General features: G+C 49.9%; 57 protein-coding genes and 4 pseudogenes (2 of these 61 running past the window's edge). 45 read left to right on the top strand and 16 right to left on the bottom strand.

Features of this window, described 5'->3' with window-relative positions:
- From AC0L73_RS02375 to AC0L73_RS02355, 5 genes are all read left to right on the top strand, one after another.
- On the top strand, positions 1 to 580 hold the final stretch of the coding sequence (locus tag AC0L73_RS02375) for a TRAP transporter large permease (protein ID WP_227952397.1). 704 nt of this gene lie to the left of the window's left edge; only the last 580 of its 1284 coding nucleotides appear in the window; its start codon lies off the left edge, out of view; the stop codon is at positions 578 to 580.
- Positions 581 to 650: 70 nt separating this feature from the next.
- Positions 651 to 1568 (top strand): SMP-30/gluconolactonase/LRE family protein, encoded by a 918-nt coding sequence (locus tag AC0L73_RS02370; RefSeq protein WP_227952396.1) that lies wholly within the window; start codon positions 651 to 653, stop codon positions 1566 to 1568.
- The gene (locus tag AC0L73_RS02365) at positions 1561 to 1917 is read left to right on the top strand and encodes a Gfo/Idh/MocA family protein (RefSeq protein WP_473654764.1); all 357 of its coding nucleotides are present in this window, start codon (positions 1561 to 1563) and stop codon (positions 1915 to 1917) included. The genes AC0L73_RS02370 and AC0L73_RS02365 overlap by 8 nt, the downstream gene beginning before the upstream one ends.
- A gap of 2 nt (positions 1918 to 1919) precedes the next feature.
- Positions 1920 to 2585 (top strand): Gfo/Idh/MocA family protein, encoded by a 666-nt coding sequence (locus tag AC0L73_RS02360; protein WP_473654763.1) that lies wholly within the window; start codon positions 1920 to 1922, stop codon positions 2583 to 2585.
- A 67-nt stretch (positions 2586 to 2652) separates the two neighbouring features.
- Complete coding sequence (locus tag AC0L73_RS02355; RefSeq protein WP_227952394.1) at positions 2653 to 3348, top strand: GntR family transcriptional regulator; 696 nt, start codon at positions 2653 to 2655, stop codon at positions 3346 to 3348.
- A 42-nt stretch (positions 3349 to 3390) separates the two neighbouring features.
- Here the strand turns inward: AC0L73_RS02355 and AC0L73_RS02350 are convergent.
- Positions 3391 to 3501 (bottom strand): annotated as a pseudogene (locus AC0L73_RS02350) (DNA-binding response regulator); the annotation flags it as partial.
- A 329-nt stretch (positions 3502 to 3830) separates the two neighbouring features.
- On the opposite strand from AC0L73_RS02350, the gene AC0L73_RS02345 reads away from it, so the two are divergent.
- From AC0L73_RS02345 to AC0L73_RS02315, 7 genes are read left to right on the top strand one after another with little or no spacing between them, the layout of a single operon-like run.
- Positions 3831 to 4409, top strand: coding sequence for an ABC transporter substrate-binding protein (locus AC0L73_RS02345; RefSeq protein WP_473654762.1), 579 nt, complete (start codon positions 3831 to 3833; stop codon positions 4407 to 4409).
- Between the two features lie 13 nt (positions 4410 to 4422).
- On the top strand, positions 4423 to 4974 hold the full coding sequence (locus AC0L73_RS02340) for an ABC transporter substrate-binding protein (RefSeq protein WP_473654761.1): 552 nt from the start codon (positions 4423 to 4425) through the stop codon (positions 4972 to 4974).
- Between the two features lie 17 nt (positions 4975 to 4991).
- Positions 4992 to 5894 (top strand): branched-chain amino acid ABC transporter permease, encoded by a 903-nt coding sequence (locus AC0L73_RS02335; RefSeq protein WP_473654760.1) that lies wholly within the window; start codon positions 4992 to 4994, stop codon positions 5892 to 5894.
- Positions 5876 to 6766 carry a branched-chain amino acid ABC transporter permease gene (locus tag AC0L73_RS02330; RefSeq protein WP_227952391.1) on the top strand — a complete coding sequence of 297 codons (891 nt, stop codon included), beginning with the start codon at positions 5876 to 5878 and terminating at the stop codon, positions 6764 to 6766. The genes AC0L73_RS02335 and AC0L73_RS02330 overlap by 19 nt, the downstream gene beginning before the upstream one ends.
- Entirely contained in the window at positions 6766 to 7530 is a 765-nt protein-coding gene (locus AC0L73_RS02325; RefSeq protein WP_227952390.1) for an ABC transporter ATP-binding protein, read from the top strand. The genes AC0L73_RS02330 and AC0L73_RS02325 overlap by 1 nt, the downstream gene beginning before the upstream one ends.
- Positions 7527 to 8243, top strand: a complete 717-nt coding sequence (locus tag AC0L73_RS02320; RefSeq protein WP_227952389.1) for an ABC transporter ATP-binding protein — start codon at positions 7527 to 7529, stop codon at positions 8241 to 8243. Before AC0L73_RS02325 ends, AC0L73_RS02320 begins: the two co-directional genes overlap by 4 nt.
- Positions 8243 to 9856, top strand: a complete 1614-nt coding sequence (locus AC0L73_RS02315) for an AMP-binding protein (protein ID WP_473654759.1) — start codon at positions 8243 to 8245, stop codon at positions 9854 to 9856. The genes AC0L73_RS02320 and AC0L73_RS02315 overlap by 1 nt, the downstream gene beginning before the upstream one ends.
- A 346-nt stretch (positions 9857 to 10202) precedes the next feature.
- On the opposite strand, the pseudogene AC0L73_RS02310 reads toward AC0L73_RS02315, so the two are convergent.
- Positions 10203 to 11244, bottom strand: a pseudogene (locus tag AC0L73_RS02310) (amidohydrolase family protein).
- An 80-nt stretch (positions 11245 to 11324) separates the two neighbouring features.
- Positions 11325 to 11951 carry a TetR/AcrR family transcriptional regulator gene (locus AC0L73_RS02305; RefSeq protein WP_227952386.1) on the bottom strand — a complete coding sequence of 209 codons (627 nt, stop codon included), beginning with the start codon at positions 11949 to 11951 and terminating at the stop codon, positions 11325 to 11327.
- A 297-nt stretch (positions 11952 to 12248) separates the two neighbouring features.
- Here AC0L73_RS02305 and AC0L73_RS02300 point away from each other — a divergent pair, with 297 nt between their 5' ends.
- From AC0L73_RS02300 to tmpB, 16 genes are all read left to right on the top strand, one after another.
- Complete coding sequence (locus AC0L73_RS02300) at positions 12249 to 13361, top strand: ABC transporter ATP-binding protein (protein WP_473654758.1); 1113 nt, start codon at positions 12249 to 12251, stop codon at positions 13359 to 13361.
- A 36-nt stretch (positions 13362 to 13397) separates the two neighbouring features.
- Positions 13398 to 14468: an ABC transporter substrate-binding protein gene (locus AC0L73_RS02295; protein ID WP_227952384.1), complete on the top strand. Its 1071-nt coding sequence runs from the start codon at positions 13398 to 13400 to the stop codon at positions 14466 to 14468.
- 70 nt (positions 14469 to 14538) lie between these two features.
- The gene (locus tag AC0L73_RS02290) at positions 14539 to 15384 is read left to right on the top strand and encodes an ABC transporter permease (protein WP_227952383.1); all 846 of its coding nucleotides are present in this window, start codon (positions 14539 to 14541) and stop codon (positions 15382 to 15384) included.
- The gene (locus AC0L73_RS02285) at positions 15381 to 16184 is read left to right on the top strand and encodes an ABC transporter permease (RefSeq protein ID WP_227952382.1); all 804 of its coding nucleotides are present in this window, start codon (positions 15381 to 15383) and stop codon (positions 16182 to 16184) included. The genes AC0L73_RS02290 and AC0L73_RS02285 overlap by 4 nt, the downstream gene beginning before the upstream one ends.
- A gap of 39 nt (positions 16185 to 16223) precedes the next feature.
- Positions 16224 to 17027 (top strand): enoyl-CoA hydratase/isomerase family protein, encoded by an 804-nt coding sequence (locus AC0L73_RS02280; RefSeq protein WP_161316040.1) that lies wholly within the window; start codon positions 16224 to 16226, stop codon positions 17025 to 17027.
- 56 nt (positions 17028 to 17083) lie between these two features.
- Complete coding sequence (locus AC0L73_RS02275; protein ID WP_227952381.1) at positions 17084 to 18712, top strand: class I adenylate-forming enzyme family protein; 1629 nt, start codon at positions 17084 to 17086, stop codon at positions 18710 to 18712.
- A gap of 239 nt (positions 18713 to 18951) precedes the next feature.
- Positions 18952 to 20706, top strand: coding sequence for a gamma-glutamyltransferase family protein (locus tag AC0L73_RS02270; protein ID WP_473654757.1), 1755 nt, complete (start codon positions 18952 to 18954; stop codon positions 20704 to 20706).
- Positions 20703 to 21887: a GNAT family N-acetyltransferase gene (locus tag AC0L73_RS02265; RefSeq protein ID WP_473654756.1), complete on the top strand. Its 1185-nt coding sequence runs from the start codon at positions 20703 to 20705 to the stop codon at positions 21885 to 21887. The genes AC0L73_RS02270 and AC0L73_RS02265 overlap by 4 nt, the downstream gene beginning before the upstream one ends.
- 175 nt (positions 21888 to 22062) lie before the next feature.
- Complete coding sequence (locus AC0L73_RS02260) at positions 22063 to 22572, top strand: hypothetical protein (protein ID WP_473654755.1); 510 nt, start codon at positions 22063 to 22065, stop codon at positions 22570 to 22572.
- Positions 22569 to 22709, top strand: coding sequence for a hypothetical protein (locus tag AC0L73_RS02255; RefSeq protein WP_473654754.1), 141 nt, complete (start codon positions 22569 to 22571; stop codon positions 22707 to 22709). Before AC0L73_RS02260 ends, AC0L73_RS02255 begins: the two co-directional genes overlap by 4 nt.
- A complete protein-coding gene (locus AC0L73_RS02250) occupies positions 22702 to 24528 on the top strand; it encodes an AMP-binding protein (RefSeq protein WP_227952377.1) in 1827 nt (608 codons plus the stop codon). The genes AC0L73_RS02255 and AC0L73_RS02250 overlap by 8 nt, the downstream gene beginning before the upstream one ends.
- Before the next feature lie 256 nt (positions 24529 to 24784).
- A complete protein-coding gene (locus tag AC0L73_RS02245; RefSeq protein ID WP_473654753.1) occupies positions 24785 to 25129 on the top strand; it encodes a zinc ribbon domain-containing protein YjdM in 345 nt (114 codons plus the stop codon).
- A 171-nt stretch (positions 25130 to 25300) separates the two neighbouring features.
- Positions 25301 to 26182, top strand: coding sequence for a phosphotransferase (locus AC0L73_RS02240; RefSeq protein WP_227952375.1), 882 nt, complete (start codon positions 25301 to 25303; stop codon positions 26180 to 26182).
- Positions 26183 to 28636, top strand: coding sequence for a GcvT family protein (locus AC0L73_RS02235; protein WP_227952374.1), 2454 nt, complete (start codon positions 26183 to 26185; stop codon positions 28634 to 28636).
- A 26-nt stretch (positions 28637 to 28662) separates the two neighbouring features.
- Positions 28663 to 29832, top strand: a complete 1170-nt coding sequence (tmpA, locus tag AC0L73_RS02230; RefSeq protein WP_473654752.1) for a 2-trimethylaminoethylphosphonate dioxygenase — start codon at positions 28663 to 28665, stop codon at positions 29830 to 29832.
- On the top strand, positions 29822 to 30415 hold the full coding sequence (gene tmpB / locus AC0L73_RS02225) for a (R)-1-hydroxy-2-trimethylaminoethylphosphonate oxygenase (RefSeq protein WP_473654751.1): 594 nt from the start codon (positions 29822 to 29824) through the stop codon (positions 30413 to 30415). Before tmpA ends, tmpB begins: the two co-directional genes overlap by 11 nt.
- 8 nt (positions 30416 to 30423) lie before the next feature.
- Here the strand turns inward: tmpB and AC0L73_RS02220 are convergent, their stop codons facing one another.
- Complete coding sequence (locus AC0L73_RS02220) at positions 30424 to 31305, bottom strand: LysR substrate-binding domain-containing protein (RefSeq protein WP_227952371.1); 882 nt, start codon at positions 31303 to 31305, stop codon at positions 30424 to 30426.
- Positions 31306 to 31476: 171 nt separating this feature from the next.
- Between AC0L73_RS02220 and AC0L73_RS02215 the strand changes: the two are divergent.
- The 6 genes and pseudogenes from AC0L73_RS02215 to AC0L73_RS02190 all read left to right on the top strand — a co-directional run bounded on the left by AC0L73_RS02215 (position 31477) and on the right by AC0L73_RS02190 (position 39927).
- Positions 31477 to 32672: pseudogene (locus AC0L73_RS02215) on the top strand (2-aminoethylphosphonate--pyruvate transaminase).
- Between the two features lie 27 nt (positions 32673 to 32699).
- Positions 32700 to 33965: a phosphonoacetate hydrolase gene (phnA, locus tag AC0L73_RS02210; RefSeq protein WP_227952369.1), complete on the top strand. Its 1266-nt coding sequence runs from the start codon at positions 32700 to 32702 to the stop codon at positions 33963 to 33965.
- A gap of 5 nt (positions 33966 to 33970) precedes the next feature.
- Positions 33971 to 35435: pseudogene (gene phnY, locus AC0L73_RS02205) on the top strand (phosphonoacetaldehyde dehydrogenase).
- Between the two features lie 226 nt (positions 35436 to 35661).
- On the top strand, positions 35662 to 36681 hold the full coding sequence (locus AC0L73_RS02200; protein ID WP_473654750.1) for a putative 2-aminoethylphosphonate ABC transporter substrate-binding protein: 1020 nt from the start codon (positions 35662 to 35664) through the stop codon (positions 36679 to 36681).
- Positions 36682 to 36763: 82 nt separating this feature from the next.
- Complete coding sequence (locus tag AC0L73_RS02195) at positions 36764 to 37909, top strand: putative 2-aminoethylphosphonate ABC transporter ATP-binding protein (RefSeq protein WP_473654749.1); 1146 nt, start codon at positions 36764 to 36766, stop codon at positions 37907 to 37909.
- A gap of 2 nt (positions 37910 to 37911) precedes the next feature.
- Positions 37912 to 39927, top strand: a complete 2016-nt coding sequence (locus AC0L73_RS02190; RefSeq protein ID WP_473654748.1) for a putative 2-aminoethylphosphonate ABC transporter permease subunit — start codon at positions 37912 to 37914, stop codon at positions 39925 to 39927.
- 32 nt (positions 39928 to 39959) lie between these two features.
- Here the strand turns inward: AC0L73_RS02190 and AC0L73_RS02185 are convergent, their stop codons facing one another.
- Positions 39960 to 40511 carry a hemerythrin domain-containing protein gene (locus AC0L73_RS02185; RefSeq protein WP_473654747.1) on the bottom strand — a complete coding sequence of 184 codons (552 nt, stop codon included), beginning with the start codon at positions 40509 to 40511 and terminating at the stop codon, positions 39960 to 39962.
- A gap of 195 nt (positions 40512 to 40706) precedes the next feature.
- Between AC0L73_RS02185 and AC0L73_RS02180 the strand changes: the two genes are divergently transcribed.
- On the top strand, positions 40707 to 41402 hold the full coding sequence (locus AC0L73_RS02180) for a 4'-phosphopantetheinyl transferase family protein (protein WP_473654746.1): 696 nt from the start codon (positions 40707 to 40709) through the stop codon (positions 41400 to 41402).
- Between the two features lie 11 nt (positions 41403 to 41413).
- Here the strand turns inward: AC0L73_RS02180 and AC0L73_RS02175 are convergent, their stop codons facing one another.
- The 7 genes from AC0L73_RS02175 to AC0L73_RS02145 all read right to left on the bottom strand — a co-directional run bounded on the left by AC0L73_RS02175 (position 41414) and on the right by AC0L73_RS02145 (position 44550).
- Positions 41414 to 41806, bottom strand: a complete 393-nt coding sequence (locus AC0L73_RS02175) for a flagellar basal body rod protein FlgC (protein ID WP_227952362.1) — start codon at positions 41804 to 41806, stop codon at positions 41414 to 41416.
- A gap of 92 nt (positions 41807 to 41898) precedes the next feature.
- On the bottom strand, positions 41899 to 42231 hold the full coding sequence (locus AC0L73_RS02170; protein ID WP_473654745.1) for a hypothetical protein: 333 nt from the start codon (positions 42229 to 42231) through the stop codon (positions 41899 to 41901).
- A gap of 9 nt (positions 42232 to 42240) precedes the next feature.
- The gene (locus tag AC0L73_RS02165; protein WP_473654744.1) at positions 42241 to 42804 is read right to left on the bottom strand and encodes an EndoU domain-containing protein; all 564 of its coding nucleotides are present in this window, start codon (positions 42802 to 42804) and stop codon (positions 42241 to 42243) included.
- Complete coding sequence (gene fliP, locus AC0L73_RS02160; protein ID WP_227952359.1) at positions 42776 to 43567, bottom strand: flagellar type III secretion system pore protein FliP; 792 nt, start codon at positions 43565 to 43567, stop codon at positions 42776 to 42778. Before fliP ends, AC0L73_RS02165 begins: the two co-directional genes overlap by 29 nt.
- Entirely contained in the window at positions 43564 to 43866 is a 303-nt protein-coding gene (locus tag AC0L73_RS02155; RefSeq protein ID WP_227952358.1) for a flagellar biosynthetic protein FliO, read from the bottom strand. The genes fliP and AC0L73_RS02155 overlap by 4 nt, the downstream gene beginning before the upstream one ends.
- A 79-nt stretch (positions 43867 to 43945) precedes the next feature.
- Positions 43946 to 44239, bottom strand: a complete 294-nt coding sequence (locus AC0L73_RS02150; RefSeq protein WP_227952357.1) for a hypothetical protein — start codon at positions 44237 to 44239, stop codon at positions 43946 to 43948.
- A gap of 23 nt (positions 44240 to 44262) precedes the next feature.
- Positions 44263 to 44550, bottom strand: coding sequence for an EscU/YscU/HrcU family type III secretion system export apparatus switch protein (locus AC0L73_RS02145; RefSeq protein ID WP_227952356.1), 288 nt, complete (start codon positions 44548 to 44550; stop codon positions 44263 to 44265).
- Between the two features lie 360 nt (positions 44551 to 44910).
- Here AC0L73_RS02145 and AC0L73_RS02140 point away from each other — a divergent pair, with 360 nt between their 5' ends.
- The 9 genes from AC0L73_RS02140 (at position 44911) to AC0L73_RS02100 (ending at position 51490) form a co-directional block, all read left to right on the top strand.
- Positions 44911 to 45480, top strand: a complete 570-nt coding sequence (locus AC0L73_RS02140; RefSeq protein ID WP_227952355.1) for a DJ-1/PfpI family protein — start codon at positions 44911 to 44913, stop codon at positions 45478 to 45480.
- A gap of 153 nt (positions 45481 to 45633) precedes the next feature.
- A complete protein-coding gene (flgB, locus tag AC0L73_RS02135) occupies positions 45634 to 46035 on the top strand; it encodes a flagellar basal body rod protein FlgB (RefSeq protein ID WP_227952354.1) in 402 nt (133 codons plus the stop codon).
- 26 nt (positions 46036 to 46061) lie between these two features.
- Positions 46062 to 46472, top strand: a complete 411-nt coding sequence (gene flgC, locus AC0L73_RS02130) for a flagellar basal body rod protein FlgC (RefSeq protein WP_227952353.1) — start codon at positions 46062 to 46064, stop codon at positions 46470 to 46472.
- Between the two features lie 20 nt (positions 46473 to 46492).
- Positions 46493 to 46813 (top strand): flagellar hook-basal body complex protein FliE, encoded by a 321-nt coding sequence (gene fliE / locus AC0L73_RS02125; RefSeq protein WP_227952352.1) that lies wholly within the window; start codon positions 46493 to 46495, stop codon positions 46811 to 46813.
- 39 nt (positions 46814 to 46852) lie between these two features.
- Positions 46853 to 47116 (top strand): flagellar biosynthesis protein FliQ, encoded by a 264-nt coding sequence (fliQ, locus tag AC0L73_RS02120; RefSeq protein ID WP_227952351.1) that lies wholly within the window; start codon positions 46853 to 46855, stop codon positions 47114 to 47116.
- A gap of 17 nt (positions 47117 to 47133) precedes the next feature.
- Positions 47134 to 47895: a flagellar biosynthetic protein FliR gene (fliR, locus tag AC0L73_RS02115; RefSeq protein WP_227952350.1), complete on the top strand. Its 762-nt coding sequence runs from the start codon at positions 47134 to 47136 to the stop codon at positions 47893 to 47895.
- 6 nt (positions 47896 to 47901) lie between these two features.
- A complete protein-coding gene (locus AC0L73_RS02110) occupies positions 47902 to 48558 on the top strand; it encodes an EscU/YscU/HrcU family type III secretion system export apparatus switch protein (protein WP_473654743.1) in 657 nt (218 codons plus the stop codon).
- Complete coding sequence (locus AC0L73_RS02105) at positions 48506 to 48979, top strand: EscU/YscU/HrcU family type III secretion system export apparatus switch protein (RefSeq protein WP_473654742.1); 474 nt, start codon at positions 48506 to 48508, stop codon at positions 48977 to 48979. Before AC0L73_RS02110 ends, AC0L73_RS02105 begins: the two co-directional genes overlap by 53 nt.
- Positions 48980 to 49030: 51 nt before the next feature.
- A complete protein-coding gene (locus AC0L73_RS02100; protein WP_473654741.1) occupies positions 49031 to 51490 on the top strand; it encodes a hybrid sensor histidine kinase/response regulator in 2460 nt (819 codons plus the stop codon).
- 362 nt (positions 51491 to 51852) lie between these two features.
- On the opposite strand, the gene AC0L73_RS02095 is transcribed toward AC0L73_RS02100, so the two are convergent.
- The 4 genes from AC0L73_RS02095 to AC0L73_RS02080 all read right to left on the bottom strand — a co-directional run bounded on the left by AC0L73_RS02095 (position 51853) and on the right by AC0L73_RS02080 (position 57239).
- On the bottom strand, positions 51853 to 52980 hold the full coding sequence (locus tag AC0L73_RS02095) for a hypothetical protein (protein WP_473654740.1): 1128 nt from the start codon (positions 52978 to 52980) through the stop codon (positions 51853 to 51855).
- Positions 52919 to 53833 carry a hypothetical protein gene (locus AC0L73_RS02090; RefSeq protein ID WP_473654739.1) on the bottom strand — a complete coding sequence of 305 codons (915 nt, stop codon included), beginning with the start codon at positions 53831 to 53833 and terminating at the stop codon, positions 52919 to 52921. Before AC0L73_RS02090 ends, AC0L73_RS02095 begins: the two co-directional genes overlap by 62 nt.
- A 45-nt stretch (positions 53834 to 53878) precedes the next feature.
- The gene (locus AC0L73_RS02085; protein ID WP_227952346.1) at positions 53879 to 55738 is read right to left on the bottom strand and encodes a hypothetical protein; all 1860 of its coding nucleotides are present in this window, start codon (positions 55736 to 55738) and stop codon (positions 53879 to 53881) included.
- Between the two features lie 574 nt (positions 55739 to 56312).
- Positions 56313 to 57239, bottom strand: a complete 927-nt coding sequence (locus AC0L73_RS02080; RefSeq protein WP_227952345.1) for a LysR family transcriptional regulator — start codon at positions 57237 to 57239, stop codon at positions 56313 to 56315.
- Between the two features lie 189 nt (positions 57240 to 57428).
- Between AC0L73_RS02080 and AC0L73_RS02075 the strand changes: the two genes are divergently transcribed.
- Positions 57429 to 57671, top strand: the 5' end (the start) of a protein-coding gene (locus AC0L73_RS02075; RefSeq protein ID WP_227952344.1) for an ABC transporter substrate-binding protein. The gene runs 1344 nt beyond the window's last position; 243 of the gene's 1587 nt are visible here — the first part of the coding sequence; it begins with the start codon at positions 57429 to 57431; the stop codon falls past the right edge of the window.

Genomic DNA, 57671 nt, shown 5'->3' with positions numbered 1-57671 from the left:
TATTGTCACGCCGACAGAGGCCGCTGCGGTTGCCGTCATGTACGGCTTCTTCGTCACCGTGGTCATTTATCGGGATTTCAAGCTGAGCCAGCTTCCCGCGCTGTTTATCGATTCCTTCGTGACCAGTGCGATTGTGATGGTGGTGATCGGCGCGACCAGCGTGTTGGGATGGCTGATAACCTTGGAACAGCTTCCCCAGATTCTTGTTGAGTTTGTCCAGAGTGTCTCATCGGATCAGATTACCTTCTTACTGCTGGTGAATTTGGTGATGCTCATCCTCGGACTCGTTCTGGACCCTGTCCCGGCGATCCTTTTGACGGCACCACTCTTTATTCCCACAGCAATGACATTCGGAGTTGATCCCGTTCATCTCGGGGTTATCATGACCTGTAATGTTGCCGTTGGTCTATTTACACCGCCAGTTGGCGCCACTTTGTATGTTGCGTCACGTATTGCAAATGTGGGGGTTCTGACAATCGCACGTGCGATGGCACCGCTTTATTTGGCCGCGCTGACAGCGCTGCTTCTGGTGACCTATTTTCCTGCAATTTCAATGACATTGGTTCATTTTTTCAGATAAGAAGTAACGCATGATTAGCTTAGACAAAATCGGACGTGTCGGCAGAGGGTTGAATCGCCCGGAATGCGTATTGACGACGTCAAACGGCCGGATTTATACGGCGGATTGGCGCGGCGGAGTGGCCGTCACGGAAAGAGATGGTTCAACTTGGTGCTTGCTTTCCAACGAACCTGAACTCGAACTTCGTCCCAACGGAATTTGCCTGATGCCAGACGGGGCCTTCCTGATTGCGCATCTTGGCGATAGGGACGGAGGGCTCTATCGCATTGCCGAGGACGGTCGGACGACGGCCCTTTGTACGGAGGTGGATGGGGTTCCCCTGCCTCCCAGCAACTACGTGCACCTGGACAAAAAAGGCAGAATATGGGCGACCATCAGTACACGCCATATCCCGCGGTCATTGGGGTATAATCAGTCGGTCAGGGATGGCTTTGTCATTTTGATAGAAAAGGGTCAGGCGCGCATTGTCGCGGATAACCTTGGCTATACGAATGAGTGCCTTGTCCATCCGGATGGAACCAGATTATTTGTGAATGAAACATTTTCCCGTCAATTGGTCAGTTTCGATATTTCCGAGAATGGCGATCTTTTCAATAAGACGGTTATCCAGGAATTCGGCCATGGCACCTATCCCGATGGCATGACATTCGATGAAAAGGGCGGGATTTGGATTACGTCTATCGTGAGTAATCGCGTTATCCGCATCGCCCCTGATGGCAAGGGTGAGATCATTCTGGAAGATTGTCGCCCCGAGCATCTCAACTGGGTGGAGGAGGCATTTATGTCCGGGCAGATGGGGCGGCCACATCTCGACAATGCGCAAAGCGAAAAACTTAAAAACATATCAAGTCTAGCCTTTGGCGGGGCGGATTTATCGACAGGGTACTTGGGATGCCTACTCGATGATTGTGTCTATACGTTTAAGTCGCCCGTCAAAGGAAATGCACCGGTTCACTGGAATTTTGAAGGACCGAAACGCCATGGATAAGATTAAAGTCGCGGCCGTTGGAACGGGCTACTTCAGTCGATTTCAATATGCTGCCTGGGATCGAATTCCTGAAGTGCAACTCGTTGGGGTCTGTAATCGCACATTGTCTACGGCAAAGGAGTTGGCGGATCAATATGGCATAAACAATGTCTACACAGACTTTCGCCAAATGTTGGAAGTTGAGAAACCGGATCTGGTTGATATCATAACGCCGCCGATCACCCATGTGGATTATGTGACGACGGCCGTGGAACTTGGCATTCCTGCCATATGCCAAAAGCCGTTTACGTCTTCTGCCTCCGAAGCCCGAAAGCTCGTCTCCTTCATTGAAGAGAAGGGGGTAAGGTAATTGTGCATGAGAATTTCCGTTTTCAGCCTTGGTATCGAAAAATCAAGGAGATACTTGAGGAGGGATGGTTCGGACAACTTTATGAGATTTCTTTCGCATTGCGACCGGGCGATGGCCAGGGCCCGTCGGCCTATCTCGACCGGCAGCCGTATTTTCAGAAAATGGAACGCTTTTTGGTGCACGAAACAGCTGTTCATCTGGTTGATGTGTTTCGATATCTATTTGGCGAAATCGGGGCCGTTTACGCCGATCTACGCCGGGTGAATCCGGTCATTAAAGGGGAAGATGCGGGAATTCTCCTTTTCGATTTTATAAGCGGGGCCAAAGGCGTGTTTGATGGTAATCGTTTAAGTGATCATTGTGCAGATAACCGTCGGCTGACCATGGGAGAAATGCGAATAGAGGGAGAAAAAGGAACGCTTACCCTTGATGGAAATGGCGGGTTGAACTGGCGGGATCATGGCCAGAATTCGGTCAAAGAGATATCCTACGAATGGATTGACCGAGACTTCGGGGGTGATTGTGTGTATTCGTTGCAGCGGCATGTGGTCGATCATCTTCTATATGGAAAAGAACTGATGAACACCGCAAAAGAATACCTCGCAAATGTGGAAATTGCAGAAGCATCGTATGTTTCAAATGAAAAAGCTGTCAAAATTGTTCTGTGATTAGCAACTATCGGGTTACTATTGCCAGACTTAGTGGGACAAAAAATAGTTGGGAGTCGTAACGATTGTGGTCGTGAAAGAAATGAAAGTTACAAGCAAAACACCCAAGATTTCTATTGCTGAACAAGCCTATGCGGAACTTAAACGCCAGATTCTTGAAAATGAACTCCCGCCAGGACACCAACTGATGGAAGGTGAAATCGCAGAGTTGCTTGATATAAGCAGGACACCTGCGCGCGAAGCCATGATGAAGCTCGAAGCAGAAGGGTTGGTGGAGGTTCGTCCGCGTCATGGCATGAAAGTGAAACCGATTTCTGTGTCTGACATGCGGGAAATTTATGCTTTGCTGACGGGGCTGGAATCTACTGCCGCATGGCAAGCGGCGGCGTTGGACCATGATGATGCGGAAATCCAAAAGCTGTTGGACAGTGTCGAGAAAATGGGCAAGGCGTTGAAGGAACAGGACCTGCAAGGCTGGGCCAGCGCCGATGAATCCTTTCATCGCCAATTGGTCGCCATGAGCGGCAATAAACGATTGATAGAGCTTGTCGATCGATTTATCGATCAGTCCCACAGAGTCCGCATGCTCACCCTGAGTTTCAGGCCCCCACCTTTAAAGTCGAATGAAGATCACGCCAATGTCGTGGAAGCAATTTTGAAGAAGCAGCCGGATAAAGCGCGCAGGCTGCACCGAATTCATCGCGAAAACGCAGGAAAATTATTGGTGGAACTATTGGAAAAGCACGGTCTTACACAGTTGTAACAGCGTGATTATGTATGGCGCTGCCTGAAATGTAAGCTCTATTCAAGTTCCAACTATTTTTCTACAAATGCTGATCGCCATCACTGCCGCAGAAGTTTTTTTGTCGACGCCCAGTTTATGAAATATCTGTTCTAGATGTTTATTGACTGCTCGTGCCTTGAACCGAGGCTTGCTAGTCTCGATGGTGGCACGCCATCATCAGACGAACGAGGTAAAGCACCTCTGGATGACATCTCAATAGATAATGGTCTGCTGTCTGCGAGGTGTCACAATGTTGGCTTAAGGAAATCGCTGGGATTTATGCGCCTCCAATTGCAGGCGGATGTGCGGGCTCATGCTCAAACAACAAATGCGTCGGCGTGCCATTTCTTGAGGCAAATTCAATAGTAGGGTTTCGACGGCCACTCTCAAGTTGACATGACGGGCAAAAGAAATCATTTTAGGCGGAACAAAAATCAAAAACAAACGAACAGGTTCCCTCAATGAAAAAGATGAAAAATCTATTTGCTGTATTTTCTGTCATATCGTGTCTCGGTTTCCTTATTCCCGGATCGGCGTCAGCTGAAGATCATACAATCGGCGCTCTCTTTCCGCTAAGCGGTCCTAACGCGACATATGGCGACGTCTTCATGTCCGGCTCTGATCTCGCGGTTGACCATATCAATGCGGACAAAATGCTGAGCGGTCCGATGTCGATTGCGTATGAGGACAGCCATGGCCTCCCGCAGCCGGCAGTTGTCGGAATGACAAAGCTCGTGAATGTCACGAATGTTCCTTATGTTCTCTCCGCTTTCACTGGCGTATCAAAAGCGATTTCCACACTGGGAACGCGGAATGAAGTTGTTGCCGTAAATGGTGGGGGCGTTGGTCCCGATCTAGCCGCTCTCGGGGAATATTTCTGGAATGTTATTCCTCTCGTTAATCTAGAAGTTCGTGCGGTAATGCCTTATCTTATTAAAGAAAAAGGCATTAAGCGTGTCGTGCTTATCTACATCGATGACCCCTTCGGTAATTCTATCCTTGAAGAGCTGGAAGCCACGTTGAAAGATCTCGGGCGGTGAGTTGGTGGAAACAATGTCTGTTCCCACGACAGCGCAGCAATTTTCTGGGATCGCCGCGAAGGTTCGTGCGGCCAAGCCGGATGCAGTCTATATCGCCAGCTACGGTGCCCAGCAAATCCAGATCGTCAAGCAACTGCGGGACAATGGCGTGGATCAGCAACTTGTCACATATTCAGGTTATCTTGTGCCGGACGCACTTGCTCTGCCGGAAACCGAAGGCATTATCACGACGGGCCAGGGCGTGAACTACAAGTCCGACGATCCAGTCACCAAGCGGTTTGTCACAGACTACAAAGCGAAATATGATCGCGATCCGACAGCCTATAACGTCAACTATTACAACGCGACGCTGTTGTATGCGATCTTGGCGCAGGCACTGGAAGCTGAGGGTAAAGAAGTAACCGGAGCTAATTTGCTGGCGAAACGTCAAGAAATGGGCAGCTTTGATCTGGTCGGTGGAACAGTTTCCTTCCAGAGCAACGGCACATTGTTGTTCCCCATTCAGGTGAAAGTCGTCAAGAACGGCAAGCCTGAAGTTATCGATACAATCGATTTCGGCAAATAAGTAGAAATAGGTAGCAAATGCTTGCGTTACAGCTGACTATCACCGGTCTTCAGACCGGTGCTCTCTATGCACTTACAGCCGTCGGATTTTCCCTGATTTTCGGTTCCACCCGGATATTTCACTTTGCGCATGGGGCAACTTTCATTATTGCCGCGTATCTCTTCTACTTTGTGAATGTATCCGGGTATGGCCTGATCTTGGGGATTATCGCCGCGACGGCAGGGGCCATAATCTTCGGGTTGCTTCTGAACAGGTTCGTCTATGTTCCTATCCAGCGCGATGAAGGCTCCTTCTTCACTGTATTTGTTGCCTCCTTTGGCATCGGTATTGTTGTCCAGAATGTCATTGGGATGGTGTTTGGTCGTGGTTATGTCACCGTACAGACACCACTTTCCTTTTCCGTCGAGTTAATGGATGGGCTCTATGTCTCACCCTTGGCGTGGATATCGATGATTTGCGCAGCTATTTTCTTTGGTATTCTCTGGTGTTTTCTCAAGTACAGCCAGATGGGAAAGGCGCTGCGGGCCTTGTCGGATAATCCGGAACTCGTTCGGGTATTTGGCTTGAATCCGCGCTTTATATCTGCCTGTGCCTTTACGATTGGCTCAATTCTCGTCGTACCGGCCGCAATTATTTCTGGCGCAACGTCGGGCTTGAATCCGGCGATGGGACATCATGTCATGCTGATCTCCCTCGCTGCAACAATTGTTGGCGGTATCGGGAGTGTCGCAGGGACATTGCTTGCCGGACTTGCCCTTGGTCTAGCAGAAAGCCTTGCACTTCTTTATGTGGATTCTGCAATGGACCGAGGCAGTAACCTTCGCAATTTTGTTCCTCTTTATTATTGTTCGTCCGTCCGGCCTTTTGGGTCGTTCTTCGGCGCATTGAGGAGGGGAATACTGTGGAAGCTTATCTCCTGAATCTCGTCATTCTTATCTCAATCTATTCAATCCTTGGCGTCACCCTTAATTTCATTATGGGGTATGCCGGAATTTACTCTCTTGCGCATGCTGTGTTTTTCGGCGTTGGGGCCTATGCGGGCACCTTTATGGCGATGCATGTAAATGCGTCAATCTTTGTCACCCTGCCCGTGGCTATGGCGGCGGGTGCCATCCTTTCCCTGATACTTGCCTTGCCGGCCCTGCGTGTGCGCGGCGAGTATTTCGTGGCGGCTTCGCTGGGATTGCAGGTTCTGGCCGTCACTATTTTTTCGGAATGGAAAAGTGTGACCGGAGGCATTGGCGGGTTGATCGGAATTCCGCCTCTGGATGTAGCGGGTTTTGAGGTGTTCAAGCCCAGCCAGTTTATCTTTGTGACGGTAGGTGCGCTGATCATTATCCTTTTCATCATAAACCGCCTTGTTCATTCAAGCTTTGGACGTAGCCTTCGGGCCATTCGTGATAGCGAAAGTGCGGCGGCGGCATTTGGCAAAAACGTCCCGCTCATTAAAACCATTTCCGTTGTTATTTCATCCGCACTGACGGCAGTGGCGGGAGTTCTATATGCGAGCTATCTCAGCTTCATCAATGTGGAAAGCTTCAAGCTTGATACCTCCGTTTTGATTATGGCTATGGTGATCATTGGCGGAACAGGAACGCAGGCCGGACCAATTGTCGGGGCCGCGTTGTTGCTCTTGCTGCCGAGCTTGATCAGTTACCTGGATTTCCTTCCGCAAACAGAGATCGGATCAATCCAGCAAATCATATATGGCCTTGGAATGGCGTTGCTCATGATATATCGGCCAGGCGGAATTGTTGGGCGCAAGAAGCAATCTGAAACAGGAAAAGAGTAATGGTTGCATCAACTGCGGACACGCAAGAAATCCTTATGGAAATTCGTAATGTTGACAAGGCTTTCGGGGGCGTAAAGGCCGTCGACGATGTCTCTATGGATTTACGTGCGGGTATTATTACCACCCTTGTCGGGCCAAATGGGGCCGGCAAGACGACGCTTTTCAACCTGATCACCGGTGAATTGTTAAAGGATAGCGGATCCATTAAATGGCTCGGTAATCCGATCAACAAGATTAAACCCTATCAGGCGGCCCGCGCCGGTATATTGAGAACATTTCAGGATTTACGTCTGTTCAATGAAATGTCTGTTGAAGATAATATCCTGACATCGGTCGAAGATAATTCCGTGCCTGTTCCCCTGACTAAGAGCCAGCGTACAGCCCGCCGTGAAAAAGTGGAATATGCCCTGAACCGTGCGGGTCTTTTTACAAAGCGTAAGATACGGGCAAAAGATCTAGCCTATGCGGAGCGAAAATTTCTATCCATGGCGCGGGTAATGGCAACTGATGCGCGGCTTTGGCTGTTGGATGAACCGGCGTCGGGCCTTGATCCAAATTCTTACGAGAAATTTCTGGAGATTTTGCGCGAAGAAGTGAAACAGGGTGTGACCGTTTGTATTATCGAGCATAACCTCGATATTGTTATTGGTATTTCTGACCGGATTGCGTTTCTTGACCGGGGAAAACTGCTGGCGGATGGAGAGCCGCAAAGCGTTCTGAATGACCCCGAACTGAGAGCAATTTACTTTGGAGAGCGCACATGAGTAAATCTGTCGTTCTGGCTACACAAAATATCACCGCCGGGTATGGCGGGCATCCCGCCATCAATGACATTTCGGTTGAACTCCGGGAGGATGAGGTCTTGTGTCTGATCGGTCATAACGGGGCAGGGAAGTCGACACTGCTGAAATGCATGTTTGGTCTTCTAGGTTCAGAGTCGGGCGCCATCACAATTGATGGCAAGGAAACGACGAAAGAAACTGCCCGCGAAATTGCTGATCGTGGCGTTGCCATGGTGCCGGAAGGGCGCGGGGTTTTCCCCAGCCTTACGGTGCGTGATATCTTTTCTCTTGGCATGCATGCGGCGGGAGTTCCCAAAAAGGAACAGTCAGACCGGGTTGAGTGGGTGCTTGAAATCCTGCCCGCGATCAAGGAATTCATGAACCGTCCTGCCGGAACCCTGTCCGGCGGTCAACAGCAGATGGTATCGATTGGCCGGGCACTCCTTAACCGGCCACGTATTCTGCTCATGGATGAGCCGTCGATCGGATTGGCACCAAAGCTATTTCAGGATCTTCTTGCGCCGATCCGCGCTCTGCAACAACGGGAGAAACTCTCTATCCTTTTGGTAGAACAGAATGTCCGGGAAGCGCTTAAAATTTCCGATCGGGCGGTTGTCATGAAATCAGGCGCGATGATCTGGGAGGGACTCCCCGATGAGCTTCAGGACAACGAACGGCTTATGGAACTTTACTAATGGCGTTCACAGAGCTCACTTTCGATAGCGCACTCAAGGATCGAATTGCGTCGGAGAAGGCGGGGGATATCCGCCCCATTTTCGTTTTGGAGGATGGAACGGCAATTTCTCCCTCCGCATTTGAGAAAATGGTGTCCGCTAGTGCCGCCTGGCTTGCCTCGCGCGGTATTATCGAAGGTGACAGGGTTGCCATCTGGCTCCCGAATAAAATTGAATGGATGGCGTTGCTGTTTGCTTGCGCCCGGATTGGCGCCATCGTTGGGGCGGTGAATACCCGTTATCGCACGGCGGAGCTTCAGCATATTCTCAAATCCAGCGGTGCAAAGATACTGATATTTGAGGGGCAGAACAGTTACACGGATTTCCATGGCCTGATTTCTGAGCTGGATTTTTCAGAGCTGCCAGAACTGGAAACGTTCGCTTGCATAGATCAGGACAGCGAACAGCTTCGTTCTTTGAATAAAATCGAGATTGATAGCTTTACAATGGATGCGTCCTTGCCGGCGCCAGACTCTGTTGGACGGCCAGATAGTCCAATCCTGCTGTTTACAACCTCTGGTACGACCAATGCACCGAAGCTTGTTGTTCATATACAGCGCGCCGTCGCGCTCCATGCGAATAATTGTGCAAAAGCAATGGGCTTTGATAAGGAAGGCGCACGGTTTCTCGCCGTTATGCCTTTTTGTGGTGTCTTTGGCTTGAGCCCTACACTGGCCGCAATTGCGAGCGGTGCACCGGTCTACCTAAATACCCAGTTCAATATTGACCTGCTTATCCGGACGGCAAAAGCGAATGCAATAACGCATCTGTTTGGAAGTGACGAGATGTATCTGCAGATATGGCAAAAGGATAAAGAGGCTTTAGCTCACGCGCGAATTTGCGGCTTTGCCTCCTTCACGCCAGGCATGGAAGATAAACTGCGTCAGATGGCCACCTCAGGGGTTCCTTTAGTGGGGCTTTATGGAGCTAGCGAACTTCACGCCATTTTATCAACACAACCTCTGTCCTTGCCGATTGATCAGCGGCTGCAAGGGGGCGGGAAATTCGCCAGCGAGTTGACAGAAATTCGGGTACGCAATACGGAAACTGGTACCCTGTGCGCGACCAATGAAGTCGGTGTCATGGAATTTCGGGCACCGACAAACTTTATTGGTTACTTCCGCAATAAAGAGGCGACATCTAAGGCCATCGACGAAGAAGGATTTTTCCATAGTAACGATGTGGGCTATGTCCGTGACGACGGTACCTATGTCTATATGGCGCGAAACGGGGACTTCCTTCGTCTTTCCGGATTTCTCACAGATCCGAAAGAAATTGAGGAAGTGATCGAGCAAAATGACTCCGTCGAAAAATGCCAGGTTGTCGGCATAGAGTTTGAGGGAAAAACGCGGCCTGTTGCTTTTGTTATCGGCTCCGATGCGGCGCGCCCGCCAAACGAAGAAGACGTTATCTGCAATGCAAAATCATCGTTGGCGCACTACAAGGTTCCACTCAGAGTGATCGTAGTTGATGCTTTTCCAACAACCGAAAGCGCAAATGGTTTGAAGATTCAAAAGACGAAACTGCGCGATCAGGCAATCAGATATTTTCAGGAGAATCTGCCCAAAAGTTAGATGGGTATTTTTCACCAGTCAAAGACAAGGTGTTCTTCGTCTGACAGCTTCGCCCTTGTGTTCTGAGAAAGTCGCCAGAGGCATTTATCTGGCCAGTTGTGCAATGCGTTGGCGGTAATCGCTCGGTGATACGTGAAGCAAGCGTAATAAGCAGCGGCGTATCCGTTCGTCATCTCCAAACACCCATTGGTATGCAACTTCATTTACAATATATTTTTCTTTGAGCGGCCGCGAAACATGTTGCGAAATATGCAGGATACGGTTGGACCGAAGATGCAACACATGACCCCTTCGCGGTTCAACATGGAGTTTAACCCCTTGTACACCGTACCATGACGAAGTCCGTTCAAGAATTTTTAGGGTTATCTAACCGATACACACGGGCTGCGGTGTTGTAATAAAGGTCGGCTTTCTCCGCATCGCTATAGTTGGCCGTCAGACGTTTGAAGGAGTTCCACAGCACATTGTAACTGCAGGTTACTTTGTCGACCGGGAAATTGGATTCGAACATGCAGCGATCAGTACCAAACTGTTCGATCGTATGTTCATAAAACCGTCGGGTTGCTTCCATCAGCTCAAGGCTTGAGGGCGGGCGCTCATTCAAATGCCAGTCAAAGCCGTTAATTTCCATTGCCAGTGCCTCCTAGTTTTGCAACGACATTTGGGCATTCGGCCAAGTCAGCTATGGCTTTTTTCCAAGCAGGAAAATACTCATCCCGTTTACCTTTGTAAGGTCCAATGCCCAATGGGCCTCCGAAATGATTGAGGATTATTGTTGTCTCCGGAAAGGCATGGGCAAGATCCGTCAGCTGCGGGATTTGCGGATGGTAACACCAACCCTCAAAGCTTAGATTTCGCGGTGCAAGATTGGCGAAGCCTTCGCGAAATTTCGAATTCAGGTACACATTCTCAATTGTCGTTGGTTGGGCATTAGGTACATCATCGCTTGCATCCCACGGAGCGCGATGACGAATGCCGCGAAAACGTCCGCCACCCGCCGCGATATGTGCATCCAGCACAGGGGCGACAGCATCTCCGAGCATCAGGTCAGCCAAGCCCACGATCCCGGCGGCAACACGTGCGTCGCCATAGAGACCAGACGCGCTCATCGCGGCAATGCCGTTGACGAATTCTGTTTCGCCAACCGGCATCATTTCTTCCGGACCTGTCGACCGGTACATGGCGCCGCATTCGATGAAGACGGTTGAGACGATATTATGGCCGCTATAAATGTCTGACAGTATTTCGTCGAGGAGGTATTTGTGCGATGCCCTCAGAGGGCGGAATTCCCACAAATGATGATGCGGGTCGCAAATTGGCAGATCGGGTTCCAGTGTTTCTTCAACTGTGAGGTTAAGCCAGTCATGATTTGTTGGTAATGTTGTCATTTTGTTATTCCCTAGCACAAAAAGTAATTCACAATTGGTCGCCGGCAGAAAGTGTTGACACGTATTCCTTTCAAAGGATGCTATTCGGCCATTGATGTGTTCTTTGCAAAGGACCTGGTTTTATCAAGTAACTTGAGGTCAGGTGTTTTCCCATATAATATTCGATACCATGCAAGAGAAATAGCTTCAGCAACCAATTCCTCATCAGTGGTAAATTCAGCCATACTCGGGGATTTGTAGACAAAAGTTTCACGAAGCAACTCATCCACCATAGAAATTGTTGCGCGCACCATCAGCCTTGTCGCCGGGCTTTTTAAGTCCTCTGTGGTGATGCAATTCCTAGCGTGGAGATCTCTCATGACAACACGGGCCCATCTGTCATCCATCTGATCGCGCCGCAAATTAAGTTCAGGGGCTTCTCGCATCAGCATTTCACGGCCGGCAAGCAGTCCCGCATTTCTGACGTAAACCCCAATATAATAAAGATTATACTCCAGAATTTTTTGGTAAATTGTTGGCGCTGTGCTGTTTTTTGGACGTATTCTACGGCGAAGGGCTTCGTATCTTCGTATGACGGCTTTTGCAGCTTCGGCACGATTTTCAAAGTATAAGTAGAAGGTTCCGCGCGCCATATCGACAGTCTCGACGATGCCGTCGACTGTCATATTTTCAAACCCCACCCGTTCCATCTCAAGTGCTGTTGCCATCAATATTTTCGCACGCGTGCGATACCGTTTGCGTTTGCCTTTAAGACTTTTTGAATGATGGACGAGGAATTCCGTGAGACTAAAAGATTTTATGTTTGAATTTTTCATCACGTTCGCAGTTCTACCCTCATTTCGTGTAATTTTCGACAAGAAAACTCGAAACCTGATGGGTTTTTTGTTCGGACTAAAAATTCACTATTAGTAATATTGACACCGCATATAAATGATGTCAATGTCATAAATAGACTACGTGTCATAAATATAATAAATGTCATTAAAAACAACCTTGGGGCAAGCATGATTGAGCGCGACGTGGAATTTGGTGCTTCTGTAACCTTTGACGGTGTTTCAAAAACTTACGGCGCGGTTAAGGCTCTCTCTGACTTCAATTTATCTATTCAGCGGGGCGAATTCGTTACCTTATTGGGGCCAAGTGGCTCGGGGAAAACGACGGCCTTGAACGTTCTTGCTGGCTTTGTTGATGCGACTGAAGGTGATGTTCGTGTAAATAAAAATTCGATTCTCGGCTTGCCGCCGGAACGGCGAAATATTGGAATGGTATTCCAGAATTACTCCTTATTCCCGCATATGAATGTATTTGAGAATGTCGCTTTTCCACTTCGGTTGAGAAAAGTGGCGCAAGATGAAGTGAAGAGGCGGGTGGGAGAAAGTCTGGCGATGGTGCAGCTCAATGATTTTGGCGATCGTATGCCAAATCAACTATCAGGTGGCCAAAGGCAGCGCGTCGCCTTCGCAAGAGCGATTGTATTTGAGCCATCAGTTTTGTTGATGGACGAGCCTCTGGGCGCGTTGGATTTGAAGCTGCGTGAAGCCATGCAGTTGGAAATCAAGCGTTACCACAAACAGTTAGGATGCACCATTCTGTTTGTTACCCATGATCAGGGAGAGGCACTCGCGCTTTCAGATCGAATTGCGGTCATGGGGGAGGGGCGAATTGTCCAAATCGATACACCAGACCGTATTTACGATGAACCAAATTCAAAATATGTCGCTGATTTTATCGGGACGACAAATATTGTGGATTTTGAGCGCGGGCCATCTTCAATCATTAGGTTTCCCGATCTCAACGCTGAATTTGAACTTCCGGAAAATGACAAGAGCTGGGGGCAGGGTCAAAACTCGATCAGTCTTCGGCCGGAAAAATTACATCGTGACATATCACCAAGCGACCATGTGATCATCTTTGATGCGTCCGTCGAAGAGTACTTATTCCTTGGGAATATCATTCAATACAGCGTCCGGACCACAACGGGGAAGACGCTGCTATTTCAAGAACACCGTGGCCCCAGCGTTCCTATTCTCGCTCGGGGTGAAACACTAAAACTCGCATTTTCGATCAATGACGCGCGCCCGTTAGATGAAGGCACCCACGGTTCAGGGCTCACGTAATTGATTGCTAAACAATTCAACTCGGGGAGAGTATGTATGACAAAATTACTAAAACAATTTGCAAAGGTAGCGGTCGCTACACTTGTTGTTGCCGGGAGTGCCAATCTGGCGCTCGCCGCGGACAAGGAAATCACATTTAGTGGTTCTGGCGGTGTTGTTGGCAAGGTCTCAAAGGAAGTTTGGTGGGGGCCTTATACCGAAGCCACAGGCACAAAAATCAACCATGTTGCGGCTGAAGCAAAGCGTATGCCCCAGCTCGAAGCAATGGTGAAATCCGGAAACGTTCTTTGGGATGCCATGGAAGTCTCCGCTTCTGACTATCCGCTTGGCGTTAAGAAGGGGCTGTTTGAAGCAATTGACTACAGCTTGGTAGATCCGGACAATCAACTTCCCGCAGACACGCGCGAAGAATTCGGGGTTGCCTATGCAGCATATTCCCAGGTTCTGATTGTTCGGACAGACAAGCTTCCTGACGGCAAGAAAATGGAAAGCTGGGCCGATTTTTGGGATGTTGAGAATTTTCCGGGACCGCGTGCTTTACGCGGACGTGCAGAAGATAATCTGGAATTTGCCTTGCTCGCGGATGGCGTGCCGGCAGAAGACATCTATAAGGTTCTAAGCACCGAGGAAGGCCTTGATCGAGCCTTTGCAAAGCTGGATGAAATCAAGCCGCATATTACCACTTGGTGGACCAGCGGTGCACAATCTGTTCAATTGCTGTCCGACGGCGAAGTTTACTTTTGCCCATCGTATAACGGCCGTATAACAACACTTGTTTCGTCCGGCATTCCGGCAGAAATTGTTTGGAACGGTGGGGCTATGCACAAGTCCTACATCGCAATTCCAAAGGGAACAGAACACTTAAAAGAGGCGACCGAGTACGTCAAGTTCCGGACAACAAGTGCCGACCGTATGCGTGAATATGTGACTCACCTACCTTATCCAGGATGGGCGCCGGGTCTGTTTGACGGAATGGATCCAAAGATGGCAGCGAACATGCCCACATTTCCAGCGAACCAAAAAGTACAGTTTTCAGCTAGCGCAGAGTTTTGGGCTGAAAATCTCGATGCAATCCAGGAACGCTGGACCGAGTGGCTCCTACAGTAGACCTCAATAGTATTGATCGTGTCTGGCGATAAATTTGTACCTGCCAGACACGATTTTAGGAGATAGAGACGTGAACGCTAAAAAGAAATTTACGAGTACGTGGTTGCTTTGGCCGGCATTATTTATGCTGGTGGCGTTCTTTCTCATTCCAACGTTAGACATCCTTCGGGCGAGTGTTTATGACCCGGAATTCACCACAAAACATTTTGCGAAGCTACTGGGGAGCAACGTCTATCTGGACGTCCTTTGGCGTACAATCAGGCTGTCTGTTATTGTGGCCTTGATTTGTGCCGTCATAGCTTATCCGATTTCTTATTTCATCGTGCAGCGGCCCCGTAAACAACAGATATTTTTCCTGTTCCTGGTATTTATTCCACTGTGGATGAGTGTCCTAATTCGTTCCTACGCCTGGATGGTCGTCTTGGGGCGGGAAGGGATGATCAACGCTCTCTTGATTGGTCTTGGCTTTACAGATGAGCCGGTGAAGATGCTTTTCACAACGGGCGCAGTTTATGTTGCCATGGTGCAGATATTATTGCCGATCCAGATCGTTACTTGCTACAGCGCGATGACCGAAATTGACCTGGACCTTATGCGTGCGGCGCGCATTCTGGGAGCAAAACCCTGGCAGGCCATACGGCGCGTATTCCTTCCCTTGAGCTTAGACGGCACTGTCACCGGAGCCATTATCGTCTTCATGCTGTCGATGGGTTTCTTCATTACGCCCGCTCTCGTTGGGGGGCGAAAGGATATCATGATGGCGAACCTGATCGAGTTCCAGGTCCAACAGTTGAACTGGGGCTTTGCCGCCGCCATCTCCATCGTTCTGCTCATCGGGACGGTCTTATGCGTAATCATCATTAAGCGGCTTTCAAAAATACTTATAAGACGCCTCGTTGGCGGAGGACACGCATGAACAAGAAGCCCTTCAATTTGTCGAAATTCCTTTTGACCGGCTATTTCCTTGTCGTCATTCTGTATCTCGTATTTCCGATATTTATCGTCATTCCGATATCCTTTAGTAACAATCCGTTCTTGCGCTTTCCGCCGAGTAATCTAGGAGTGCTTTGGTATGAAACCTATTTCGGGGATTCCGGATGGGTTGAGGCAACTTTGTTGTCGCTGAAGGTTGGATTGATTGCCTGTGTCGTGTCGACTGTGGTTGGAACATTGGCCGTGCTGGTGCTGGAACGACAAGTTCTGCGATCCAAAAACCTGCTGACCTATTTCATTACATCGCCCATCATTGTGCCGCATATATTTATCTCCTTGGGGATGTTTATATTTGCGATCCGTCTCGGCATTGAAGATAACGCAATTACGCTTGCGTTTGCCCATGCGACCATTGCATTCCCGTTTGTTTTTCTAATTGTCGGCGCGAGTCATCGGCAACTGGATCCGACATATGAACGTGCCGCCCGTGTTCTTGGTGCCGGACCGGTTCGCGCCTTTTTTTCAGCAGCCTTTCCGAGCCTTTTGCCGGGAATAGTCGCTGCTGCGGTCTTTTCCTTCTTTGTATCCTTCGACGAACTCATCATTGCCGAATTCATGATGAGCGGTCAACAAACGCTGCCAATGCGCATATGGGCTGACTTGAAACTGGAAATGCGTCCGACGATTGCAGCGGTTTCCAGCATCCTGATCGTCGCGTCAATAATTGGTATGGGCGCGGCGGAAATACTGCGTCGGCGTAGTGTCAATATTTCAAATAACTAGCCAAAAAAACTAAAACCAACCAGAAAAGTGAGTATCTAAATGCCTGTAAAATATGAAAAAGTGGGAAATGTGGCCGTCTTTACGTTTGAAAACGGGAAGGTCAACCAGATCACGCCGCCGATGCATAAGGAGCTCTATGATTACATGGAGGACTTCCTCAAAGATTCCAGTATTCATGCAGGTGTTCTCACTGGCGCCGGAACTCAGGCTTTCAGCGGGGGCGATGATATTAAGAATGACTGGAGTCAGGATACCCTTCATGACACTTTAACCGCCCATTTCCAGCGCTCAACAGATGCGAGTGCGCAAACTCGGCCCGGTTGGGAACGTGATATGCGCACAATCGACAGATACAAACCAATTGTTGGTGCACTAAACGGACCTGCGCTCGGCATGGCGTTTATTTATTCAATTCTTTTGATGGATATTCGTCTTGCGTCTCCAAATGCTTGGTTTGGGTTGCCGGAAATCAAATACGGAATGGGTGGTGCCGGTGCAGCGACACAATTGTGGCGGCATTTGCCTCCTGCTATTGCCATGTCCATGGTTTTGGAAGGAGAGCCCTTGTCTGTTGAAGATGCGCTCAAATTTGGATTGATCAATGAAATTGTTGATCAGGACAAATTGTTGCCGCGCGCCATGGAAATTGCCGAGAAAATTGCGTCTTATCCACCGATCGCCGTTCGGGTGGAAATGGAAGGTTTTTATCGCAGTATGGACATGTCCAAACGTGATACACATGGATATATGAGCCACCTCTATCGGCTTCAACGCGCTGCGTATCTGACGGGCGACAATGTGAGTGGAACGCCACTGGATCCGAATGCGCCAGAGCAAAAGTAGGATCGGATAATCCGGAAATTTCAGCAAATTAGATTGAAAACATTAAAAGGTTCGAGATGACTTACGATAATGGACATAAAGGGATGGCAGAAGTCCATCGCCTGGCGGCAGAAATTGATTTTCCGGATACACTTGGCGCGTTTGTTCGCGAACGCGCCAATACGCTGGGAGACCAGTTATTGGGCGACTATTTTGATGACGGAGAAAAACTTACCTATCGCGGTCTTGACCAATCTGCGGACCGTCTGGCAGGAAGCTTGCTGGCGCTTGGTATCCGAAAGGGAACACATGTTTCCGTGATGCTTCCGAACGTAAAGGAATTTGTCATCAGCTGGATTGCTCTTGGGCGTCTGGGCGCGGTTATGGTGCCAACAAATGTTGCTTATACTGGCGCAGAACTGCACTTTGTCCTTGCCGACAGTGATGCACAGTTCATGATTATTGATTCAAGCTTTCTGGAACGTCTGGATAATATGCCAGATTGGCCATCACTGCTTGCCCGGGACAGAATAATTGTTCGCGGCGAAACGCCCGAAGGGCACCTCAACTGGCAAGAACTGCATGATAATGGCCCGAGTGAATTCGCGGCACCGTCGCGTGTCACGTCAACGGATCTTGTGAATTTGCAGTATACGTCCGGTACAACCGGTTTTCCGAAAGGATGTATGCTGACTCATGAGTATTGGGTGCTGCTTGCCCATTGCGCCGCGTTGCAAAGGGGGCGGCCATTCCAGATCAAGCAAACCCTGATTTGGGCTCCATTCTTTTATATGGATGGGCAATGGCAGTTCCTGATGACAATGTGCTTGGGCGGGACAGCGCATATCGCCTCACGCATGAGCCTGACGAATTTCTTCGATTGGCTCATTGATTTCGAAATTGAGTATTGCGCTTTTCCAGAACCTGCGCTCGCCAGATTCCCGCCGTCGGAAAAAGACAAGCTCATTAAGTTGAAATATGTCAATGCCTTCGGTTGGCGCGGGGATGCGAATATTGAAATAGAAAAGCGTTTCAATCTAGTTGCCCGCAATACTTTCGGCATGACAGAAATTGGCAGCGGTATTTCATTGCCGGCAGAAGCCACTCATATGGCAGGGTCAGAAGCTTGTGGATTGCCGTCGCCCTTTCGTGAAGTGCGTATTGTCGATGAAGAAGGCAATGATGTCCCGCAAGGAGAGCCCGGCGAACTATGGGTTTCCGGTCCGGCTATATTGTGGGGGTATTATAAACGCCCTGAAGCGAATGCAGAAAGTTTTCGCGGGAAATGGTTCCGTACGGGCGACATATTTCAGCAGGATGAGAATGGATACTATTACATCGTCGGCCGGATCAAGGACATGATCAAGCGGGCGGGAGAGAATATATCTGCTCGGGAGGTCGAAGCAGTCTTGCGTGGCATGGATGAAATTGAAGAGGCCGCGGCTCTTTCCGTTCCCGATCCTATGCGCCGCGAAGAGGTGAAAGTCTGCATTATGCTGCGGGAGGGCGCAACGGCAGAAGATTGCCCGCCGGAGAAAATCATTGCGCATTGTGGCCAACATTTGGCAGATTTTAAAGTCCCGCGCTACTACTCTTATGTTGATGAATTCCCACGAACACCGACAGGTAAAATCGCGAAGAATAAAATGCGCGACGGTGATTTGCGCGACAATAGTTTCGACCGTGCCGATAACGTTTGGCGCTAGAGATTATCCGGACAATCAGATGGTGAGTTTTGCTCACGGGAAAATGGCTGACTCTTTCCCGTGAGCAACAACTTTCTACGATGTTATTGACGCAAGTTTAGGTCGTTTTGCGTGGTGTGGAGAGATCGCCACAATCATTTAAAAACAGTGGACAAATAAAGAAAAATTTAATGGAATCTGTGGCATAGTCCGATTTTTAATGCGGGAATGGCCGGGCTAACATGGCCACAGTAATCTGAATGAGTAGTCAAAGCGGAATCCAGAACGCCATTACTAGTAATAGTTACGCTGTTTCTGTGGGGCACGATATTGCCGCCGGAATTGCCTCAGATGTGTTGGATGCCGGCGGAAATGCCGTTGACGCTGGTGTTGCAGCGTCCATTGCGCTCACTGTTTTACATTCGGAGCAGGTCCAGTTCGGCGGTGTTGCACCTATCCTCGTTTATATCGCGAATGAGAACCGGTATTTTTCTATCGAGGGGGCCGGGCGCTGGCCCGCCAGTGCTAATCCTGGCTATTTTGAAGAGAAACACCGAGGCCGAATTCCGCAAGGTATTTTGAGAACCGTTGTTCCTGCGGCGCCAGATGCCTGGCTGACAGCGCTCGAGCGGTTCGGAACCATGAGCTTTGCCGATCTCGCGGCACCTGCGGAGGGCCTTGCGGCAAGTGGATTTCCCGCGCATGAGGATCTCGTTTCCTGCTCCACCCAGTTTGAGCGTTACTACCGACGCATCAGTGATGATAACGCCCGTGTCTGGCTTCCGGGTGATGCTCCGGTTGAACTTGGGCAGACTTTCCGTCTGCCTGAGCTTGCCAATACAATCCGCCTCCTGATAGATGCAGACAAAAAGGGTGCTTTGACATCAGGGCGCACAGGCGGGCTGCAAGCCGTGCGGGATGCTTTTTACAAAGGCGAAATCGCTGATGCCATGATCCGTCATGTCAAGGCGTATGATGGATGGCTTTCTCATGCGGATCTCGCAGCGCATCACACCCCGGTTGTCTATCCGACCGAGGCAAGTGTTTTTGGCGGCAGTCTTTTCACGCCTGGAAGCTGGACGCAAGGTCCAGCCCTTTCACAGGCGTTGCAAATACTTGAGTCAACTGGCATTGCCGACCAAGCGCCTCAATCCATTGGCGCGTGCCATGTAATAATAGAGGCGTTGAAGTTGGCTCTGGTGGATCGGGAAGCTTATTACGGGGATCCGGATTTTGTGGATGTGCCGTTCGACATATTACTTTCGCCTGATTACGCCGCACATCGAGCCGCGCTGATTAGCATGGAGGAAGCAATCCACCCATTGCCTGTTGCCGGTGAAATAGGGATGGTGGCAACTCCGAAGCGGGTTTCACCGACCGATACGGGTGAGAAAGCCATAACTCTTGATACCTCTGTTGCGGCGGTTATCGACGGCGCGGGCAATATCTTTGCCTCAACACCAAGCGATCCGTCTTTCGACGGTCCTGTCGTGCCAGAACTCGGCTTTGTCATCTCGACGAGAGGAGCGCAAAGCTATACCGCCGCGGAACATCCGGCGCGCCTTCGGGCTGGGAAACGACCCCGAGTCAGTGCCTATCCACTTATCTTCCGGGATGCAGTTGGTCGCCATATCGCCGGTGGAGGGCCCGGCGCGGATTTGCAGCTACAGGCCATGGCACAAGCCCTGACACATCATCTTGCTCACGACCTCAGCCTGAACGATGCGGTGAAATCGCCGCGTGTATTCACTCATAGCGTTCCTGCGTCGACCGAGCCTCACCTCTCTTTTGCTGGCAAGGTTGTTGCAGAGGAGGAAATCCCTGATGCAATTTTGACGGCGCTTTCCGAGCGTGGACATAAAGCGGTGCATGGCAAGACGGGCGGAATTTCACAGCCGTCCATCTGTCTGGTTTCCTGTGATCTGGATGGCAAGCTTGAAGCCGTTGGTGATCCACGTCGTGCCAGCGGTCAGCGTATCAGGCAACGTTCCAACAAAGGAAAGGCGGCCAGTTGAACGCGTCCTTCCATATCGGTACAAGAACTGTTTCTGTTCATACGTCTATCGCGGATATTTCTGCCGATGATTGGGATCGCTGTGCCGGTTCGGAAAATCCATATGTGCGGCACAGTCACTTGCTCGCGCTGGAAGAAAACGGCATTGCTAGTCCAGAGAACGGATTTCATCCTCGGCATATCATACTGCGTGACCAGAAAAGAGACATTATTGCCGCAGCGCCGGCCTATCTAAAGGATCATTCAGAATGTGAGCTTGGTATCGACCTTGGCCTTGCCATGGCGCACAATCGGGCTGTCGGACCTTATTATCCGAAGCTTCAGGTTGAGGTGCCCATGACTCCTATTTCCGGGCCGCGCTTGTTGGTGCGTGCTGGCGTGGATGAGGAGGAAGCCCGACTTGTCCTTCTGGCGGCGCTCAGGCAACAAGCGGAAAAAGACAGCGCCTCATCTGTACAGATCGCCTATATGACAGCGCCGGAATGGGACACAACTGAATCTGGCGGTTTCATGAAGAGCAAAGGTAACGCCTATGTTTGGCGTAATCAGGGCATGGACAGCTTTGAGGATTTTCTGGCAATTATGCTTTCGCGCCACCGTACCAAAATTCGCCGAGAGCGGAGAAAGGTTGCCGCAGAGAGGCTTACTTACAAGCAATATTCCGGGCACAATATAACCGCTGAGCTAGCCGGACCTTTTTTTGAATTATACGCCGCAACTTACCATCGGAATGAAACAGAGCTCTGGCATAATCAAGCTTATTTCGAACAGATCTTCCGGACGATGCCGGAGATGCTTGATCTTGTCTTTGCCTATAAAGAAAATGACCTGATCGCCATGCAGCTTAGTTTTCTAGGTGAAGATACAATTTTTGCCCAGCATTGGGGGCATACGAGCAACATACGTTTTCTGCACTTTGAGCTGGGAATATACCAGACGATTGAGATGGCGATCAGGCAGGGGAGAGCCGCCGTTAACTTTGGCACGACCGGGCAGCATAAGGTTGAGCGGGGCGTCGGAATGGAGCCGGCCTTTCACAGTATGTGGTTTCGCTCAGAGGCATTTCTAGAAATTGCGGAAATTGGATTAGAACGAAAGCGGGAAGCGGCCGCGAAAGAAAATATTGAGGAAAATGCGCGCTTGCCTTACACGCTAAACCCTGAGAAGGAAGGCGGGGAATGAATATGCAAACGCTGCGCAATACTTTGCCTCGCACCTTGATGCGAATGAACAGTCTGGAGACAGGGGAAGCCTTGTCTTTCTTCCAGACTTCGGTGGCAATGTCCTTTACGCGCAACCAATCCAAAAAATTCTTTGCACAGAGATTTCCTGTTTTGGCGCGCGTCTCGCCCCGGATATGGTTGGCACCCTTGATAGCCTCAGCCTGATTGAGATCGCGGAGCGCTTTGCCACGGATATTCATCAGTCGGATATACCCCGGCCAATTCATATTTGCGGCTTTTCCTTTGCCGGGCTGTTGGCCTTTGAGACGGCGCGGCATCTTTCTACAATGGAGCCAGAAACCGGCGAACTGCTTATTCTGGATACGAGTATCCGGTCGCGCGCCTTGATCGCGCGTTTTCTCCGGAACCCTTTACATGAAACTCTCTATATCGCACGTTATGTTGCTCGCAACTGGCGTACTTTATTGCCATGGCGAGAGCGATCCGCTGGTTCTGCATCGCTATGGTCAGATCTCGTATGGAACTTGGAAATCATGCTGAAGCGCACCGTTCGATTATCCGACAACTATATGCCAAGATGGCTGAATATCAGCCCCGCCCATGGGATGGGTCTGTCACCGTTTTTCGCGCCGAGGAAACCCCGTGGGGTCATCGGCTTGACGATCTGGGGTGGGCGCATTTGATTAGCGGCGCGCTCACGCTGGTGAATGTGCCGGGAGACCATCTTTCCATGCTGCGCAACCCAGATAATGCAGTCGTTCTTGTCGAAAAAATGCGCCTTCGTCTTGAGACGGTAAAAAAGGGATTAGTTGATGTTTGAGTTGCCGATCAAGCCGGGCGTTCATCCTTTCGATCATTTTTGTGATAATCTCAATTGGAGGTTAGAAGGAAATTTAGAGAAAAAATTTGCTGATCTGGCGAACGGATCTTTCTCGTATGGAACGCTGGCTCGTGATATGCGCTGCCTTGCTGCGATGTTTACCGCAAACGGTCTTGTCACCGGGGATCGGGTTCTTGTCGCTTCCAGAGATGAAGAAGCCGTGGTGAAGCTCTTTCTCGCACTGCTTCGCGCGGGCATAACGCCGGTTATAGGCGATGCCGAAATAACCGGGTCGGAGCTCGGCGAACTGATGGATGTTTGCGATCCTGCCGCGCTCTTTGCGGATGAGGATATGCTGGTAAATGCCACACTGGATGAGAAGCTACCGCAATCCCGGATTTTCCCGATCCGCAAGGTCCATGACACATTGTTGTACGTACAAGATCCCGGCCGTTGGACACCGGTCGAAAACCGGCCAGAAGTTGCGCTTCTGGTGCTGACGTCTGGGACGACATCGACGCCGAAGGCCGTTGAGCTGACCTATGAAAACCTGATCGCGCAGCTCACCATTTTTGATGAGATTTACGGCTTTGACAGCGGGACACGGCTGCTTAACCTGTTGCCGCTTCATCATGTTGACGGATTGATCCGGGGTCCGCTTGTCGCTCTGTGGTTCGGCGGATATCTTTATCGCCAGACACCCTTTTCAGTGCAGAACGTGCCTGCGATCCTGAACGCGCTCACTGAGAAGGATATCACCCATTTTATCACAGTGCCCGCTATGCTCCGTATTGTAGCCCGGATCGGCAGTGATAAAAGAGACGCCTTCTCCGGACCCAATTTTCGTTTTATCCTTTGTAGTGCGGATCTTCTCGATGCTCAGCTCTGGAGCCACGTTGAGGAGACCTTCAAGATACCTGTGGTCAATGCCTACGGCCTGAGTGAAGTGGTCTGCGATGCCCTGTTTGCTGGACCGGAAAACGCCACACGGAGGATCGGATCGCTCGGACGGCCCTATGGGTGTACCGCCATGGTTCTGGATGATGATTTCCGCCCCGTACCCGCAGGCGAAACCGGGGAACTGGTGCTTTCTGGCCCGACGGTGATGCGCGGCTATTTCAATGCACCGGATATCACTCGGACAGTTTTGCGTGACGGCGCCTTTCATACGGGTGATTATGTCCGCATCAACCCTGACGGGCTCTATGATTTTGTCGGACGCAAGAAAACGGCAATTGTCTCCGCCGGTGCGACGATCCACCCGGAGACAGTAGCGATTATTCTCTCGACCATGCCAGGTGTGGCGGAGGCGGTAGCCTTCGGCGTCCCCGATGCGGCGCGCGGCGAAAAGCTGGTCGCTGCGATTGCACCTCAGCCTGGTCAGGAAATTACCCCCGCCGCCGCATCAGCCTTTTGCCGGAAGCATCTCTCGGCGGAGCGAACACCGGCAGAATTCCGTATCATGACTTCGCTGCCGCGTGGCGCTTCCGGCAAGGTACTGATAGCAGAAATGATTGCCGGGGCGGCGAACGACGCGGCGGTCTTGGCAGAAGAGCCCGCCACGTTTGCGGAAGAAAGCGGCGGTCTTGAGGAAAAAGTCTGTGCGGTTGCGGCCAAATGCTTCAATGTCGATGCGACGGGACTATCGGCAGATTCAACGCCGTTCAATACCGATGGCTGGGATTCGCTGGCGCATATGAGCCTGATTGAGGAGTTGGAGATTGCTTTCGATATGCAGTTTTCTGCCGCAGAGATTGCCTCGATCGCGGCCCTCGGCGATGCTATGGAGTTCATCAAAGGGGCGCTTGACGTTTCTTAGGAAAAGTGTGGCCCGCTGAGCAGCCGTTTTGTCGTCAGCGATGGTTATAAATATTTGTATCTACTCCTGCGTCAATCTATAAACATTTCAATCTTGAACGTCCCCAAATTAAACAAATCTGTTTCAAGCGTCATAGAATTGGCGCGTTGGCAAGGTCATTTCGATTGCGGGTCGTAAAAGAGGCGAGATTTTAACAAGATTAGTTTGGATTTGTCCAATAGCCCTAGATTAACGCCTAAGAGCGAGAGGTTTTACAATGAGTGAACTGCCCCCTTGTCCAGAATGTCAGTCTCCGTATGTTTATGAGGATGGCGGCCTGCTTATATGCCCCGAATGTGCTCATGAATGGGCCAAAGATGCCGATGGTGCTGCAACAGAATCTAACATTATCCGTGATGCGAACGGTGCAGAATTGCAGGACGGAGATACTGTAACGGTTATCAAGGATCTCAAAGTCAAAGGGGCATCGTCAGTTGTGAAGGTAGGCACCAAGGTCAAGAATATTCGGCTTGTTGATGGCGACCACGATATTGATTGTAAAGTACCGGGCATTGGTCAGATGGGGCTAAAATCGGAGTTTGTGAAGAAAGTTGCTGGATAATTACTGGTCCGAAATCTTGCCGTTAGTGAGAGGAGGGGGAGTTCTTACGCCATGCAGATAGCCGCAACTTCCTTTTGTCGTCATTCTTTGCTAGGTAGAATGGGATGCCGTCGCGATATATTGCGGATGCAAAGGCGGAGGGGGATGGTTTGACATTTGGCGAACGGCAACGTGACTAGTGCGCAGGAAAAAATATCCGGGCTTTCTCTGTGGCACGTGACACCGTCTATCGAGCCACTGGACGGCGGTATGACGAATGCGAATTTTCTCGTGACCGACGGGGGGCAACAGTATGTTGTCCGGCTAGGCGAAGACATCCCGTTTCATCATATCACTCGGGCCCATGAATTAGCCGCAAGCGAGGCCGCGCATGCCGCCGGTATCTCACCGGCGGTTGTCCATAGTGAGCCAGGCGTGCTGATTCTTGAGTATATCGAGGGGAGGACCCTCACGCCGGAAGACCTCATTGACAATGATATCCGCAGTCGGGCGATCCACCTTATTCGGCAAGCACATCGGGACATTCCAGCACGACTTCAGGGGTCGCCGCCGATTTTCTGGGTCTTTCATGTGCTGCGGGAATATGCACGGTTGCTGGCAGATGGAAATAGTTCTCATAAAAAACGAATATCGGAATTCCTGAAAATAGCGACAGAGACCGAGGCGCGCTCCGGTCCCTATGATATTGTTTTTGGCCATAATGACTTGCTCGCCGCGAATTTTTTGGATGACGGAGCACGACTTTGGCTGATTGACTGGGAATATGCGGGGTTTAACACGCCGCTTTTTGATTTGGCTGGATTAGCCTCTAACAATGATGTCGCGGAACAAATCCAGAAAGAGATGTTGGAAAGCTATTTCGAGACACCGCTTACCGATGATCTTTGGGCCCGCTATCAAGCAATGAAAATTGCCTCTCTCCTCAGGGAGGTAATGTGGAGCATGGTATCGGAGCTTTATTCCAAGCTTGATTTCGACTATGGGAAATATACCCAAATCTGCCTTGAAAAGTTCGAGCCGGCTTACGACAGTTATAAGAAGGATTACCTCTAAATGGTGAAAGAACTCCCCACGACAGCGAAAGCGGTTGTGATCGGCGGCGGAATTGTTGGTTGCTCTACGGCCTATCATCTGGCGAAACTTGGTTGGACGGACACTGTTCTTCTGGAGCGCAAGAAACTCACCTCCGGAACGACATTCCATGCGGCGGGGCTGGTCGGGCAGCTTCGCTCCAGCGCCAATATCACCGAGCTCCTGGGATACTCCGTCGATCTCTACAACCGGCTGGAAGAAGAAACCGGGCTTGCCACTGGATGGAAGATGAATGGAGGCCTTCGCCTAGCCTGTAACGATGCGAGATGGGAAGAAGTCAAACGGCAGGCGACGACGGCGCAATCCTTCGGTCTTGATATGCAGCTTTTGAGCCCGTCGGAGGCGCGGGATCTCTGGCCGATCATGTCGATAGAGGATGTGATTGGAGCGGCATTCTTGCCAACGGACGGCCAGGCAAACCCGTCAGATATCACGCAGGCGCTGGCGAAAGGCGCACGTATGGCCGGGGCGTCTATATTTGAAGATACAAGTGTCACAGACATCCTTATTGAAGATGGAAAAATAAAAGGAATTCAAACGGATAAAGGTTTTATCGAATGTGAAATCGTTGTCTGTTGCGCAGGTCAATGGACGCGGGAGTTTGCGGGGCGTTTCGGCGTAAATGTGCCGCTAGTCCCGGTGCAGCATCAGTATCTGATCACAGAACCCATCAAGGATATGCCGCGTAACCTACCCACTTTACGCGATCCCGACCGACTGACTTACTATAAAGAAGAGGTGGGCGGCCTCGTCATGGGCGGATATGAGCCCAACCCAGTCTTGTGGGCGGAAGACGGTATTCCGGAGGACTTTCATTTTTCGCTGCTGCCGTCGGATTTTGACCATTTTGAGCCGATGATGGAACTGGCGCTGGGTCGCGTTCCGGCGCTGGAGACAGCGGGCATCAAGGAACTGGTCAACGGTCCGGAAAGCTTTACGCCGGACGGGAATTTTATCCTCGGTGAGGCACCGGAGCTTAAAAACTTCTTTGTCGGTGCCGGGTTTAATGCCTTTGGTATTGCCTCTGGCGGTGGAGCTGGCATGGTGTTGGCCGAGTGGGTCGCGAAAGGGGAGCCGCCCTATGACCTTTGGGCCGCGGATATCCGTCGCTTTGGAAAGCCGCATTTCGACGACGACTGGATTAAAAAGCGTACCGTCGAAGCCTATGGCAAGCATTACACTATGGCCTGGCCGCACGAAGAGCATCAAGCAGGTCGCCCATTTCGTACCTCTCCGCTTTATGAAAGGTTGAAGGTGGCTGGCGCCTGTTTTGGCGAAAAGCTCGGCTGGGAACGGCCGAACTGGTTCGCGGATATAGAGGCAGGGGAGATACCGGCAGATAGCTACAGTTTTGGCCGCCAAAACTGGTTCAATGCAGTGGCGAGAGAGCATAAAGCCGCGCGGGAAGCCGCCGTCTTGATCGATCAGACCTCATTCGCGAAATTTCTCCTGACCGGATCGGATGCGGCGGCGGCGCTCGACTGGATTGCGTCAGGCAATGTCTTGCGTCCTATAGGATCGGTTATTTATACGCAGATGCTGAATGACAAGGGCGGGATTGAGTGTGACCTGACCGTTACGCGCTTGGAAGAGAATGAATTTTATATCGTCACGGGAACCGGCTTCGCAACTCATGATTACAACTGGATCTTGCGGAACGTACCACCGCATATGGACTGCATCTTGAGCGATATAACGGAAGAACGGTCCGTTCTTTCATTGATGGGGCCAGTGTCGCGCGAAATTCTGGCGCAGGTAACGAAGGATGAAATCTCCCATGAAGACTATCCCTTCGCGACGGGGAGGGTGATCGATATTGCGGGTCATCCTGTCTTGGCGCTGCGCCTGACCTATATGGGGGAACTCGGCTGGGAGCTTCATATGTCTGCCAGTAACGCGGGCGCAGTGTATGACGCCTTGATGAGCGCGGGTGGGCCGCTCGGTCTCAAGAATGCAGGCTATCGCGTGATTGAAAGCTGTCGTCTTGAGAAGGGCTATCGCGCCTGGGGGGCGGATATCGGCCCGGACCACACCCCGGTTGAGGCCGGGCTTGGCTGGGCGGTAAAAATGAAGTCGGGCCGGGACTTCAAGGGACGTGCGGCGATAGAGAGGCAGAAGGCAAAGGGGGTTCGTAAAATGCTGACCTGCTTCACGGTCCAAGATCCGGATATTGTCCTTTTGGGGCGGGAGACGATCTACCGGAATGGGGAACGGGTCGGCTGGCTTTCCAGTGGTGGTTATGGTCACACAATTGAAAAATCAATTGGCTATGGATATGTCCGCAATCCAGACGGTGTGGATAAGGAATTCGTGCTGAGCGGCAACTATGAGCTTGATGTTGCCTTGAAGCGGGTGCCGTGTCAGGTGCATCTGGAGCCGCTCTATGATCCGCTTATGAAGAAAATTAAATCTTGATATCAATAGCTTGAAATCAAATACTAATGACCGAAATTTGCAGAATACAGAATGTCGAGTTGGCCGGGGAAGGGGACTATATTATTCTTCACCGGGAAGGCGGTGGCGCGATCCGGTTTCACGCCTTGTGGCTTCGGGATAATGCGCTGGATGTCCGCACACGCTCTCCGCAAAATGGTCAACGTCTCATCATGATTGATGATATTCCGCTGAATACGAAGATCACCGCCGCGACATTAGACGCGCCGGACAGGCTGACCGTTGAATTTCAGCCTGAGGAAAGGTCCGTATCCTATTCGCTAAGGTGGCTGCAGGAACATTCCTATGATATAGCGCGCGAGCACTCCGTCGGATGGCTCAATTCGAGCGTTGAAATCTGGGATAAGGCGTTGACCAACCGCGTGCCAACGGCGGATTTTGAAACGGTCAAACGTGATAAAGAGGCATTGGCCATATGGCTAGGTGATATCCGTCGATTTGGTTTTGCAAAAATGACCGGTGGGCCAATAAAAAGTGGAGCCCTTTTGGATGTCGCGGCGCTGTTTGGCTTTGTCAGGGAGACGAACTATGGCAAATGGTTTGAGGTGCGCGCTGAAGTGACGCCGACCAATCTAGCTTTCACCTCGGCGGGATTGCAGGCCCATACGGATAATCCTTATCGTGACCCGGTTCCGACGATGCAGATCCTTTATGCGCTGGAGAATTCGGCGACGGGCGGAGATTCGCTCGTTGTCGATGGGTTTAAGGTCGTTAAACGCCTTCAGGAGCGCAATCCGGAGCATTTCGAGATTCTAGCCCGCTATAATGCCCGATATGAATATGCCGGACAGTCGGGCGTCTGCCTGCAAGCCCGCAAGCCGATGATTGAACTGGAGCCGGATGGAGAGCTTGTCGGCGTCCGCTTCAATAACCGTTCCATTGCGCCGGTTACGGATGTACCGTTCGACAAAATGCCGGACTATTATGTGGCTTACCGGGCGTTGAGTGAAATCATTAATGACCCTGCGATGGCCGTAAGTTTCCGACTTGAACCCGGCGACTGCTTTATAGTTGATAACACCCGCGTTTTGCATGCCCGTAATGCATACTCCGGTCACGGAACACGCTGGCTCCAGGGCTGCTATCCTGATAAGGATGGTTTGCTATCAACGCTTGCGACACTTGAACAAGAGAATTTAGGGATTAATGATGCCTAACCCAGACTATTCGAAACTCACGAAAGACAATGTTGTCGACTTCATCGCCGATATTTTTGCTCGCCGCGGGGCGGAGGAATATCTTGGAGAAGATGTGACAATCTCGGAGCATATGTTCCAGACAGCGGAACTCGCGGAAGAGTCCGGTGCGAGCGAAGAACTGATTGTTGCGGCATTGCTTCATGATATTGGGCATTTTACCAATGAATTCCCCGATAACGCCGCGGAGCTTGGTATCGACAGCCATCATGATCGGGCAGGGGCCACTGTTCTTGCGCCGTTTTTCCCGAAAATTGTAACTGACTGCGTGCGCCATCATGTCTCGGCGAAGCGCTACCTCTGTACGGTTGAACCCGAATATTTTTCGAAATTATCCGATGCATCGATCCTGAGCCTGAAGCTTCAGGGCGGCCCAATGAGCGAGTCGGCGGCGAAAAAATTTGCCGCGAACGGAGATATCGACGCAATCGTTCAGGTGCGTAAGTGGGACGATATCGGCAAAGTACCTGGCAAGGAGACGCCGGGCTTTTCCCACTATGCCCCAATGCTGCAAAGGGTGGTGGATAGTGCCATGAAGGGGTAAGTTTTTACTCAGGCGGCAGACTCAAGCTTCAGTCGGTCTTGCGCCATCTTCATGAAGGCGCCGACAAGGTTACTCTTGCTGCGTTCCTTCAGGCAGATCAGAGCCTCATCCATCAGCGGCTCGCATCCTGAAATCGCAATTTTGCACAAACGTTCATCAAAGCCAAACTCGGCCTCGGAAACGATGCCGATACCGGCGCCGCTTGCCACAATTTCACGGATGGCTTCCCGGCCCACTGCTTCGATCGACGGTTTAAGGGTCAGTCCGGCTGCGGCTGCGATCTGTTCAAGTTTCTGACGTGTTTTCGATCCCTTCTCCCGAAGGACGAGGGGTTTGCTAGCCAGTTCCTGAAGAGATATGGATTTCATTCCGCCCGCCGAGCTTCGTTTGGAGGCAAAGGCGATGATAGGGGTGGAGCTCAGTTTTACAACATCAAACTCTCGCGCTTCCGGTATTTCTCCCAAAACGCCTACATCTGCCTCATAACTACACAGTTTTTCGATAATTTCCGATGTGTTGCCGGTGCTGACGGAAATAAAGACTTCCGGGTATTGTTGGCGGAAGGGGCCAAGGATCGGATGAAGATGCTGTACGGAATCCGCAATTATTTTCAGATTCGCAGATCCTAAAGCTCGCGATTCAGATAATAATTCATGGGCCTGATGTTCCACATCAAACATTCGATGAGTGATTTCCAGCAGCTTTTTGCCGAAATCTGTAAGGGCGACCTGTTTTTTTTGTCGATTAAACAACAAAACGTCATACTCGCACTCTAACTTACGGACTTGATCCGATATCGCGGGTTGAGTTAGGGACAACGCTTCGGCAGCACGCGAAAATCCGCCCTGAGTGGCGACAAAGTGAAAGGCACGTAGTTGAACATATCGCATTTGGATTCCTATCCTCTGTATCGATAATATAGCGCTTACTAACAGAAAGACTAATAATATCAACTAAAATTATACATCGATTGTATTTAACGATTTTACATATATTACGTTGTTAATTACGTTCTGGATCACCCGCAGTGAATTTTTTTAGTGAGGATATTATAAATGCAGATGGATGAGAAAAATCGGCCGACTGCTGAGTTTCCGGCACCGCATATGGGAGAGCCCTATCTGTTGACCCCGGGTCCGTTAACAACCTCCTATGAAGTCAAGCAGGCGATGCTGAAAGATTGGGGTTCCTGGGATGGTGATTTCCGGGCCATGACGGCATCGCTCTGTACTAAGCTACTCAATATTGCTGGTGACGATGGCACGGAATATGACTGTGTGCCGATGCAGGGAAGCGGGACCTTCGCCGTCGAAGCGATGCTGGGCTCCTTACTTGGAAAGAACAGTAAGACCCTGGTTTTGGTCAATGGCGCGTATGGCAAAAGAATAGCAGAAACACTGCGCTATCTTGGGCGGAACCATTTGGTCATCGACAAGGGTGACTATATGCCGCCGCGTGGTGTTGAGGTTGCGGCTGCTTTGGCAGAAGACTCTGAAATAACGCATGTCGTCCTTGTCCACTGTGAGACGAGTTCCGGCATTTTGAACCCGGTGCAGGAAATCTCTGAAATTGTTGCGGCGGCGGGGCGCAAACTGCTGATTGATTCAATGAGTGCTTTTGGTGCGCTGCCGCTTGATGTGCGCGATATCAGGTATGAAGCCATGATTTCCTCTGCCAATAAATGCATTGAAGGTGTGCCCGGCTTCGGATTTATAATTGCCCGCAAATCTGAGCTGGAAGCCGCGAAAGGTAACAGCCACTCCCTCAGCCTTGATGTCCATGCCCAGTGGGCCAATTTCAAGAAAACGGGGCAGTGGCGCTTCACGCCCCCAACTCATGCGGTCGCCGCTTTTATGAAAGCGCTGGAAATGCATGAGGCCGAAGGCGGCGCACCCGCTCGACTTGCGCGGTATGAACGCAATCGCGATGTCATGGTTACCGGCATGAGGGATCTTGGCTTTGAGACCTTGTTAAAGGATCGCTGGCTGTCGCCGATTATCGTGACGTTCTTTAATCCGGACCACCCGAATTTCGCGTTTGGGCGCTTCTATGATCTGATGAAGGCCAAGGGATTTATCATTTATCCGGGCAAGCTGACCGTGGTGGACAGTTTCCGGATTGGCTGCATTGGCCGACTTGACGAACAGGTGATGCGCAATGTCGTAGCAGCTGCAAAAGAATCCCTGGAAGAAATGAATGTTGATAGCGCGAGCCCCCTGAATCTGCGCTGAAAGAACGTGCCCGCCTTGCGGCTTGAAGAATCTGAATTGGAGTTTTGAAGACAATGAACAATATGTCCCCGAATGGCGTTACCGTAAATGACCGGACTTATCCGTTTCCTGGGCGGACAGCGGTTGTCATCTGCCTCGATGGGTGCGAGAACGCCTATATTGAAGCCGCGATCGATGCGGGTGTGATGCCAACGATGAAGCGTTTCCGCGAGACAGGCAGCATGCATCTCGCCCATTGTGTGATCCCGAGTTTCACTAACCCGAACAACATGTCGATTGCGACGGGACAGCCACCTGCCGTCCATGGTATTTGCGGCAACTTCCTGCTGGATCCGGAAACCGGTGAAGAAGTGATGATGAATGATCCGCGCTTCCTCAGGGTGCCGACGATTTTCAAAAGCTTTTACGATGCGGGTAAGCGCATCGCTATTGTCACCGCGAAGGACAAGCTTCGGGCGCTGCTCGGTCACGGTCTCAAGTTTGATGAGGGACGGGCGCTCTGCTTCTCGACAGAGAAATCCGATACCACCACCGTTGCAGAACATGGCATCGACAATGCTTCAAAAAGCCTCGATATTCCGGTGCCGTCTGTTTATTCAGCGGAGCTTTCCGAATATGTGTTCAATGCCGGGGTGAAGCTGATGACTTCCTTCAAGCCGGATTTGATGTATCTGACAACAACGGACTATGTGCAGCATAAGGCCGCTCCGGGAACACCCGATGCCAACGCCTTCTATGAAATGTTTGATTCCTATCTGGGCCAGCTTGATGCTCTGGGCGCCGCAATCGTTGTCACTGCTGATCACGGCATGAAGCCCAAGCATAAAGCCGATGGCACACCTGATGTGATCTATCTGCAAGATTTGTTGGATAAGGAAACAGGTGAGGGCGCGAGCCGGGTTATCCTGCCAATCACTGACCCTTATGTTGTGCATCATGGCGCGCTTGGTTCTTTTGCGACGGCCTATCTCAAGCCGGACGTTGATCAGGCTGCGGTGATTGCAAAGCTGGAGGCAACTCCGGGGATCGAACTTGTGCTGGATAAGGCGACCGCTGCAGAACGGTTTCAGCTTCCGCCAGACCGGATCGGCGATCTTGTGATTGTATCCGGAGAGAATCAGGTGCTAGGCACCTCGGCGGATAGGCATGATTTGTCTGGTCTTGAAGTGCCGCTTCGCTCTCATGGTGGCGTAAGCGAGCAGGTCGTGCCTTTCATTGTGAATGTCGCCATGCCGGAATTGCCGGAAAAACCAACGCTCCGAAATTTTGACGCCTACTATTATGCAACGCGCGCCGCGGCGCTCGTCGCTGCCAAGTGAACAAGATGACAGCATCAAAACCCGCTCGGCCGGTCATTGTCGAGGCTATGCGCATTGGCGGCCGAAAAGTGACAACAAAGGGCGTTGTTGAAGTGCGCTATCCCTATACCAACGAGGTGATTGGAACAGTACCCGCAGGCAACGCCGAACATGCGCGCGAAGCGTTTGAGATTGCGGCAAATTATCGCCCGTCGCTTACACGCTATGAACGGCAGCAGATTCTATTCAAAGCGGCGGAACTTATCCAAGGCGCGAAGAGAGAGCCTCGCAAAGGTCATTACACTTGAGCTTGGTATCTGTCATCAGCACGCGCTTTATGAAACGGGTCGGGCCTATGATGTTTTTATGTTGGCTGGCCAGCTTGCCATTCTCGATGACGGCCAGATATTCTCATGCGATCTAACGCCCCATGGTAAAGCTCGAAAAATTTACACCAAGCGTGAACCAGTCAATGTGATTTCGGCCATCACGCCGTTCAATCATCCGCTCAATATGGTGTCGCACAAGATTGCGCCTGCCATTGCCACCAATAATTGCGTTGTTTGTAAACCGACTGAGCAGACGCCGCTCACCGCGATTGCGCTGGCGGATATCCTCTATGAGGCGGGTTTGCCACCTGAGATGTTTCAGGTCGTGACCGGATGGCCGCAAGATATCGGTGAGGAAATGATTATCAACAAGCATGCGGATATTGTGACCTTCACCGGCGGTGTGCCGGTTGGCAAGATGATTGCCGAAAAAGCGGGGTACAAGCGTCTCGCGCTGGAACTTGGCGGCAATGATCCGCTGATTATTCTCGATGATTTGAGTGATGACGACCTTATCAAGGCGGCCCAAATCGCGGTTGCAGGCGCGACAGGCAACTCTGGTCAGCGTTGCACAGCGATCAAACGAATTCTTGTGCAGGAGAATGTCGCTGACAAGATTGTCCCACATATTCTTGGAATCGCTAAGAAAATCAAGTTTGGAGATCCGGAGGATCCAGAAACGCAACTCGGCTGTGTTATTCATGAAAAGGCGGCTGAAACATTCGAGAATCGAGTGCTCATGGCGGAGAAGCAAGGGGCGAAAATTCTCTATCATCCGGGGCGGGACGGGGCGCTTCTGCCGCCGATCGTTGTTGATCATGTGCCGCATGACAGTGAACTTGTGTTTGATGAGACGTTCGGACCCATCATTCCGATTGTCCGGGTGCCCAACGATGATGATGCGTTGATTGAAATTTCCAACTCGACACCCTTCGGCCTTTCTGCAGGGGTTTGCACTAATCGCCTTGACCGGATTACACATTTCATTGACGGGCTTGATGTGGGAACGGTAAATATTTGGGAGCAGCCGGGCTACCGCATTGAGATGTCGCCCTTTGGTGGAATTAAAGATTCAGGGAATGGCGTGAAGGAAGGTGTTCTGGAAGCGATGAAATTTTTTACTAATGTAAAGACTTATTCGCTGCCATGGCCCCAGAATTAGGCTGAGAATCGCAGAAGAATGCGGTTGTCAGAGAGTAGTTGCCATTATCAATATATCGATTTAAGTTATGACTTCATAAATATAATAGATTTCTTCTATTTGTCACATTACGCCACTATTGCATTGAGTAACAAATGATTGTGATTCAAATTTGGATCTTTGTGGATCTTTGTGGGTATGATCAAGTTTAATTCTCAACTAATCTCTTAAAAGGGGGAGCGACAAAATGTTACAATTGAAGAAATTGGCTTTGACCGCCATTGCGGGCCTGTTCGTTGCGAACAGTGCTATGGCAGCCGAGCTGACTGTCTACACGGCCGTTGAAGCAGAAGACCTGAAGCGCTATGCGGAGGAGTTCAATAAAGCTCACCCGGATATCCAGATCAATTGGGTACGTGATTCTACAGGTATCATCACCGCAAAACTGCTGGCCGAGAAAAACAATCCTCAGGCAGACGTTATCTGGGGCCTTGCCGCAACCTCTCTCCTCCTGATGAAATCAGAAGGTATGTTGGAGCCATATGCACCGAAAGGTGTTGAAATGCTCGACAAGAAATTTGTCGACAAAAGCACGCCACCAACATGGACAGGCATGGATGCATGGGTTGCCTCTGTTTGCTTTAATACGGTTGAGGCTGAAAAGCTTGGTCTGACGGCACCGACAAGCTGGAAAGACCTGACGAAGCCTGAGTATAAAGGCCATATCATCATGCCGAACCCGAATTCTTCCGGTACCGGCTTCCTTGACGTCTCCAGCTGGTTACAGATGTTCGGTGAAGAAGGTGGTTGGCAGTATATGGATGCGCTGCATGAGAATATTGCGCGTTATACTCATTCCGGCTCCAAGCCTTGTAAACTTGCGGCTGCTGGTGAAATTCCGATCGGTGTTTCCTTTGCATTCCGTGGCGCAAAATCCAAAGCTGACGGCGCACCGCTTGAAATTATCGTACCGACAGAAGGTGTTGGCTGGGATATGGAAGCAACCGCGATTGTTGCGGGAACGGATAATCTCGATGCGGCTAAAACCCTCGTAGACTGGACAGTTACGAAGGATGCCAACGTGATGTATAACACCGGCTATGCCGTTGTTGCGTATCATGGCGTTGCCAAGCCGGTCAAATTCTTCCCGGAAAATCTGCTGGAGAAAATGATCGACAATGATTTTGAATTTGCCGCGAACAATCGCAAGGCAATTCTGGAAGAGTGGCAGAAACGCTATGATTCAAAATCAGAGGCCAAGAGCTAATCCAAACAACCAAAAAGAAGGCATCGCATTTGCGGTGCCTTTTTTTATACTGTACGAGTTAGAATATTAGGGATGGGGAAACATGCTAGCTGAGGCAACCGGTGAATTGGATGTGGACGAAGCTCAGCCTCAGGGGGAGGCCTATCTCAAGATAGATAGCCTGTGGAAGGCATTCGGCGAATTTATTGCGCTAAGAGATATCTCCTTGAGCATTTCTGAAGGTGAATTTGTTTGCTTTTTGGGCCCTTCGGGTTGCGGAAAAACAACCCTGTTACGCGCCATCGCAGGCCTTGACATACAAAGCCGGGGTTCGATTGAACAGGCGGGTAATGACATCTCCAACCTGCCACCGGCAGAACGCGATTTTGGTATTGTTTTCCAGTCTTACGCCCTTTTTCCTAACCTCACGATTGAGAAGAATATTTCCTTCGGCCTTGAGAATGCAGGTCTCTCGAAGACTGCGATTTCGGCCCGGGTCACGGAACTGCTGGAACTTGTTGGCCTGCCGGATCAGGGGAAAAAATATCCGGCTCAGCTTTCCGGTGGACAGCAGCAACGGATCGCCCTTGCGCGAGCAATTGCCATGTCGCCAGGACTTTTGCTGCTGGACGAGCCCTTATCGGCCCTTGACGCGAAGGTGCGGGTACATTTGCGGCATGAGGTGAAGGATCTGCAACGCAAGCTCGGTATCACGACTATCATGGTCACCCATGATCAGGAAGAGGCTCTCTCCATGGCGGACCGGATTGTGGTGATGAACCATGGCGTGATCGAACAGATTGGTACACCGACCGACATTTACCGCGAACCAGCGACGCTTTTTGTTGCGGATTTTATTGGCGAGATGAACAAACTCCCGGCGATCTTTGGCACCTCTGCGATGGTAACCGTCGGCCAGAAAGAATTTACGTCCGGTGGTGGTGACTTTCAACCCGGTAGCGAGGTAATCGCGGCAGTACGACCGGAAGATATTATTCCGCATGGGGAATCAGCGAAGGAGCCCATGGAAGAGCCTGATAATGCAATCAACTGCCGGATTACCGAAATGGAGTTTCTAGGCTCCTTTTGGCGGTGCCGACTGAGGAGTGAGGCGCTTGGTGCGCAAGAGCTTATCGCTGATTTTTCCATTAACGCGGTGCGGCGGCTGGATCTAGAGGCAGAGAAGGATCTCGTGATTGAAATCCCGAGTAACCGGTTAAAGGTTTTTGCACGACCGGCGGGTGATTAGGAATGAGCGTAATAACGCCTGACAGTCTTCCGAATGAGCGGCCCGTTAAGTTAAAGCTCGGGCGGGACGATCTGATGATGCGAGGATTTATCTTTGCCATCGCGCTTTACCTGATCGTAACGCTTGCGTTTCCGCTTTATGCCATGTTGTCGAAAGCGTTCTCGACATTCCAGTTTGATCTTTCTCAAATCGAACTGCAGGTCAGCGATGAGAGCGGAAAGTTTGATGGCACGATCTTCTCCGCTGCGGCACTTAATGAGAAATTGAACGCTATTCCGCAGGATGAAATGGCGACGAGTAGCGACGGCCGGCTGAGCCTGACGCCTTTGTTCCCTGATTTCAGTTTTCGAAGCCCTGTTCTATATAAAATTCGTGGAACGACAGCGGACGCGGTCTATCTGATCGGTTCGGACCGGATGACGGGCACAGACTGGCGTGAGGTGGATTCCAATACGTTCCGGCGGATCGTTCTTCGCCCGGTTCAATCCTTCGGGTTTAGTAACTTTACGACATATTTCTCGACGCCCTCGCTCTTTCGATCGATTGAGAATTCTCTCTTTATTTCGATTGTCAGTACCATCGTCACCGTCAGTCTCGCCTTCGCCTTCGCCTATGCGCTGAGCCGAAGCTGCATGCGCCTGAAAGGGATGTTTCGTCTGATTGCGATGGCTCCGATCCTCGTGCCATCTCTTCTGCCCGGTATCGCACTTGTCTATCTTTTCGGTAATCAGGGGATGCTGAAAGAGGTGATGATGGGGGAATCCATTTATGGACCCTATGGCATTGTTTTGGGTTCCATCTTCTTCACTTTTCCGCACGCTTTTATCATTATCACGACGGCGCTTGCCATTTCGGATGCGCGGCTTTATGAAGCGGCGGTTTCACTTCGTGCGAGCCCTTGGAAGACCTTTTGGACGGTCACAATCCCGGGCGCCCGATACGGCCTGATCTCGGCAGCATTTGTTGTGTTCAATCTGGTAATTACTGATTTCGGCCTGCCGAAGGTGATCGGCGGGCAGTATAATATGCTGGCCGTCGATATCTATAAGCAAGTAATTGGCCAGCAGAATTTTGAGATGGGCGCAGTGGTCTCTGTCGTTCTGCTTATGCCCGCCTTTATTGCATTTGCGGTTGATCGTCAGGTGCAGAAGAAGCAGGTCGCTCTTCTATCCGCCCGCTCCGTGGTGTTCGAGCCTAAGCCGGACCGGAAATTTGATCGTATTTGCTTTTCTTATTGTAGCTTGGTCGCGATTTTCATCGTTGGAATTCTCGGCGTTTGCCAATTTGCGGCGCTGATCAAATTCTGGCCTTATGATCTTTCCCTCAGCCTGAAAAACTACAATTTCGATGTGATGGATGGCGGCGGATGGGAGGCTTATGGCAACTCCATCAAGCTTGGCCTGTTGACGGCATTTTTTGGAACCATTGTGGTATTTATCGGCGCCTATATGGTAGATAAAACCAGAAGCTTTCGCCTTGGCCGTGGTATTTTTCAGTTCCTTGCGATGCTGCCGATGGCAATTCCGGGGATGGTTCTGGGACTCGCCTACATCTTCTTTTTCAATGACCCCAATAATCCTCTCAACACTATTTATGGCACGATGGCGATCCTTGTCATTGTTACTATTACCCATTTCTATACGGTATCGCATCTGACGGCGGTTACCGCGCTAAAACAGATGGATGGGGAGTTTGAATCCGTCGCCTCCTCCCTGAAGCAGCCTTTTTATAAGTTGTTCGCGCGCGTGACTGTGCCCGTCTGCATGCCCGCCATATTGGATATCGCGATTTATCTTTTCGTGAATGCAATGACGACGGTTTCGGCAGTCGTGTTCCTGTATTCGACGGACACGGCGCTTGCCTCAATCGCGGTGCTGAATATGGATGACGCAGGGGATGTGGCGCCCGCCGCCGCAATGGGAATGATGATTTTCTATACGAATGCCGCCGCTCGCATCATACATCTCGCTGTTTCGAAGGGCATACTGAAGCGGACACAGGCATGGCGACTACGGTAGAAAACTGAGGGAAAAAGTGGATTGGTGTTGATTTACCTTTGCCCCCAATCAACAATGACCTTGTGCAGTGCGCGATATTCGCGATCTGCTTCCCGGCCGAAGACCGGATCACCCTTATCGCGCATCCGTGTTTCAATCACATCCCAGTCGGCCTGAATAAGGGACTTCGCCGCCGCCGGAAAGAAAATCGTTTCCTCCTTACGCATATGTTGATGTAAAATCGCCTTATATTCACACACCGTCTCGAGAAGTTCCTCGCGCAGAATAGGTTCTTCCAGCTTGATGCGTTTCACTTCATTCGAGAAGCGGGTAATGATATTTGTGAGTTCTTCATGCTCATCCAGAATTTCCGCGCCAACGGCACCTGCCTCCGGATTTCGGCGGGTCAGGCTTTTTAGAAGAAAATTCTCAATCGGATGATGGCATCTTTGAGGGAAATTCACGATATAGTCGAGGATTGTCTCTACCATGAAAAAATTAAGACTATTCCCCTTCGAGAAAGTGACTACCTCCCGTTCCAACACTTCCAGAAGCACGGACATTCGCCGGTGATCCTCCTGAAGCTTCGCGATAACCTGCGACATGTAACCTCCCTGATCTAATTTGAGGTAGTCGTCACTATACGGAGGGGGCGTGAGATGGCATTGATCGCGATCAACTGACGATTTCATATTGACGAAAATCCGGGTCTTGAATTTGGCCCTGTCGCAATAGTTTTCTTCTCGCTATCATGGGCCATTAGCTGGAAAAAAGGTTACTTTGAATGAGTTTATGGTTTTATGATCGCGTTTGAGCAGGAAAACACTCACATCTACCACGCTGATATTGGTGAGGGTGGTCCGCTTGATTACGAGAGATGTTGGCAAGCGCTCAGCGAGGCGGAGCGGGCGCGGGCGGAACGGTTCCGCTTCGATCTTCATCGCAATCGCTATGTGCGGGCGCATGGCCAGATTCGCTATATCCTGGCGGCATATATGGATGTTGGTCCGACGGAGATCAGCTTACAGACAGGCGAACGCGGTAAACCTTATCTTCCGTCACAAAATATCTATTTCAACATGTCCCATTCGGCCGATACCGCTGTCTTCGCCGTTACGCGAAGCGGGGAAATTGGCGTTGATGTAGAGATGTTTGATCGCAAGGTAGAAATCGACGATTTAAGCCGCCACTATTATACGGAGATGGAGCAGGGCGCCCTCAATGCATTGCGAGAGGAGACTGACCGCAGGGAGTTGTTCTTCTGGCTTTGGACCGCGAAAGAAGCCCGTATGAAAGTTACCGGAGAAGGATTGGCTCTTGATCCCCGACATATTGATGTCGCGATTGAGGCAGGACGTCCGGTCGCTTATCGCAAACCGGATAAACCAATGGCGAGCCTTGTATCAATAGAAATCGCGAATATCGCTGGCGCCTGCAGTATCGCGGGGCTGTTTGAGCCCCGGCTCACTGTCAAATCGATTGAAAATTTAGGCTAGGTGCTGAGAGATCAGCTTTTTAAATCTATGGCGGTTTTCTGAAGTTCGCTCCAAACTTCGAACATTTTGACATTTGCACGATAGCTGTGCAGAGCGACATTCTGGTTCACAATTTCTTCCGCCATATCCACATTTGGACTTTCAACAAGCCCCTCCTGATTGGCGAGTGGATTTTGCGGTGCATAGACATGAGCCGTTGCCGGATCCTTTTCCCGGACCTTGACGTTCGGCGCACCGGTTTCGTCTGTTGTTTGAACGGGTTCAACGGCTTTGTAGGATTGATTTTCGTCCATAGCGCCGGGCGTGCCGACACTGTTCGCATTGACAAGGTTTTGCGCGGATACTTCGACCCGTTTGGTAGCAGCGGCCATGCCGCTGATGGCTGAACCCAGAATTGACGTCATTATAGACTCCAATCAATACAATTTTAAATAATATTTATCGAATAATGATTTTCTAATATACACGTTATAGAAGCTAATTTATTAACAAACCGTTAATTTTCTCTGGTTTCATGACTTAGAACCTGACGCCAGTGATCAAGAAGTAGAAAGAAATCATCGCGCGGGCCGTCTTTTGGCGCGCGCGTGTCCTCATAGATTGGCGTGATAATATAGCGATCAGGGGAGAGAGTCAGAGTAAAGCCGTTGCCGGTGATTTCATAATCCTCGTCCTGCGGCCCGGTTGCCTTTGTCTTTAAATAGTCGACGAGTGCGATATCTCCTTGTATTTCAGTTTCAAAAAACTCTTTCAACAGTATGTTTTCAGGGGATAATTCGGCCTCTATTAGACCCGTTTCTTTATCTATCTTCAGGTGAATTTCCAGCATGGTTGGGGCCTAATCCTTGGCATATAGAGGGTAGGCGGTATTAATGTCGCCATTGCCGAACCTGTACCCTTCGATCAGGAAGCCATGTCCCGACGGTCCGCGCCAGCGCGATCCCTCCGGTAGGCGATTGTTTGAATGGGCGAACAATATGCTGTCGATGACTTGCTGCCGGGAAAAATCATCGGGAAAGAAGCTGGAGAATTTTTCTTTCCATCGGTGTTCGCCCGCATCAAATATCTCGACCATGGCGGTATATACACCGGCCCGGTTTGGTCCGGACAGAATATTCCTGATGCGTGACGTCGCACCCATAGGTTCTTTCGGCGCGACGTGAAAACCGACCGGCTTGCCATGCCGGTTGATCTCTCCATCAAAGATATGTGCGAGGTTAAGGGAAGGGGTTGTCTCAGACCAGCTCCCTTGCGCGGGTGCTTCGTTGGAGATAAGCGGGACGATAACATAGAGAATGGCGAGGCAGGCAAGCAGAACGGCGGCAATGCCCGCCCTTCCAAACGGCACCATTCTTAAAATAGAGGAGATACCGTTACCCCGGCCCATTGACGAAGCTTTCAACGAGGCTCTTCGCGACCAAATTCCATCCGTCCACCAGAACAAAGAAGATCAGCTTGAAGGGGAGGGAGATCATGACCGGCGGCAACATCATCATACCCATGGACATGAGAATAGAGGCCACCACCATATCGATCACGATGAAGGGTACGAACAGCAGGAACCCGATCTCGAACGCACGTTTAAGCTCACTGATCATAAAGGCGGGCACCAGAACTTGGAGAGGTACATCCTCCGGTGTTTCAGTTTCGGGCGTGGCGCTTAAATCCATAAAGAGAAGAATGTCTTTCTCCCGCGCATGCTGGAGCATAAAGTTCTTGAATGGGATCACGGTGCGATCAAATGCCTCGGTCTCGTTAATCTCTTCATCGATCAGCGGGACAATACCATTTTCATAGGCGGCCTCAAATGTTGGCGCCATGATAAAGGCGGTAAGAAACAGGGCGAGGGAGATAATCACGACGTTCGGCGGCGTCGCCTGCACACCGAGCGCACTTCGGAGGAGGGATAGCACGACAATCAGGCGTGTGAAAGACGTGGTGACGATCAGTATCGCGGGTGCCAGGCTCAGCACTGTCATCAGGACGACAAGCTGGACAATCCGGCCGGTCAGCGGGCCCGCATCTTCCCCAAGATCAAGGGAAACGGACTGCGCCAGTACCTCAAGCGGGAGTGCCATGACGATTATGGCGACGGCAAGGGCGGCAAGGTTGGTACTGGACAATTTAATGCCGCAAAGACGATCCGGTTTACGATACTTTATCATGCGTTTTTCACATCGCCCTGTTCGGCGTTTTCATTGACAGAGATATTCCGCTCGACAACGACATCATGTTCCGGACCGAGCAGCAGGAGATGTTCCCGGTCATCACGTTTGACAAGGACCAGCCGCCGCTTGGCGTCTATGGACATGACATCAGATACAGCAAGACGTTTAGGGGCGGACGGGTCCCGAGAAGCTCTCGGCACCATTCCGAAGCGCCGGGCGAGAAGTGTGATGAGCGCAATAAGACCCAGAACAATCAACAAGCCGACAATATATTTCAGGTATTGTACGGGATCCATTGGCCTGCCATTAAAATATCCATCCGATCATTTTTACGCGTCACGGACATACAGTAGCGGGCTGAAGGGTTTTTGAAAACTATTCTTTATGGGTGTGGTTTTCGAGCGTGCTGATATCGCTGCTTAATGAATCATATCGTTTCTGAATTTCGTCAGACAGGATGTTGAGGGACTGCATGACCTGCGTCATAAATTGGGACAATTCCTGCCGTTCATCCTTTGGTGCGTTCTGGACTCGCCCTTGAAGATGAACAATTTTTTGCGGTAATGATCCCATGTCGATCATGATCCCGCGTCGTGTTTGGTCCAGATACTCCGTAATGTCGTTCAGTACGTCGGATATATCGGCATTTATTGTCGCAAAATTTTTCATCAGAGGCTTACTAATCAAACTGACTATTTATCCTGGCACTTGTACAGATAGGACAGAATTTCCGAAACGGCGGCGAATGCCTCAAGTGGAATGGGGCAATCCACCTCTATTTCTGACAAAATCTGTGCCAAATCAGAATCGGTGCGCACCTTTACACCACGAGCGAACGCCAATTGCAAGATTTGTTCGGCTACCTCGCCTTTACCACTCGCTGTTACCCGGGCCAGCGACGTCGGAGACTCGTCATAATTCAAAGCGACTGCGATGGTGTCATCATTGCTTCGTGGAGTGTCTTGTTCATTTTGTGACATCAGTATCTCCGGCCAGAAGTGACCTGCGTCACTGAACATAGATATTTGTGCTTAAATTTTACTTAATCGGAGCGCAGAAATGGCCCAAACATGCAACTTCTTTCTTGCAACTCGGATTGGGAACGACTATGTTCCGCCTCGCTGGGCAATGGCGACATAGCCTTTATTTATTGTTCCCGGCACTGTGCAGCATTACTGACAGGAGCGATGGCTCCGATTTGCACAAAAGAAATTGAACAAATGTCATTGTGACACGATTGGCCGTTCCAGTAGAGAATTGCCATGTAATATTGAATGCTCCCGTCGTTCAGTAATTTGAAACGCGCGGTGGATGCCACAAACTAAAGGGGTATGGATTATATGAGTGACTTGGAAAATGCGTTAAATGGCAAGTCCGTTGCCATTCTTGTTGCCAACGGTTTTGAAGAATCCCATATGACAAGCCTGCACAAGGCTCTCGTCCTGACCGGAGCGGATGTTAAAATCGTCTCGCCGGAAAAAGGCGTCGTCAATAGCTGGCACGGCAATGGCTGGGGACATTTCTTCCCTGCGAATGCGCATCTTGCAACCTCTATGTCCCATCATTTCGATGCTGTTATTATTCCTGGTGGCTCGCGCCATGTGAACCGGCTCATTTCTGATCCGCAGACAGCCCGTTTCATGCGCGGTTTCATGGAAGACAACAAGCCGGTTGCTCTGATTGAGGAGGCACCGAAAGTTCTTGCCGAAGCAGATTTGCTGGAAGGACGGAGTGTTGTTTCCACCGAGGAAATCAACGAAGTCCTGCTGGAAAAAAGCGTGACGGTTGTCGAAGCCGAGGTGCATATTGACGATATGTTAGTCACGAGTAAGCTCGCTGATGATGCCTTGGTCGAAAAATTTGCCGACCGGATACAGAATTATGAACCGGAAGCTTGGGAAGCTGCTTAATAGCGCGGCTCAGCTCAGAATGACAGAAACGTCCCGATTTATCGGGGCGTTTTTTTTGTGCCTGCCATCCACAAATTCTTCAAATTCATAGTCTGTTAAGGTTTCTCCCCTAATGTAAGGTCAGGAAAAACCGCGAACAGAAGCGATCCTGATATGAATTTGGAAAAAATTCCTCTTTTCGCCGCGCTGACGGAGAAAATGAAATGGTTGACCGCCCGGCAAAAGGTGCTGGCGCAGAATATTGCCAATTCCGACACGCCAAACTATCGCGCGCGTGATCTCAAGCCGCTGGAATTTCGCGAAATGATCGATGCACCTGAAGACAAGAGTGTTTCGATCAACAGGACGAACAAAAAGCATATTTTTGTTGATGAAATAACAAGTTATGAGACACAGGTAAATCGGGACATAAGCGAAATGACACCTACTGGTAACGCTGTGCTCCTTGAAGAAGAGATGATGAAAGTCGCTGAAACGCAAATACAGTATGAGCTGACCACATCGCTGTATAAGAAGAATCTGGGGATGTTAAAAACAGCCCTTGGTCGCCGTTAATCGGATTAGAGAAGGAAACCGGTAACATGGATCTTTTAAAAACAATGTCCATCTCTGCCTCGGGTATGGATGCCCAAGGCAAGCGGATGCGGGTTATCTCGGAAAACCTGGCAAATAAGGACAGTATGGGCAAGACGCCTGACGAAGATCCCTATCGGCGGAAAACTATTTCCTTCCGCAATGTTCTCGACCGCGAAGAAAATGTGACCAAAGTCAAGGTAGGCCGTATTGGTGAAGACAAGACGGAATTTGACCTCAAGTTTAATCCAAGCCACCCCGCCGCAAATGCGGATGGCTATGTCAAGATGCCGAACGTTAATTCCCTGGTTGAGATTATGGACATGAAGGAAACCCAGCGGTCCTATCAGGCAAATCTAGGTGTTATCGAAGCGTCGAAAAAGATGATCATGCGGACGCTGGACATCTTGAAACAATAGGGACGAGTGGAGGGTAGACAATGGCAGATACTAGCGCCTTAGCGGCGACACAAGCTTATTCAAAAGCAATTAACAGTTCTCTGGGCGTCAAGCCTGAGGCGGCTTCTGAGGCGGCAATTGAAGGGCCGAGCTTTGCGGAAATGCTGTCCGATGCCGGCGCTGATGCGGTTAAAACCGGCGTCAATGCGGAGCAGGTCAGCCTTGAGGCAATCACCGGTAATACCGGCCTTGCGGATATCGTGACGGCGGTCAGCAACGCCGAAGCAACCCTTGAAACCGTGGTCGCAGTGCGAGATCGTGTAATTCAGGCTTATCAAGACATCATAAAAATGCCAATCTAGCCTGTAATAGTATTTTTACAGCATAAGGATTGATGCAACATGAGCCCAACCGATGTCGTTGACGTAGTTCGCGAGGCGATTTGGGTCCTGCTCTCTGTCTCTGCGCCGGTCATGTTGGTCGCGTTGGGGGTTGGTCTTGTGATCGCCCTTATTCAGGCCCTGACACAGGTGCAGGAAATGACGTTGGTGTTCGTTCCCAAAATCCTGGCAATCTTTCTCTCCCTGATCATTTTTATGCCATTCATGATTTCTTCCATGATCGGGTTGATGGAACAGATCGCGCAGCGTATCTCAGGCGTATGATCGCCGGGCGCCGCTAGATGCTGGACGAATTCCTCAACGTTAATATCTTTGCCTTTCTTGTGGTGTTTGTCCGTATTGGTGCGGCCTTCATGGTAGTTCCAGGCTTTGGGGAGGCGTTTATTCCGACCCGCGTACGGCTGTCCATTGCGCTTGGCGTCAGTTTTCTTGTGATGCCCTTTGCGGCTTCTCAAATCCCTCCGGAACCGTCGACACCGATCGGGCTGTTGTTGCTAATTGTCGGGGAGTTGGTGATCGGGCTTGTGATGGGCGGTGTGCTCCGGCTCCTGCTCAGCAGCCTGCATGTGGCAGGGACAATTATCGCGCAGCAATCCGGCCTTGCTGCCGCGCAGTTTTTTGACCCGGCGCAAATGACACAGGGCGCCATCACGAGTACCTTCATGACGTTGATGGGGCTGACAATGATATTTGTCACTGACATGCATCATCTGTTTATTGAAGGAACTTTCGCCACTTATCGTTTATTCCCGGTAGGGGCAGTCCCGGATTTCGGCAGTATCAGCATGCTGATCACGGATTTTGTTCAGCAATCATTCCTGCTCGGCTTTCAAATGTCCGCACCATTTTTGGTTTTCGGAATTACATTTTACATGGGGATCGGCCTGATCAATCGCCTGATGCCGCAGGTGCAGATTTTCTTTGTCGCAATGCCACTGCAAATTATCCTTTCCTTTGCCATTCTGGCGATTACAATTGGTGCCAGTATGATGTGGTTTATCAGTTATTACGAGGAAGCGTTAATCCGCTTTCTTGGGGAGTAAGGGCAGTTGGCTGACGATACAGATGATGCCCAAAAAACCGAAGAACCGACCGCGAAGAAACTTGAAGATGCCTTCAAGAAAGGGCAGGTGCCGAAATCGCAGGAGGTCAGCCATTGGTTCATGACTATTGGGATCACGCTGGTTGTCATGATCTTTGTCGCCGGACTAGGTAACGGCCTTACTTTTGATCTTCTTAAATTTGTTGAACAACCTCACGCCATTGCGACGGATCGCTTCCATCTGGGGAAGGTTTTTGGCGATCTTGGCTGGGCCGTTATTTTCGTTGTGGCGCCGGCACTCGGCACGCTGATGATGGCCGGGTTGCTTGGCAATTTGGTGCAGCACCGTCCGGTCTTCTCGGCGGAGCGGATAAAGCCCAAGCTGGAGAAGCTCTCCCTTCTAAAAGGCTTCAAACGGCTTTTCTCCCTAAAATCAATCGTCGAGTTTTTGAAGGGTCTCTTCAAGATCACCCTCGTGGGGGCGATTGCCATCTTGTTTGTCCTGCCATCAATGGACCAGCTTCCTGTCATTGTCTCTTACGATGTATCGCAAGTGCTTGAACTGATTCAGGACCAGCGCGCTCCTGTTGCTGGCGGGGGTGGTCGCGGTGATGAGTATTATTGCCGGCCTCGACTTTATGTATCAGCGTTACAATCACAATAAAGAACTCCGCATGTCCAAGCAGGAAATCAAGGACGAGTTCAAGCAAACGGAAGGTGATCCGATGATCCGTGCGCGCCTTCGGGCCTTGCGGGCAGAACGCTCTCGTCAGCGGATGATGCAGTCGGTGCCGGAAGCCGATGTCGTGATCACTAACCCAACCCATTTTGCGGTGGCCCTGCAGTATAAACCGGAGGACGAACGCGCGCCTGTGGTCGTTGCCAAGGGCATGGATAATATTGCGGCAAAAATTCGAGAACTCGCGACCGAAAATGACATTCCAATCGTCGAAAATCCTCCGCTTGCGCGGGCTCTTCACAAAGCCTGCGATCTCGATGATGAAATTCCCTATGAGCATTTTAAGGCGGTTGCCGAAATTATCGGCTATGTCATGCGGCTCAACAAAAAGAAACAGACGAACTAGCAGGTCCAGATGGTGCAACGACGGAATAGACGGCGAAATCCGAAGTTTTTTATGGGTGTGGATGCCCGGCAGTTGGCAGCCGCCTTTTTCCTTGTCGCTGCGCTGATTGTCATTTCCGCTCTGTTGGGACAGGAGTTGGATTTTGTCAATATCGTTATCCTTAGCGTTATGGTTGTCGGCGCTATGGGGCTTGGTCTCTGGTATCTGATCTTTCATGGATTGCGCCAAGCCGCGAGCGGGAACGTCGATCTTCTCTCCGACGTGGTTTCCTCCAGTCCGGAGGGTCGGCTGCTCACAACGAAAGACGGGCGGTTCGTTTATGCGAATGAGGTCTATTGCACCCTTTTGGAGCTTCCGACGAAGGATATTGGTCAAACGCTCAGTGATTATTTTGCGGACGATGCGGACGTTCGGTCAGAGATCGACAGGCTCTTAAAGGCTGCAGTCTATGACGGCATGACTGGTGAACGCATTGACATCGAAACCAAAAGCGGACGCTGGCTCTCTATTCTTGCCCATGCCATAGATGTTATGCCCGACAATATCATCTGGTACGTGACAGAGACGACGCGGCAACATCGGCTTGAGGAAGAAGAGCGTGTTGCGCATGAAAAGCTCTCTGAATATTTCAATAATGCGCCGGTCGGCTTTTATTCTCTGGGTGAGGATGGCAATATCCAGTTCGTGAACCGGATACTTGCTGACTGGTTGGGATATCAGCAGGAAGAGCTGAGCGACGGGCAATTTGCCTTCTCGGATCTCGTGGTCAAATCGAACGAGGATCAACTCGACCTGATGGAGATTGTGTCCGCTGACGGGCCACTTTATGAAGGCAAACTAACCTTGCGCGGTCGGGATGGTACGGTGCTGCCAGTGCATGTAACACAGACGGTCATTCGCGGCGAAAATGGCGAGTTGATGGGGTCTCGTTCCGTGGTGCGGGAGTTGCTGCAGGAACAGGAATGGCGCGAACGGGTGGCGAATGCCGAGTTGCATTTTCGCCGCTTTTTCGAGGCCGCGCCGATCGGTATTCTGCTGCTTGATGCGACCGGTATCGTGTTGGAGGTAAACCCGGCGTTTCGCGCGCTGACCGGCACCGTGATCAGCAAGGCCATCGGCAGCCATGTCACCGAACTGGTGGAAGAGGCGGATCGCGAGACACTCAAGCAAAAGTTGATCGAGGCAAGCGCGAGCAATATGGCCGCGCCATCGGCGGAGGTAAAACTCCTTGGCGCGACGGAACGTGCGGCAAGCCTTTATATCAACGCGATTATCGGCGATGATCCCTCCGCTGAGCGACTCCTCGTTCATGTGATAGATACTTCTGTACAGAGAAACCTGGAAGTCCAGTTCGCGCAAAGCCAGAAGATGCAAGCTGTTGGACAACTTGCTGGTGGTATTGCCCATGACTTCAACAATCTTCTCACCGCGATGATCGGTTTTTGTGATCTGTTGTTGTTGCGTCATCAGGTGGGCGATCCGTCCTATTCAGATATAAACCAGATTAAGCAAAATGCCAATCGCGCCGCCGGTCTCGTCCGGCAGCTTCTGGCCTTCTCGCGCCAGCAGACATTGCGGCCAGAAGTAACAGATATCACCGATGTTCTGGCAGAACTCTCTAACCTGCTCCGGCGGTTGATCGGGGAGGCGATCCAGCTCAAGATCAATCATGCCCGTGATCTCTGGCTGGTTAAGGTGGACCGGGGGCAATTTGAACAGGTGGTTATCAATCTTGCGGTGAATGCCCGTGACGCCATGTCCGGCGATGGGCTCCTGTCATTTGAGACCGAGAACCTGACGATTGCGCCGGGACAGAAAGATTTTAATGATCTGATACCGCCCGGTGACTATATCCTTGTCAAGATATCGGACACGGGAACCGGAATTCCTGACCATGTGATCGAGAAGATATTTGATCCTTTCTTCACAACGAAGAAGGTCGGGGAGGGAACGGGGCTCGGCCTCAGTACGGTTTACGGTATTATCAAGCAGACGGGCGGCTTTATTTTCGCTGAGAATAATGAAGAGGCAGGCACGACCTTCAGCATCTTCCTACCGCGTTATCTGGAGGACGCAAAACGCACAAATACTACAGGAATAGCGCCGCAACCGACCCATCGGGACCTGACAGGCAAAGGAACGATCTTGCTGGTGGAAGATGAAGATCCGGTCCGGCTATTTGCTGCGCGCGCGCTTGAAAACAAGGGGTATACGGTTCTGCAGGCCGACTGCGGGGAGGCCGCACTTGAAGTCGCCCATGAGCATGAAGGGGTGATCGACTTGCTCATTTCCGATGTTGTCATGCCGATAATGGATGGGCCGACACTGGTGAAGGAAATTCTTGGCGAGATGCCGGACCTGAAAGTCATCTTCATTTCCGGCTATGCGGAGGATGCGTTCCGTAAAGATCTCGATTTCGATGTCAGTAAAATCGACTTCCTCCCCAAGCCTTTCTCATTGAAAGAAATCGCCACTAAGGTCAAGGAAGTCCTGGTCCGCGAAACGGTGTGACCGTACCTTTGCTGTGACCGCTCAAGGAGCTAGGGATCATCTGCGGAAATCTTCCTTCCGGGTGCTGAAAAGAGCTATATTCTGGCATTAGACTGCTTCAATCGCGCGGATAGATCTAGCGAGATTATATAGACGGTGTTGTGCAAGGCGCAGGAAAAATTGGGCGGATCCCAAAACTACTGTGGAATCCGCCCGAGAAAGAAATTTTTATATCTATTCCAGTTTGACAGTACTGAAATCATATCGACTCATTCAGGAAGGCAAACCGTTACACTAGAACAGCCATTCCCATTTTTAATCGCTTTACCCCAAAATTTCAGTCTCAATCTGTTTAAGGCGTGCGAGCGCCTTATTAGCCAAATCTAGAGAACTCTGCGAAACAGATATTTCCTCGGAAGTTGGATCGGTCGGCGTGGTGCTGATCTTTTTTCTAATTTACTGATTTTTTCCTCAACGACGGCTTTTGTAAACGTCAAAAAGCCGCTGGATTTTTTCTGTTTCATAGCTTTTTGATTAGTCTGGTTTTCATCAACTTTATCGAGAAGAATTTCTGCGCCATACAGGTCATATAATTCCACAAGCTGAAAGACAGATAGTGACCACAAATGCTCATATCTGCGCATGAGGTTAAGTGTCCCGTTCTGTACGGTCTCTTTAACCTTCTCTGCTTCTTTATCTACAGTTTTTAATATTTTGGCTTCTTCTATTTTCTTTTCCGCCGAAGTCAAAATATCTTTATAAATACTCATCATAACAAAAGTATTGGTAGATAAATTCAGCCAATTTAGCGCTTCTTCTTTGCTATAGATTGTAACCTGGTTACCCTCAGTACCCTCAGTACCCTCAGTACCCTCAGTACCCTCAGTACCCTCAGTACCCTCAGTGCCCGTATCCGATAATTTGACATAGAGAAAATTTTCATAGACGGACTCGCGCATTTCCTGCGAGAAATCATATTGCCTCAATTTCTTGAGAATAGAGAGCATATCTTTAACGTCTATGCCAGCTATGTAACAAGCGTAAATTAGCAAAGCTTCACAAGCTCGACTTTGGCCTTCACGCGCGTCGTGGGCGAAGTACCCGCCAAATACCAAGGCATCAGCGGGGCCAGGGCCTATCAGGAAATATAGTACACGAGCCAGTCGGTCTGCATAAGCCACTATCAGGGTAAGTATGGCGGCGGGAACGCCATCAGTTGTATAAATTGCTTTGTCCTCTTTTTCATCAAAAAGCAGGTTTAATTCTTTAACTAAGGATTTGCGATTATCTGAGATCTCTTCATAGGGAATTTTTGTGTTTATCTTGTAGAAGTTATCTCTTGTGAGTGTCGGCAGCGTTTCCTTTAGCTCATTGAGCGTTTTTGGAATATTCTTAGGTGGGATCTGGCCATATACCATACCTTGGAATACAGCCGGATCCAGTACTTGCTCATGAGAATTTTGTACGAGGTTCTGACCGATGTAGGAAAAGCTCGGGCGTCCTACTTCCACACCTACATACCCGTTTCCTTCTCCTTTTACTTGGAACTGACAAACAATCGAGGAATGGGGGGATAATAAGTGAACGCAGGAGATTTCTTTTTTTCATATCAACTTTAAATTTTTTGGAAATCCCGGGAAGAATATCGTCTAAATATTGCTCGACATAATGTGAGACAATTTTGGGATCTTGCAGTTCTTTGTCGGTCAGCTTTCTGCCGAATTTTTCCTCGAGTAGGAAGTTTAAGCTATCAAAGGAAACCGGAGTTCCTCGACCGACATAAAATTGAGCGACGGAACTGAGTTTTCCTGGGCCTTCTTGAATCTTATCCTCAATAGAATCGACGAAATCGAGATTCCGCATAATATCGCTTTTCGGGTTTGCATAAACGACATTTCTGATAAGACCACCAATGGAGACTAATGGTTTTTTATAGAATGCTGGCCAGGTAATGTGGTCTGGCGCAGAGGAATCCTTTCCGCCAATGTTTTTGATAGGAGAAATGATGTTTTCAGAGGCAGTAGACGGATATGCCGCACCATGAATATCATCAATATCCTGAACATCTTCACCATATACCTCTTTGAAGATGTCGCTGAGATGGCTATCTACGTCTTCGGGAATTCTGAGCCGATTAAGAACATGCTTAACTGTTTCATCGCATTCCTCATCGGGCAGATAACCTCCTATTGGATCTCCCTTAGGATCCCTATACTTCTGCGAGGTCATATTGTGGGACGGAATTGCTTTATAACGATAATTGCGCCGTTGTGAAACAAATGCGCTGCTAATTCCTGTTGAAACGTTAAGTATAGACTGTAATTGACCGGCTATACTTCTGGATAACTTAAATTTAGAAGACATAATAATAAATTCCTTTTATATTTATCGATATATTTATTTTTTTAACTATATTTTTTCGTTATTTACTAATTTCTTAAATAATTCTTCGGTCAGATCTATTCCTTTGGTTGTTAGTGGATTAAGTGGGGATGCGGCTCCCACATGTTCCGGGTATAAAACTGGTGTTGGAAAGCCGGCAGGGAGATGGTTGAGTTTTCTGTTTTTGTTGAAATCCTCTGGTGGTTCTGCGGTCAGGATCGGAGTAAATTGATATGATTTAGGCGACATGGGACCCTCTTCACAGTAATCGTCCGAGCCTTCCTCATAAGCATCGCCGTCTATGCTGCTGCTGGGCAGGAAGATTTCTTTTATTGTCCTAGGAGTTTCTTGGAATGACGGGAATCTGATACTTGACATCGCGAATGCGCGGTATCTCCAATCATCTCCACTTGATGAAAGCTGAACGGGGTTCCCGTTAAGAAAGCGCAGCTTTATTTTTTGGTCGCTAATTAGATCGAAAAGGTTGTCAATCCTATCCAAAAACGCGCTGTCCGAGGCATCATTTATCTTTTGCGCGAATTTGGCGTCTTTCAGAATCTGATTGCTTTTGTCCATCAGATCCGCCGGGTTTTCGACGATGCGTATATTTGCAGATGGCGTACCAACAATTTTGATCGAGTTACTGAGCCTGCTATCCACAACCTTTGCAGAGAGTGAGAGCGGATCCGAAGCATCCGTTAATACTTCCTGAACCCCAATCGACCCATCCTTTTCAACCCCTAGGAGGAAGGTCATGAAGTAAGGCGCATTATCAAATACATGGGAAAAATGAAGATTGATAACCAACTTTTCTGACGGTTTAACAAGGTTGAGCAGATAAGCGTCCAGCTTTATGCACAGAGCTTCGAAGTTTCGCTCCATAAAAGATGAATTCTGCTGGTAGATCGTATTAAACAGAGGAAGCTCTTTTAATGAGCCCGCGATCATTTCAGATCGTGATGCCTTAGTTGGATCACCTTTTGTAATTTCGAGAAACTCGGTTAGTTTCTGATTGAAGTTTTGTTCATCCTTTGCCTTTTTTAATTTTAGAAGTTCATTCAGTTTAGAGGCAATGGTCTCTGTCGATATCAGATGTCCTCCATTAAGACAGCAAGCTAAATTATATCTTTTAGAGGGTTTGAGACCGAAGAATAAGTAGGCGAATTCAACATCTGTAAATGATGGAAGGTTCTCGTCCGCTTGCCGGACATCATTGATTCGCTTGATCCGTTCATTTTCAGCTAACCCTTTTTCCGGATCACCGTCTTTAAAAGCCTCGTTGAACCATTCTTGGTGTTTAGGATTTAACCTTCCGTTAGGTATTGAATCGGCATTTTTTTTATATGCGGCCCAATACATATTGATAATTTGTTCATCACTCGGATTTGCCCGTTTCAAATAAGAGTTAAACAATTTATCTGTGACGAGGGTCTTTACAGGATCAATGCCATATTCCGCAATGTAGGTAATTACATTGTCCGGGTTCCATTGCTCTTTTATGTCGTCATATTGGAAACTCGCTTCCAAAAGTCCGCTCCGCCTCTTTATGGAGCCGTAAACTGTTTCAGGATAATTCCAGTAGTGATGCGGACTTTGTTTCATTGTGTTTAGACCATATAGCCGCGTTGTGTCTTCATTTCCCGAGACGCTACTTGGGTCGTAAAAGTAAGGAACAGGGACACCATAGATCCCGCTTTTCATTAAGAGCGATGGCCCACCTGATTTGTCAAAGTCACGCATTCTTAATAGGTTGGCTTTATTTGCCAACCCCAACACACTGTCCTGAAAACAAACTTGCCGATTGCTGATCTGAAAAACGGTCGGATGGCTGAACTTTGTTGGGCGTAACGCCTTGCTCGCTCGTAGTGAAAATAATTTGCTAGACATAATTTTTTCCTTATTAGAAATAACAATTTTTATATTGTAATAAAAAATATAAAAACAACTATAAGGTGTAATTTTTTCGTCCATTTCCCTTGAAATTGTGCGACCCGCTTGGCGTAAACTCTTTAACTTTGGATTATATGAAAACTATTTGGCCGATTAATTAGTTGAGTTGGCGCAGCGCATACTATTCCGGGACTTATCAGCTTACCTTTCATGGGCAACCGGTGATCGTTCACCAGTTGGCCGGCAATAAACTGGAAGGAGCATTGCTTATGGAAGCAGGGAAAATTATAGGGTTCATCCGAACTGTCGTTATTTGCAGTCGTTGAAGTTGAGGAAATAGTCAAAGAAATTTATGGGATATGAAGGGTAGGCATACAGGTCCGTATTTGTTTTTCCCGGGTCCGGGGATAGGAGCCGTCTCAGTTCTGGCGAAAAATATCGTCAACCACCGAAGTGCAGGCCCGTTTCCTGGTCCAGCATTGTACCGGCAAAGGTAAGAGTGAAATCAAATGTTCCTATACTGCTTGGCCCCATAAGCGCTGACGTCAGACACGCATATGGACCTAATTAGTCAGGATACAATGAGTTCCCTACTTTCTTTCGTTGTGAAATAGGCTTCGCACTGCTCGACAAATGCTTTCACAATTCGGCGGTTAATTCCCTGTTCCGTGTAGGCGACAACTAGGCGCGACTTACGGAGATTTTCTTTTATTGGTTTGCACAGGATTTTTGCGCCGCAATGCGTATCTTCGGTCGACGGCCGGGATTGCAGAAGAGCTATGCCAAGGCCTGCTCCGACCATGCTTCTGACCATCTCATAATTGCCGGACTTATAAACGAATTTGGGTTCAAAGCCTGCGGTTTCAAACAAAGACGTGTAATATTGGCGCGAACTCGGCAAGTCGAGAAGGATCATTGGCTGATCGATTAGTTCAGTAAGGGAAATTGATTTCTCTTCGGCAAGTGGATGGCCGCGTGGGACAATCACATGTGGCGGTACAACGGCAAGTGTCTTGGTCTTAAGTCCGGCGCTGATGTCGGCCTCGTCATAGGAGATACCGACATCGATCTCTCCGCGATGAATGCTGTCAAAAATATGCCGGACATTCCCTTCAATAATATTTACGTGAATTGCACTATGCTCCGACACCAGCCTTTTCAAGATTGGCGCCAGAACGATCGGCGCGATTGCGTTAAAACAGCCGACATGTAAATGACCCGAGATATTTTCGCGGAGGCCAATTATTTCATCTTCAAAATTTTCAACTTGATCAAGAATTGCCTGAATTCTAACGAGCACCTCCCTGCCTTTTGCCGTCAGCGAAATTCCTTTTGACCGCTCCCTGTTTAACAAAGTGAGCCCCAGCTCGGCCTCAAGATTATCGACCGCCAGACTGATCGCGGATTGCGAAATATTCAGCTCTGCCGCCGCTTTGGTCAGACTTTTGAAATGCGCTGCGGCTGCAAAATACCTCATGACGCGAAAAGATACATTCATCAGAAAAACTCATAATAATTATATTGATAATATATTTTTCGGATAAATCGCAAGCTGTCAATATCCAGTTTGCAGACGCACAAAGCATTGGGGTCACAAGAACCTCAGCGTAGGCATCAGGGGCAAGGGAAATCCAAATAACGAAACTCGCTTCTGATTCGTAAGAACTCAATGATGCGAGGAGGTATCATGTTTTTTAAGACCAAACGTCTGGCAATTGCCGGAATTATGTTAGGCGCAGCGGCAACGTTGACGGCGGCGCCTGTGCAAGCAGAGAATGTACTGCGATACGCGAATGTAGGCGATGCGGCGACACTTGATCCGCATGCATTGAATACATTGGTGACATTAATGGCAGATATTCAAATGTATGACGCTCTTGTCATGCGGGATCCGAATATGCTCAAGGTGCCTGGTCTGGCGGAAAGCTGG

This window comes from Sneathiella sp. D3-11 (assembly GCF_055809395.1).
Note: the sequence above shows the minus strand (reverse complement) of the source record. Positions and strands in the feature narration are given on the sequence as shown.

Bases quoted from the DNA above. Each gene is read 5' to 3' on its own strand.
- fliR (WP_227952350.1), top strand. From the start codon at position 47,134: ATGCTGGACGAATTCCTCAACGTTAATATCTTTGCCTTTCTTGTGGTG.
- AC0L73_RS02305 (WP_227952386.1), bottom strand. From the start codon at position 11,951: ATGGCAACAGCACTTGAGATGGAACGGGTGGGGTTTGAAAATATGACA.
- AC0L73_RS02250 (WP_227952377.1), top strand. From the start codon at position 22,702: ATGTTTGAGTTGCCGATCAAGCCGGGCGTTCATCCTTTCGATCATTTT.
- phnA (WP_227952369.1), top strand. From the start codon at position 32,700: ATGAACAATATGTCCCCGAATGGCGTTACCGTAAATGACCGGACTTAT.
- AC0L73_RS02340 (WP_473654761.1), top strand. From the start codon at position 4,423: ATGTCTGTTCCCACGACAGCGCAGCAATTTTCTGGGATCGCCGCGAAG.
- AC0L73_RS02180 (WP_473654746.1), top strand. From the start codon at position 40,707: ATGATCGCGTTTGAGCAGGAAAACACTCACATCTACCACGCTGATATT.
- AC0L73_RS02345 (WP_473654762.1), top strand. From the start codon at position 3,831: ATGAAAAAGATGAAAAATCTATTTGCTGTATTTTCTGTCATATCGTGT.
- AC0L73_RS02090 (WP_473654739.1), bottom strand. From the start codon at position 53,833: ATGTCTTCTAAATTTAAGTTATCCAGAAGTATAGCCGGTCAATTACAG.
- AC0L73_RS02325 (WP_227952390.1), top strand. From the start codon at position 6,766: ATGGTTGCATCAACTGCGGACACGCAAGAAATCCTTATGGAAATTCGT.
- AC0L73_RS02335 (WP_473654760.1), top strand. From the start codon at position 4,992: ATGCTTGCGTTACAGCTGACTATCACCGGTCTTCAGACCGGTGCTCTC.
- AC0L73_RS02175 (WP_227952362.1), bottom strand. From the start codon at position 41,806: ATGACGTCAATTCTGGGTTCAGCCATCAGCGGCATGGCCGCTGCTACC.
- AC0L73_RS02155 (WP_227952358.1), bottom strand. From the start codon at position 43,866: ATGGATCCCGTACAATACCTGAAATATATTGTCGGCTTGTTGATTGTT.
- AC0L73_RS02260 (WP_473654755.1), top strand. From the start codon at position 22,063: ATGGTTGGCACCCTTGATAGCCTCAGCCTGATTGAGATCGCGGAGCGC.
- AC0L73_RS02145 (WP_227952356.1), bottom strand. From the start codon at position 44,550: ATGTCACAAAATGAACAAGACACTCCACGAAGCAATGATGACACCATC.
- fliQ (WP_227952351.1), top strand. From the start codon at position 46,853: ATGAGCCCAACCGATGTCGTTGACGTAGTTCGCGAGGCGATTTGGGTC.
- AC0L73_RS02235 (WP_227952374.1), top strand. From the start codon at position 26,183: ATGGTGAAAGAACTCCCCACGACAGCGAAAGCGGTTGTGATCGGCGGC.
- flgB (WP_227952354.1), top strand. From the start codon at position 45,634: ATGAATTTGGAAAAAATTCCTCTTTTCGCCGCGCTGACGGAGAAAATG.
- AC0L73_RS02170 (WP_473654745.1), bottom strand. From the start codon at position 42,231: ATGCTGGAAATTCACCTGAAGATAGATAAAGAAACGGGTCTAATAGAG.
- AC0L73_RS02245 (WP_473654753.1), top strand. From the start codon at position 24,785: ATGAGTGAACTGCCCCCTTGTCCAGAATGTCAGTCTCCGTATGTTTAT.
- AC0L73_RS02285 (WP_227952382.1), top strand. From the start codon at position 15,381: ATGAACAAGAAGCCCTTCAATTTGTCGAAATTCCTTTTGACCGGCTAT.
- AC0L73_RS02200 (WP_473654750.1), top strand. From the start codon at position 35,662: ATGTTACAATTGAAGAAATTGGCTTTGACCGCCATTGCGGGCCTGTTC.
- AC0L73_RS02140 (WP_227952355.1), top strand. From the start codon at position 44,911: ATGAGTGACTTGGAAAATGCGTTAAATGGCAAGTCCGTTGCCATTCTT.
- AC0L73_RS02080 (WP_227952345.1), bottom strand. From the start codon at position 57,239: ATGAATGTATCTTTTCGCGTCATGAGGTATTTTGCAGCCGCAGCGCAT.
- AC0L73_RS02220 (WP_227952371.1), bottom strand. From the start codon at position 31,305: ATGCGATATGTTCAACTACGTGCCTTTCACTTTGTCGCCACTCAGGGC.
- fliE (WP_227952352.1), top strand. From the start codon at position 46,493: ATGGCAGATACTAGCGCCTTAGCGGCGACACAAGCTTATTCAAAAGCA.
- AC0L73_RS02280 (WP_161316040.1), top strand. From the start codon at position 16,224: ATGCCTGTAAAATATGAAAAAGTGGGAAATGTGGCCGTCTTTACGTTT.
- AC0L73_RS02185 (WP_473654747.1), bottom strand. From the start codon at position 40,511: ATGTCGCAGGTTATCGCGAAGCTTCAGGAGGATCACCGGCGAATGTCC.
- AC0L73_RS02190 (WP_473654748.1), top strand. From the start codon at position 37,912: ATGAGCGTAATAACGCCTGACAGTCTTCCGAATGAGCGGCCCGTTAAG.
- AC0L73_RS02195 (WP_473654749.1), top strand. From the start codon at position 36,764: ATGCTAGCTGAGGCAACCGGTGAATTGGATGTGGACGAAGCTCAGCCT.
- AC0L73_RS02105 (WP_473654742.1), top strand. From the start codon at position 48,506: ATGAGTATTATTGCCGGCCTCGACTTTATGTATCAGCGTTACAATCAC.
- AC0L73_RS02365 (WP_473654764.1), top strand. From the start codon at position 1,561: ATGGATAAGATTAAAGTCGCGGCCGTTGGAACGGGCTACTTCAGTCGA.
- AC0L73_RS02085 (WP_227952346.1), bottom strand. From the start codon at position 55,738: ATGTCTAGCAAATTATTTTCACTACGAGCGAGCAAGGCGTTACGCCCA.
- AC0L73_RS02100 (WP_473654741.1), top strand. From the start codon at position 49,031: ATGGGTGTGGATGCCCGGCAGTTGGCAGCCGCCTTTTTCCTTGTCGCT.
- AC0L73_RS02320 (WP_227952389.1), top strand. From the start codon at position 7,527: ATGAGTAAATCTGTCGTTCTGGCTACACAAAATATCACCGCCGGGTAT.
- AC0L73_RS02275 (WP_227952381.1), top strand. From the start codon at position 17,084: ATGACTTACGATAATGGACATAAAGGGATGGCAGAAGTCCATCGCCTG.
- tmpB (WP_473654751.1), top strand. From the start codon at position 29,822: ATGATGCCTAACCCAGACTATTCGAAACTCACGAAAGACAATGTTGTC.
- AC0L73_RS02270 (WP_473654757.1), top strand. From the start codon at position 18,952: ATGAGTAGTCAAAGCGGAATCCAGAACGCCATTACTAGTAATAGTTAC.
- AC0L73_RS02150 (WP_227952357.1), bottom strand. From the start codon at position 44,239: ATGAAAAATTTTGCGACAATAAATGCCGATATATCCGACGTACTGAAC.
- AC0L73_RS02295 (WP_227952384.1), top strand. From the start codon at position 13,398: ATGACAAAATTACTAAAACAATTTGCAAAGGTAGCGGTCGCTACACTT.
- AC0L73_RS02300 (WP_473654758.1), top strand. From the start codon at position 12,249: ATGATTGAGCGCGACGTGGAATTTGGTGCTTCTGTAACCTTTGACGGT.
- AC0L73_RS02315 (WP_473654759.1), top strand. From the start codon at position 8,243: ATGGCGTTCACAGAGCTCACTTTCGATAGCGCACTCAAGGATCGAATT.
- flgC (WP_227952353.1), top strand. From the start codon at position 46,062: ATGGATCTTTTAAAAACAATGTCCATCTCTGCCTCGGGTATGGATGCC.
- tmpA (WP_473654752.1), top strand. From the start codon at position 28,663: ATGACCGAAATTTGCAGAATACAGAATGTCGAGTTGGCCGGGGAAGGG.
- fliP (WP_227952359.1), bottom strand. From the start codon at position 43,567: ATGATAAAGTATCGTAAACCGGATCGTCTTTGCGGCATTAAATTGTCC.